This is a genomic window from Streptomyces sp. NPDC020422 (genome assembly GCF_044386705.1).
Lineage (GTDB): Bacteria > Actinomycetota > Actinomycetes > Streptomycetales > Streptomycetaceae > Streptomyces.
Genome location: NZ_JBIRVJ010000013.1, coordinates 171,223 through 222,729 on the forward strand (window position 1 = coordinate 171,223; position 51,507 = coordinate 222,729).

Annotated in this window: 40 protein-coding genes (1 of these 40 only partly in view); 12 read left to right on the forward strand and 28 right to left on the reverse strand. The window is 73.6% G+C overall.

Translation table 11 applies throughout. The features are described 5' to 3' along the window. Positions 1-234: the beginning of a hypothetical protein gene (locus ACH414_RS30665; RefSeq protein WP_398944274.1), read on the reverse strand. 1,278 nt of this gene lie to the left of the window's left edge; only the first 234 of its 1,512 coding nucleotides appear in the window; it begins with the start codon at positions 232-234; its stop codon lies off the left edge, out of view. 228 nt (positions 235-462) lie between these two features. On the opposite strand from ACH414_RS30665, the gene ACH414_RS30670 reads away from it, so the two are divergent. After that, on the forward strand, positions 463-1,893 hold the full coding sequence (locus tag ACH414_RS30670) for a PP2C family protein-serine/threonine phosphatase (RefSeq protein WP_398944276.1): 1,431 nt from the start codon (positions 463-465) through the stop codon (positions 1,891-1,893). A gap of 234 nt (positions 1,894-2,127) precedes the next feature. Here the strand turns inward: ACH414_RS30670 and ACH414_RS30675 are convergent, their stop codons facing one another. After that, entirely contained in the window at positions 2,128-3,618 is a 1,491-nt protein-coding gene (locus tag ACH414_RS30675) for a hypothetical protein (RefSeq protein ID WP_398944278.1), read from the reverse strand. A 237-nt stretch (positions 3,619-3,855) separates the two neighbouring features. Here ACH414_RS30675 and ACH414_RS30680 point away from each other — a divergent pair, with 237 nt between their 5' ends. The 3 genes from ACH414_RS30680 (at position 3,856) to ACH414_RS30690 (ending at position 9,548) form a co-directional block, all read left to right on the forward strand. Beyond that, positions 3,856-4,983 carry an aminoglycoside phosphotransferase family protein gene (locus ACH414_RS30680; RefSeq protein ID WP_382541262.1) on the forward strand — a complete coding sequence of 376 codons (1,128 nt, stop codon included), beginning with the start codon at positions 3,856-3,858 and terminating at the stop codon, positions 4,981-4,983. 273 nt (positions 4,984-5,256) lie between these two features. Continuing rightward, entirely contained in the window at positions 5,257-7,191 is a 1,935-nt protein-coding gene (locus ACH414_RS30685; RefSeq protein WP_398944280.1) for an N-acetylmuramoyl-L-alanine amidase, read from the forward strand. Between the two features lie 158 nt (positions 7,192-7,349). Next, a complete protein-coding gene (locus ACH414_RS30690) occupies positions 7,350-9,548 on the forward strand; it encodes a germacradienol/geosmin synthase (protein ID WP_398944282.1) in 2,199 nt (732 codons plus the stop codon). Positions 9,549-9,591: 43 nt separating this feature from the next. Here ACH414_RS30690 and ACH414_RS30695 read toward each other — a convergent pair whose 3' ends face one another. From ACH414_RS30695 to ACH414_RS30725, 7 genes are all read right to left on the reverse strand, one after another. Next, positions 9,592-9,957 (reverse strand): RNA-binding S4 domain-containing protein, encoded by a 366-nt coding sequence (locus tag ACH414_RS30695; RefSeq protein ID WP_382541270.1) that lies wholly within the window; start codon positions 9,955-9,957, stop codon positions 9,592-9,594. Positions 9,958-9,975: 18 nt separating this feature from the next. Beyond that, on the reverse strand, positions 9,976-10,476 hold the full coding sequence (locus ACH414_RS30700; protein ID WP_382541272.1) for a hypothetical protein: 501 nt from the start codon (positions 10,474-10,476) through the stop codon (positions 9,976-9,978). Between the two features lie 49 nt (positions 10,477-10,525). After that, a complete protein-coding gene (locus ACH414_RS30705; RefSeq protein ID WP_382541275.1) occupies positions 10,526-13,501 on the reverse strand; it encodes an ATP-binding protein in 2,976 nt (991 codons plus the stop codon). Positions 13,502-13,659: 158 nt separating this feature from the next. Next, on the reverse strand, positions 13,660-14,841 hold the full coding sequence (locus ACH414_RS30710; RefSeq protein WP_382541278.1) for a thiolase domain-containing protein: 1,182 nt from the start codon (positions 14,839-14,841) through the stop codon (positions 13,660-13,662). Beyond that, a complete protein-coding gene (locus ACH414_RS30715; protein ID WP_398944285.1) occupies positions 14,834-15,895 on the reverse strand; it encodes a thiolase domain-containing protein in 1,062 nt (353 codons plus the stop codon). The genes ACH414_RS30710 and ACH414_RS30715 overlap by 8 nt, the downstream gene beginning before the upstream one ends. After that, positions 15,892-16,854, reverse strand: coding sequence for an OB-fold domain-containing protein (locus ACH414_RS30720; protein WP_386568905.1), 963 nt, complete (start codon positions 16,852-16,854; stop codon positions 15,892-15,894). Before ACH414_RS30720 ends, ACH414_RS30715 begins: the two co-directional genes overlap by 4 nt. A gap of 56 nt (positions 16,855-16,910) precedes the next feature. After that, a complete protein-coding gene (locus ACH414_RS30725) occupies positions 16,911-17,714 on the reverse strand; it encodes a crotonase/enoyl-CoA hydratase family protein (protein WP_382541285.1) in 804 nt (267 codons plus the stop codon). 178 nt (positions 17,715-17,892) lie between these two features. Between ACH414_RS30725 and ACH414_RS30730 the strand changes: the two genes are divergently transcribed. Continuing rightward, entirely contained in the window at positions 17,893-19,584 is a 1,692-nt protein-coding gene (locus tag ACH414_RS30730; protein WP_398944288.1) for an acyl-CoA synthetase, read from the forward strand. 207 nt (positions 19,585-19,791) lie between these two features. On the opposite strand, the gene ACH414_RS30735 is transcribed toward ACH414_RS30730, so the two are convergent. Further along, positions 19,792-21,312 carry an alpha/beta fold hydrolase gene (locus ACH414_RS30735; RefSeq protein WP_382541290.1) on the reverse strand — a complete coding sequence of 507 codons (1,521 nt, stop codon included), beginning with the start codon at positions 21,310-21,312 and terminating at the stop codon, positions 19,792-19,794. Between the two features lie 67 nt (positions 21,313-21,379). Between ACH414_RS30735 and ACH414_RS30740 the strand changes: the two genes are divergently transcribed. After that, positions 21,380-22,231, forward strand: a complete 852-nt coding sequence (locus ACH414_RS30740) for a pentapeptide repeat-containing protein (protein ID WP_382541293.1) — start codon at positions 21,380-21,382, stop codon at positions 22,229-22,231. Between the two features lie 21 nt (positions 22,232-22,252). Here ACH414_RS30740 and ACH414_RS30745 read toward each other — a convergent pair whose 3' ends face one another. The 5 genes from ACH414_RS30745 to ACH414_RS30765 are packed head-to-tail and all read right to left on the reverse strand — an operon-like array spanning position 22,253 to position 27,186. Next, positions 22,253-23,029, reverse strand: coding sequence for a GNAT family N-acetyltransferase (locus ACH414_RS30745; protein ID WP_382541296.1), 777 nt, complete (start codon positions 23,027-23,029; stop codon positions 22,253-22,255). Between the two features lie 42 nt (positions 23,030-23,071). Continuing rightward, positions 23,072-24,283 carry a cytochrome P450 gene (locus ACH414_RS30750; protein ID WP_398944291.1) on the reverse strand — a complete coding sequence of 404 codons (1,212 nt, stop codon included), beginning with the start codon at positions 24,281-24,283 and terminating at the stop codon, positions 23,072-23,074. After that, positions 24,280-24,831 carry a cupin domain-containing protein gene (locus ACH414_RS30755; RefSeq protein WP_382541302.1) on the reverse strand — a complete coding sequence of 184 codons (552 nt, stop codon included), beginning with the start codon at positions 24,829-24,831 and terminating at the stop codon, positions 24,280-24,282. Before ACH414_RS30755 ends, ACH414_RS30750 begins: the two co-directional genes overlap by 4 nt. 16 nt (positions 24,832-24,847) lie before the next feature. Then, positions 24,848-26,074, reverse strand: coding sequence for a cytochrome P450 (locus tag ACH414_RS30760; RefSeq protein ID WP_382541305.1), 1,227 nt, complete (start codon positions 26,072-26,074; stop codon positions 24,848-24,850). Continuing rightward, positions 26,071-27,186, reverse strand: coding sequence for a type III polyketide synthase (locus tag ACH414_RS30765; RefSeq protein WP_398944293.1), 1,116 nt, complete (start codon positions 27,184-27,186; stop codon positions 26,071-26,073). The genes ACH414_RS30760 and ACH414_RS30765 overlap by 4 nt, the downstream gene beginning before the upstream one ends. Before the next feature lie 335 nt (positions 27,187-27,521). Here ACH414_RS30765 and paaK point away from each other — a divergent pair, with 335 nt between their 5' ends. Next, entirely contained in the window at positions 27,522-28,811 is a 1,290-nt protein-coding gene (gene paaK / locus ACH414_RS30770) for a phenylacetate--CoA ligase PaaK (RefSeq protein WP_386568894.1), read from the forward strand. A gap of 23 nt (positions 28,812-28,834) precedes the next feature. Further along, positions 28,835-29,215: a VOC family protein gene (locus tag ACH414_RS30775; protein WP_382541315.1), complete on the forward strand. Its 381-nt coding sequence runs from the start codon at positions 28,835-28,837 to the stop codon at positions 29,213-29,215. A gap of 27 nt (positions 29,216-29,242) precedes the next feature. Here ACH414_RS30775 and ACH414_RS30780 read toward each other — a convergent pair whose 3' ends face one another. Next, positions 29,243-30,775, reverse strand: coding sequence for a fatty acyl-CoA synthetase (locus ACH414_RS30780; protein ID WP_398944295.1), 1,533 nt, complete (start codon positions 30,773-30,775; stop codon positions 29,243-29,245). Between the two features lie 90 nt (positions 30,776-30,865). Between ACH414_RS30780 and ACH414_RS30785 the strand changes: the two genes are divergently transcribed. Then, positions 30,866-33,322, forward strand: a complete 2,457-nt coding sequence (locus ACH414_RS30785) for a penicillin acylase family protein (protein WP_398944297.1) — start codon at positions 30,866-30,868, stop codon at positions 33,320-33,322. On the opposite strand, the gene ACH414_RS30790 is transcribed toward ACH414_RS30785, so the two are convergent. The 3 genes from ACH414_RS30790 to ACH414_RS30800 form a co-directional block, all read right to left on the reverse strand. Next, entirely contained in the window at positions 33,312-34,418 is a 1,107-nt protein-coding gene (locus ACH414_RS30790) for a calcium:proton antiporter (protein WP_382541324.1), read from the reverse strand. The genes ACH414_RS30785 and ACH414_RS30790 overlap by 11 nt on opposite strands. 102 nt (positions 34,419-34,520) lie before the next feature. Further along, positions 34,521-36,077: an acyl-CoA synthetase gene (locus ACH414_RS30795; protein WP_398944299.1), complete on the reverse strand. Its 1,557-nt coding sequence runs from the start codon at positions 36,075-36,077 to the stop codon at positions 34,521-34,523. Then, on the reverse strand, positions 36,077-37,183 hold the full coding sequence (locus tag ACH414_RS30800) for an NAD(P)H-dependent flavin oxidoreductase (RefSeq protein ID WP_398944301.1): 1,107 nt from the start codon (positions 37,181-37,183) through the stop codon (positions 36,077-36,079). Before ACH414_RS30800 ends, ACH414_RS30795 begins: the two co-directional genes overlap by 1 nt. Positions 37,184-37,355: 172 nt before the next feature. Between ACH414_RS30800 and ACH414_RS30805 the strand changes: the two genes are divergently transcribed. Beyond that, complete coding sequence (locus tag ACH414_RS30805) at positions 37,356-39,206, forward strand: serine hydrolase (protein WP_391768766.1); 1,851 nt, start codon at positions 37,356-37,358, stop codon at positions 39,204-39,206. Positions 39,207-39,262: 56 nt separating this feature from the next. Here ACH414_RS30805 and ACH414_RS30810 read toward each other — a convergent pair whose 3' ends face one another. The 9 genes from ACH414_RS30810 to ACH414_RS30850 all read right to left on the reverse strand — a co-directional run bounded on the left by ACH414_RS30810 (position 39,263) and on the right by ACH414_RS30850 (position 50,195). After that, positions 39,263-40,198 carry a LysR family transcriptional regulator gene (locus tag ACH414_RS30810; RefSeq protein WP_382541335.1) on the reverse strand — a complete coding sequence of 312 codons (936 nt, stop codon included), beginning with the start codon at positions 40,196-40,198 and terminating at the stop codon, positions 39,263-39,265. 4 nt (positions 40,199-40,202) lie between these two features. After that, positions 40,203-41,402 (reverse strand): glycine C-acetyltransferase, encoded by a 1,200-nt coding sequence (locus tag ACH414_RS30815; RefSeq protein WP_391768767.1) that lies wholly within the window; start codon positions 41,400-41,402, stop codon positions 40,203-40,205. Positions 41,403-41,459: 57 nt separating this feature from the next. Beyond that, a complete protein-coding gene (gene tdh / locus ACH414_RS30820) occupies positions 41,460-42,488 on the reverse strand; it encodes an L-threonine 3-dehydrogenase (RefSeq protein WP_398944303.1) in 1,029 nt (342 codons plus the stop codon). Between the two features lie 180 nt (positions 42,489-42,668). Further along, on the reverse strand, positions 42,669-44,249 hold the full coding sequence (locus tag ACH414_RS30825) for a phytoene desaturase family protein (RefSeq protein WP_398944304.1): 1,581 nt from the start codon (positions 44,247-44,249) through the stop codon (positions 42,669-42,671). A 42-nt stretch (positions 44,250-44,291) separates the two neighbouring features. Beyond that, on the reverse strand, positions 44,292-46,709 hold the full coding sequence (locus ACH414_RS30830; RefSeq protein WP_398944306.1) for a tetratricopeptide repeat protein: 2,418 nt from the start codon (positions 46,707-46,709) through the stop codon (positions 44,292-44,294). Continuing rightward, positions 46,688-47,635 carry an oxygenase MpaB family protein gene (locus ACH414_RS30835; RefSeq protein ID WP_386568881.1) on the reverse strand — a complete coding sequence of 316 codons (948 nt, stop codon included), beginning with the start codon at positions 47,633-47,635 and terminating at the stop codon, positions 46,688-46,690. The genes ACH414_RS30830 and ACH414_RS30835 overlap by 22 nt, the downstream gene beginning before the upstream one ends. Positions 47,636-47,674: 39 nt before the next feature. After that, entirely contained in the window at positions 47,675-48,130 is a 456-nt protein-coding gene (locus ACH414_RS30840) for a hypothetical protein (RefSeq protein ID WP_386568879.1), read from the reverse strand. Positions 48,131-48,181: 51 nt separating this feature from the next. Then, positions 48,182-49,447, reverse strand: coding sequence for a hypothetical protein (locus ACH414_RS30845; protein ID WP_398944308.1), 1,266 nt, complete (start codon positions 49,445-49,447; stop codon positions 48,182-48,184). Positions 49,448-49,553: 106 nt separating this feature from the next. Beyond that, entirely contained in the window at positions 49,554-50,195 is a 642-nt protein-coding gene (locus tag ACH414_RS30850) for an MBL fold metallo-hydrolase (RefSeq protein WP_382541356.1), read from the reverse strand. A gap of 103 nt (positions 50,196-50,298) precedes the next feature. On the opposite strand from ACH414_RS30850, the gene ACH414_RS30855 reads away from it, so the two are divergent. After that, entirely contained in the window at positions 50,299-51,261 is a 963-nt protein-coding gene (locus tag ACH414_RS30855) for a GlxA family transcriptional regulator (RefSeq protein WP_382541359.1), read from the forward strand. A 42-nt stretch (positions 51,262-51,303) separates the two neighbouring features. Continuing rightward, on the forward strand, positions 51,304-51,507 hold a 204-nt coding region (locus ACH414_RS30860; protein ID WP_398944310.1), incomplete at its 3' end, for a response regulator transcription factor.

Sequence of the window (51,507 nt, forward strand, 5' to 3'; positions counted from 1 at the left end):
TTGGAGCTGGCCCGCGAGGCAGAGGGTGAGCGGTCCGGGGGCAGCGGCGGCGGTGCGCAGGCGGGTGAGCACCGTCTGCGGGTCCAGCGGGTCCGCCAGTTCGACGACCGTCGCCATGTCCGTACCGGTGAGGGCTCCGGCCGGCACCGCCGCCAGCGCGGGCAGCACCGAAGCCGCGTCCATCGCACGGCCGCGCCCGGCCGGCGCGGCCGCCAGCAAGAGGGCCGTACCCACTGTGTTCACCTCGTCGCTCACCACAGCAGCACCGTAACCCGTGTGGGCGCGGCGACATCGCCGACGGGTACCGGGAGGTCACCTTGTGGGCCTTTGGCATATGTCAGAAGCACCACCGTATCGAGTGTTGCCAAATCCCTTACGAGGTGTCCCGGGCTGTGCGAAAGTCGTAGTCGGGCTTCAACTTCCCGACCTGGCCGTGCCACGTCGTTTGTATCGGAGTACGACATGCCGTCCCATCTGTTCGCGGACCGTCCCGCCCAGCCGCCCGAGCCGGGCACGGTGGACGCCCTGATCTCGCAGACGCGCCGTCTGCGGGGCGACGTGGACGCGGTGCGCAGGGACTCCGCCGTGGACGAGGACGACCCCCACAACCGGTGGCAGCGCGCGCTGTGCGATCTCGCCGTCAACCAACTCGACGACCTGGGCGCCCACTTGGGCCAGCTGAAGGCCGGGCTCCCCGGTGAGGCGGCGGTCGAGTCGCCGGCCGCTTACGCGGTGCCGGCCCCCCGCTCCACCGGCTCGCTCCTCTCCCGGGTCGGCAGCGCCGAGTGGGATCTGCTCACCGACGAGGTGCACTGGTCCGAGGAGCTGTTCCAGATCTTCGGCCGGCCGCAGGAGAGCGGCCCGATGTCGCTCGACGAGCTGCCCTCGATGGTCTTCGCCGAGGACCAGCCGCTGCTGCAGGCGATGGTGACGGACTGCCTGATCGACGGGAAGCCGATCGACGGCGAGTTCCGCATCGTGCGCAGCGACGGCAGGGTCCGCACGGTGCACATGACGGGCGAGCCCGTCCTCGACTCCGACGGCTGCACGGCATCGATGTGGGCCGTCCTGAGGGACGTCAGCGAGCTGCGGCGCAGCGAGCGCGCGGTCCGCGAGAGCCGTGACAGCCTCCAGCGCCACCAGCAGATCGAGCACACCGAGCGCCGGGTCGCCGTCGAGCTCCAGGAGGCCGTGCTGCCGCCCTGGCGCGGTTCGCTCCGCTTCGCCCACGACGGGCCCGCCCCCCTCGACGTCGCGGGGCACTACCTGCCCGCCGCGTCCACCGGGCTGATCGGCGGCGACTGGTACGACGCGCTCGCCCTCCCGGACGGGGACGCGCTGCTCACGGTCGGCGACCTGACCGGTCACGGCGTCGCCGCGACCTCCTCGATGGCCATGCTGCTCGGCGCGCTGCGCGGCATGGCGGTGGCCGGGATCCGCCCCGGCGCCCTGATGGGGCACCTCAACCAGCTCCTGGAGACCTCCGTCCAGCCCGCCCTCGGCAGCGCGATGTGCTGCCGCTACGACCCCGCGTCGCAGACCCTCACCTGGTCACAGGCCGGACACCCCGCCCCGCTGCTGTTCCGCGACGGGGCGGTGCGCGCCCTGGCCAGGCCCGAGGGCGTGCTCCTCGGCGCGACGAGCGGCGCGACGTACGAGGAGGCCGAGACCCGGCTGCGCCCCGGCGACCTGCTGCTCCTGCACACCGACGGGCTGACCCGCACGGCGGGCTCCCTCGACGACGACGGCGGCACGCGCCGGCTGCTCGCCCTCGCCCCGCGGCTCGCGACCGCGCGCGACGCGCAGGACTGCGTGCGGACGGTCGTGGCGGAGTTCGGCGAGGGGCCGCGCGAGGACGACGCCTGCGTGATGGTCGTACGCGTCGGCCGGTAGCCCCGTCCCCGGGCTCCGACCCCGCACGTCCGGCGCGCGATCCTCAGCGCGACCGGCACGTCCCGGCAGGCCGTACGGCATGCCGATCCGTCACGCGTGCTCCGGCGTGTCCGCGCACGTCCCCGGTCGACACGCCCGGGGGCGTCCCGAACAGGGCCCCTGGCGACATGCCCGGGGACCTCGGGAGCAGGCCCGCGCGGTCCGGCGCGCTCCGTCCCCGTGCCCGCCGGGCGCTCACGCCTCCCCGGTGCGCGGGCGGTTCGTCGGCGCCTTCGGCAGCGCCCTCTCGATCTCCTCGCGCAGGTGCTCGATCTTCGTGTAGCCCGCGTACTGGCCGGTCAGCCGGTACATCTCGCGCAGCCGGTCCCAGGTGCGGTGGGACGAGGTCTCCCCCATGGACACCAGGGCGAGCCGGGCGTAGCGGTCCGCCTGCTCCGGGTCGTCGGCGATGAAGCAGGCCGAGGCGAGCGAGATGTGGTCGAAGAGCTTCGACCGGTCGTGGCCGTTCCGGCGCAGTTCCAGCGCCAGCTTGGCGTGGCGCTGCGCGGGGACCGCGGCGGCGGGATCGTGCTCGGCCAGGGTGCGGTAGGCGAGCGCCTGCATGCCGTGCAGATCGGCCTCGTCGAAGTTCTGCATCCAGCTCGGCTTCTCCTCGCCCCGGTCGGAGACGAAGAGGTCCTCCGCCTCGCCGAGGGTGCGGCGCATGGCCTGGCCGCGGCCCATCGACGCCTGAGCCCAGGCCTCGATGGTGCGGAACATGGCCTGGGTCCGGGGCAGCACGCGCTCCCCCGAGCCGGACTTGGCGAGCTTCATGAGGTCGAGGGCGTCGTCGGGGCGCCCCAGGTGCACCATCTGGCGGGCGGCGCGGGAGAGCGCCTCGCCGGCCCGCGGCCGGTCGCCGCCCTCGCGGGCCGCGTGCGCGGCGATCACGAAGTACTTCTGGGCGGTGGGCTCCAGGCCCACGTCGTGGGACATCCAGCCGGCCAGTACGGCCAGGTTGGCCGCGACGCCCCACAGGCGCCGGTGGAGGTGGTCGGGGTGGCGGTAGGCGAGCATGCCGCCCACCTCGTTGAGCTGGCCCACGACCGCCTTGCGCTGGAGGCCGCCGCCCCGGGACGCGTCCCAGGCGCGGAAGACCTCCACGGAGCGCTCCAGTGCCTCGATCTCCTCCGACCCGATGGGGGCGGCCTCGTAGCGGTCGAACCCGGCGGGGTCGGCGTGGAGGGGATCGATGGCGCGGGGGGTGGCGCCGGGTTGTGCGGGGTCGCTGTGGAGCCAGTCCTGCATGGCGTTGCTGAGTGCGGAGCCGGCGGCGAGCGCGGCACCCGCGCCCACCAGGCCGCGTCGGTTGAGCATGAGGTCCATTCCCGTGAATTCGGTGAGGACCGCTGCCGTACGCTCGGGCGCCCAGGGCAGCCCGTCAGGGTTGTCGGTGTTCCTGACGTCCCGCCTCTTCCCGGCGCGCCCGTGTCGTACGAACCCGAGGTCCTCGATGGTCACGACACGGCCGAGTCGCTCGGTGAACAGCGCTGCCAGCACCCGGGGCACGGGATCGCGCGGGGTCTCCCCCATGTCGATCCAGCGCCGCACCCGCGAGGTGTCGGTCGACAGCTGGGGGTGGCCCATGGCCGCCGCCTGCCGGTTCACGAGTCTCGCGAGTTCGCCCTTGGACCAGCCGGCGAGGCCGAAGAGGTCCGCCAGGCGGGTGTTGGTCTGTCCGGTCACGTCTAAGCCCCCAGGTTCTCGGCTGAGTTGACAGTAACCCCCTGTCATAGGGCTGGCGACTATTCGCCAGGGTTCGCCAGGGTGCGCCCGATGTTCCGCCACCCGCGCCCGGGTGTCAGGTAGGAACGCGCCACCCCGCCCCGTCGACCGGCCCTCATTTTCCCCAGGGTGCGGACCGTTCGGGCGGGCGGGGCGACGCACGCAACTCGTCGGCGCACGAAGGGATCTGTCTCCTCCATGTACACAGCATCGTCCTCCGTGACCGCCCCGCCCCGGCCGCTGCACCGCACCGTCCCGGCCGGCTCCGGACCGTACCTCGCGCCCGCTCCGCAGGGAGCGGTGCGGCCGAGGCGCTGGGCGGGCAGCACCGTCCAGCAGCCCAGCGGGAGAATCGACCTGTCCGGTCCCCAGGGCGCGCAGCTGCGCATGGCGATCGCGTCCGTCCACCGGATCTGCCCCGAGTTCAACCCGGTCCAGGTGCTGCGGCGCAGCGGCCGTTCCGTGCTGATCGTCGGGACGACCGGGCGGACCACCGCGGTCGCGAAGTGTTTACTGGACCATTCCCCCGCGTGGGTCGAGCGGTTCAGGCACGAAATAGCTGCCTACCGCGCGTTCGTCCGGCACCGTCCCCCGGTGCGCGCTCCGCGGCTGATCGCCGCGGACCCGGAGAACTGCACGCTGGTGATCGAGCGGATGCCGGGACGGGCGGCGGCACTGACCCGCCACCCCCTGGAGGCTCCGCCCCGCGCGGACGTACGGGCCGCGCTCGGAGCGGTCGCCCGGCTCAACGCCTGGCGTCCGCCCGCCGGGACCTTCGACGCGCCGCTCGACTACGCGACGCGGATCGCCCGCTACCACGAGCTCGGTCTGTTCACCGACCGGGACCGGGACGACCTGCAGAAGCTGCTGCACGGTCTGGCCCAGGCGGGCGGCCGGCAGGGCATGGGGCAGTTCTGCCACGGTGACGCCCTGCTCTCCAACATCCTGCTCTCCCCGGCCGGTCCGGTGTTCGTCGACTGGGAGCACGCGGGCTGGTATCTGCCCGGGTACGACCTGGCAACGCTGTGGGCGGTCCTCGGGGACGCCCCGCTGGCCCGGCGCCAGATCAGCCAGCTGGCGCAGCAGGCCGGGACGGCGTCCCGGGACGCCTTCCTGGTGAACCTGATGATCGTGCTGACCCGCGAGATCCGTACCTACGAGACGGCGGTGCAGCGCACGATCAGGGAGGCGCCGCCGGCCGGTTCGGTGCCGGTGCCCGCCGGGGCGGTCTCGCCGGGCGAGGAACAGCGGCTGCTGCTGCGGCGGCTGCACGACGACTGCGCCATGGCACGGCGGGCCGTGCGCGCGGCGGTCGGGACACGCTGAGGGGTCCCGACACGAGACGGGGGTGGCGCGCCGCGCGCCCGGTGCCGACACACCGGGCACGCGGCGCTCTTCGTGTGTACGGAACACGGTCCGGCGCCCCCATTGGTCCACTCCACTGACGCACCGCAGGCGGGCGCACCATCCGCCCGAAACTCCTCTGACGTGGGAAATCCGCCCCCGGGGCGGGTGATTGACGGATCGTCCGCGAGCCGCTACCCCTGTACGGGTTCGGTCCCGCACGGCCCCCGTTCCCCCCTGTCGCTGGAGGCTGCCTTGCTCCGTTCCGCGTTCCTCAGACGTGCCGCTCCGGCCGTCCTGCTCGTTCCGCTGCTGTCCGCCGCGCCGTCCGCGACCGCCGAGGAGCCCGAGGCGGGCGCGCTGCAGCGGCAGTTCGCGGCGGCCGCCGAGCGCTACGGCGTGCCGCAGAGCGTGCTGCTCGGCGTGTCGTACCTCCAGTCGCGCTGGGACGGACACGGCGGCGCGCCGAGCGTGACCGGCGGCTACGGTCCGATGCACCTGACGGACGCGGTGACCGCGCTCGCCGAGGCGCCGCACCACTCGGAGGGCGAGGAGGACGCACGCGGCGACGACGCGCGGCCGCCCCGGGTCGGCCCCGGGGCGCCGGCTCCGAGCGCGGCCGAGCTGCCGCCGCGGCTGCGCACCCTGGAGCGGGCGGCGGAGCTGTCCGGGCGGTCCGCCGAGGAGCTGCGGACCGGTACGGCGGCGAACATCGAGGGCGGTGCGGCGCTGCTGGCCGCGGCGCAGCGCGAGGCGGGCCTGACGGCGAGCGCCGATCCGGCCGACTGGTACGGGGCGGTGGCGCGCTACTCGGGCGCGGACGACGCGGAGACGGCGGCGACGTACGCGGACGACGTCTTCGACGTGATCCGCGAGGGTGCCTCGCGGATCACGGACAGCGGTCAGGTGGTGACGCTCGCGGCGGAGCCGGCGGTCGCCCCGGCCACCGGCCAGATCGCCGCGCTCGGGCTGCGGGCGCCGGCGCGGGGTCCGGTGGAGTGCCCCCGCTCGGTGGCGTGCGAGTGGGTCCCGGCACCGTACGAGGAGTTCGGGGACGGCGACTACGGCAACCACGACCTGGGGAACCGGCCCGGTTCGCAGTCGATCGACTACATCGTGATCCATGACACCGAGGCGAGCTGGGACACCACCCTGAAGCTGGTCCAGGACCCGACGTACGTGTCGTGGCAGTACTCGCTGCGTTCCTCGGACGGGCACGTGGCGCAGCACCTGGCGCTGAAGGACGTGGGCTGGCACGCGGGCAACTGGTTCGTGAACGCCAAGTCGGTGGGCCTGGAGCACGAGGGCTTCCTGACCTCGCCGGACTCCTGGTACACGGAGGCGATGTACCGGAGCTCCTCGCGGCTGGTCCGGTACCTGGCGAAGCGGTTCGGCATTCCGCTGGACCGGCAGCACGTCCTGGGTCATGACAACGTGCCGGGCACGGTGACCTCGTCGATCCGCGGGATGCACACGGACCCGGGCCCCTACTGGGACTGGGCGCACTACTTCCGGCTGCTCGGCCGGCCGATCACGCCGAGCGCGGGTCCGGACGCGGGGGTGGTCACGATCCGTCCGGAGTACGCGGAGAACCAGCCGGTGTACACGGGATGTGTGACGACCGGGGTGGCGTGCGCGCCCCACGGGAGCGGGGCCGTGCGCCTGCACACCGCCCCGAGCGCCGACGCGCCGCTGGTGAAGGACATCGGTCTGCGGCCGGGTGGGCAGGACTCGACCACCGGGGTCAACGACACCGGGGCGCGGGCATCGACGGGCCAGAGCTTCGCGGTGGCGGAGCGCCGGGGCGACTGGACGGCGATCTGGTACCTGGGGCAGCAGGCCTGGTTCCACAATCCCGAGGGGCGGCGGACGGCGGTGAACGCTCGGGGTGTGGTGCTGACGCCGAGGGAGGGTCTCGCGTCGGTGCCGGTGTACGGACGGGCCTACCCGGAGGCCTCGGCGTATCCGGCGGGCGTACCGGTGCAGTCGGTCTCGCCGCTGCCGTACAAGCTGCTCGCCGGGCAGCGGTACGTGGTGGGGGGCAGTACCCCGGGCGAGTACTTCTACGCACCCACGTTCGACACCTCGATCCACCGGGTCGTGCGCGGCCAGGAGCAGTACTACGAGATCCAGTTCGGGCATCGGGTGGCCTTCGTCAAGGCTGCTGACGTGCAGGTTTCCCGCGCCTGACGGAGCGGGCGGCGCACGTCGCGGGGGTGTCGGCGGGCCGTGGCCCGACCGGCACCCTTCGGCGTTCGTATGACTATCGCGGTGTTCGCGTGGCCGTGGGGGTCGAGGGGTAATGCTCGGCCGGACGACAGCCCCGCTCACCGAGAGGCCTCCCTGGCATGGCTCAGCCCTTCGTTCTGCCGGACTTCTATGTCCCGCATCCGGCACGGCTCAATCCCCACCTGGAGGCGGCCCGCGTCCACACGCGGGGCTGGGCCCGGGAGATGGGGATGCTCGAGGGCTCGGGCGTCTGGGAGGAGGCCGACCTCGAGTCCCACGACTACGCCCTGCTGTGCTCCTACACCCATCCGGACTGCGACGCGGACGCGCTGTCCCTGGTCACCGACTGGTACACGTGGGTGTTCTTCTTCGACGACCACTTCCTGGAGACCTTCAAGCGCACCCAGGACCGGCGTGGCGGCAAGGCGTACCTCGACCGCCTCCCGCTCTTCATGCCGGCCGACCCCGCCGCGGGCATGCCCGAGCCGGTGAACCCGGTCGAGGCCGGTCTCGCCGATCTGTGGCTGCGGACCGTCCCCTCGATGTCGGAGGCCTGGCGGGTCCGGTTCGCCGAGGCCACCGAGCATCTGCTCTACGAGTCGCTGTGGGAGCTCGACAACATCAACGAGGGGCGGATCGCCAACCCCGTCGAGTACATCGAGATGCGCCGCAAGGTGGGCGGCGCGCCCTGGTCGGCGGGGCTCGTCGAGTACGCGGCGGGCGCCGAGGTCCCCGAGGAGGTCGCGTACTCCCGGCCGCTGCGGGTGCTGCGGGACGCGTTCTCCGACGCGGTCCATCTGCGCAACGACCTCTTCTCGTACCAGCGCGAGGTCGAGGACGAGGGCGAGAACAGCAACGGCGTCCTCGTCCTGGAGAAGTTCCTCGGCTGTACGACGCAGGAGGCGGCGGAGGCGGTGAACGACCTGCTGACCTCGCGCCTGCACCAGTTCGAGAACACGGCGCTCACCGAGGTGCCCGCGCTCTGCCTGGAGCAGGGGCTCGGCCCCGAGCAGGCCGCGGCCATCGCCGCGTACACCAAGGGGCTGCAGGACTGGCAGTCCGGCGGGCACGAGTGGCATCTGCGCTCCAGCCGCTATATGAACGAGGGACTGGTGCGGGACGGCTCGCCGTTCGGCGCCCGGATCGGCACCTCGGCGGGGAACATCCGCGCCCTGTTCGGACGCCAGGCCGCCGGCCGGCTTCGCGCCCACACGCATGTGCCGCACCAGACCGTGGGCCCCTCGCTGCTCCCGGAGTTCAGCCTGCCGTACCCGCTCTCGCTCAGTCCGCACCGCGAGGAGGCCGGGCGGCGGTCGGTGGAGTGGTCCGAGCGGATGGGGCTCCTGCGGGGCATCTGGGACCGGCCGTTGGCGGAGGGTTTCGACCTGGCGCTCTGCGCGGCGGGGCTCGACCCGGATGCCACCCTGGAGGAGCTGGAGCTCAGCACCGAGTGGCTGACCTGGGGCACGTACGCGGACGACTACTACCCGTTCGCCTTCGGGCGCTCACGGAACCTGCCCGGCGCCAGGGAGCAGACCGACCGGCTCAAGTCCTGTATGCCGCTTGCGGATCCGGCCGCGGGGGCGGCGCTCGCCGTCGACCCGATCGAGCGGGCGCTGGCCGATCTGTGGGCGCGCACGGCCGGACCGATGACGCCCGAGGCCCGGACCCGGCTCCGCACCGCGGTCGGCGTCATGCTCGACAGCTGGCTCTGGGAACTGCACAACACGGCGCAGCACCGGGTTCCCGACCCGGTCGACTACATCGAGATGCGCCGGACGACCTTCGGCTCGGAGCTGACGATGCTGCTGAGCCGGCTGCGGCGCGCCGACACGCTCCCGGCCGAGATCTACCGCACGGGCACGGTGCGCGCCCTGGAGAACTCCGTCTCCGACTACGCCACGCTCCTCAACGACCTCTTCTCTTACCAGAAGGAGATCGAGGTCGAAGGGGAGGTGCACAACGGCGCGCTGGTGGTGCAGAAGTTCTTCGCCTGCGACTATCCGACGTCGGTGGCGTTGCTCGACGATCTGATGCGGGGCCGGCTGCGCCAGTACGAGCATGTGAAGAAGCACGAAGTGCCGCTGCTCTTCGAGGACTTCGCGCTGGACGCGAAGGGGCGGGCCGCCTTCGGGGCGTATCTGCGGGAGTTGGAGGACTGGCTCGCCGGCATCCTGCACTGGCACCGGACGGTGTCGCGTTACAAGGCGGAGCACGTCCACGCGGGCGCCGGTGCCCCGCTCGCGCGGCGGGGGCCGACGGGCCTCGGCACCTCGGCGGCCCGTCTCGCCACGGCGTTCGGGGCGCCCGCGCGGTGAGGGCGGAGGGGTCCGTCCCGGAGCTCCGGGACGGACCGGCGGATCAGGGGCGCAGACCGCGCAGCTGGTCGAGTTCGCGTCGGTCGCGCTTGGTGGGGCGGCCGGCGCCGCGGTCGCGGACGGCCGCGACGGCCACGTGCTCGCGCGGCGGCGGGGGCGGGCTGTTGTCGACGTACGCCTCGGCCGCCGCCGGCGGGCCGACCCGCTTGGTGAGCAGCTCCTTGACCTCGACGATCCGCTGCCGGCCGCCGTGGAAGACGCGCACCTCGTCGCCCGGCTTCACCGGCTGGGCGGGCTTGGCGCGCTCCCCGTTGACCTTGACGTGGCCGGCCCGGCAGGCCGCGGCGGCCTGGGAGCGGGTCTTGGTGAGGCGGACCGCCCAGATCCAGCTGTCGACGCGTGCGCTCATCGGCCCCCGTCCCCCTCGTCAGCCCTGCTGGAACAGCTCGGCGGGCAGCGGCTTGAGCAGCGCGTACAGGTCGTCGGTGATGGGCCGGTCCCAACTGGCGATGGTCACCAGGACGTTGTCGCTGCGGTCGAACTGGACGCAGGAGATCCGGCTCTCGGAGAGCTTCAGCCGGCGCACGATCAGCAGGTTGTCGCCCTGCATCACGGGGACGTCCTCGACGTCGAGGACCTCGACCGGCTCGTCGTTCTCCAGGGCGGCGAGCAGCTGGGCCACCTCGAAGGGGATCTGCCCGTCGGCCAGCTCGCGGGCCGGGGAGCCGGCCGGCAGATTGCCGATGATCATCGCGGGTCCGCGACCGCCGAAGAGGTCGTAGCGCAGGAACACGCCCTGGCAGGAGCCGTCGGGGGCCGGGAGCAGACCGGCGCCGAGATTGCCGGGCCAGTCCCCCGGGTCCATGGCCAGGACGTCGAAGTCCGGGCCCGCGGGTGTGGCGGCGCTGCGGCGGCGGAGGAAGGACATACCGCCATGGTACGTGTCCCGGCGGGCGATGCGGCGCGCCGGGGCGGCGTCACGGTCCCCCGCTGGTCAGGGCCTGGGCGAGGCCCGAGGGGTCGGTGCCGAGCTTGCGGTAGACGGCCGACAGGAGCAGGGTCACGGCCGCCTGGTCGAGGCCGAGGACGGCGCCCGGGTCCTCGCCGCGGACGGTCAGCTCGGCGGCGCTGCGCTCGCGGACGGTGAGCGCGTCGGTGCCGGTCGGGTGGAGCGCCCGGGGGCGCAGTCCGGCGGCGGCGAGCTCGGCCCTGGCGTCGTCGACGAGGCCGTCGGCGCCGCAGCTCTGGGCGGTCTCCAGACCCCGGTAGAGGTGCTCGGCGGCCTCGGCGGTGCGGCCGGTGCGGCGCAGCGCGATACCGAGGGCGACGAGGGAGCGGGCCAGCTCGTAGGCGGCGGGCGAGCGCTCCAGCCAGTCGACGGACTCCTCGAGGAGCTTGATCCGGTCGGGCTCGGCGGAGACCTCGGCGGTGACGCGGAGCGCCTGACCGATCGCGGAGGGCGCGCCGTACTGGCGGGCCCTGGCGACGGCTTCGAGAGCGGTCTCACGGGCCCGCTCGGGCGTCTCGGCGGCCTCGGCGAGGGCCAGGTGGAGCTGCCAGGGGCACCAGGCGGGGTTGCGCATGCCGCGCGGGTCGAGGCGGCGGCCGACGGCGGCGAGCTCGGCGGCGGCCTCCTCGGTGCGGCCGGTGGCGAGGAGCAGTTCGGCGTGGACGGTCTGGGAGTCGGGGAAGGTGACGGCGGCGGGGAAGGGCTCGCCGAAGTCGTGCTCGCGGGCGACCCGCTCGGCCTCCTCGGTGCGGCCCCGGGCGAGCAGCACCTCGATCATCACGCCGACGGCGTACCACTCGGCGGGGGTGCGGGGGCCGACGCGCTCGGCGAGCCGCAGGCCGGCGCGCACGAAGTCCTCGGCCTCGACGAGCCGGCCGCGGCGGTAGCGGATGTAGCCGAGGAGGGTGTAGGCGAAGGAGAGGTGGGCGCCGCGCCAGCCCTGGCGTTCGAACTCGGCGGTGCCGGCGGCGAACAGCTCCTCGGCGCGGCCGGGCCGGTCGGCGTAGAGGAAGGTGAGGGCGACGAGCACCGGGACCTCGAAGCCGCGGCTCTCGTCGGCCCAGCTGAGGCCGCCGTCGAGGGCCCGCTCGGCGTGGTCGACGGCCACGGCGGCGGGTTCGGCGCGCAGGGTGGCGTCCCAGGCGCGCAGGCCGATGATGTAGCGCTCGGTGAGGTCGCGGCCGGAGAGCCGGTCGGCTAGCCGGGCGAGGCGGCGGGAGCGGGCGGGCGAGTCGGGTTCGTCGGCGCGGAAGGCGTCCCACATGAACTTCTCGGACTGCATGCGCAGCCGGCTGCGGGCGTCGGTGGTGAGCCGGGACTCGCGGCCGAGCAGCTCGGAGGCCTCCACCAGCCGGTCGCTGTGGGCGAGGACCTGGGAGAGGCGGTAGACGATGCCGTGCCGCAGGGCGGAGTCGGCGACCGTCTCCTCCAGGGCGGCGCGCAGGTGGTTGACGGTGGTGGCGGGTTCGGTGAGCAGGGAGGCGCAGCCGAGCTCGAAGAGGACGGCGGCCCGCTCGTCGTGGTCGGGGGGTTCGCGCAGGGCGCGGGCGAGGTAGCGGCGGGCGGTGTCGGGAGCGCCGGCCCGCAGGGTCTCCTGGGCGGCGGCGCGCAGGTGCTGCACGACCCAGGGGTCGGCTTCGGGGTGGGTCTCGACGAGGTGGCGGGCGGCGGCGGTGGAGCCGAGGCCCGCGTCGACGACGCACCAGGCGGCCTGGCCGTGCAGGGCGACGCGGGTGGCGGCGGGGATGGCGTCGTAGACGGCGGTGGCGATCAGGGGGTGGACGAACTCCAGGGTGTCGGCGCCGGGTTCGGCGTCGGGGTCTGCCGGGGCGAGGACGCGGGCGTCGCGGAGCTGTCGGGCGCAGCGGCCGACCTCCTCGCCGCCGAGTCCGGCGACGGCACCGGCGAGCTGCGGTGAGATCTCGGTGCCGAGGACGGCGCAGGCCCAGGCGAGGCGGACGGTGGCGGTGCCGAGGCGTTCGATCTGGGCGATGAGGCCGCTGCCCTTGACGGCGGCGGCGAGGTCCCGCAGGGCGGGGGCGCGGTCGGCGGTGGGCTCCAGGCCCCGGTCGCGGACGCGGGCGGCGAGTTCGACGGCCTCGAAGGGGTTGCCGGAGGTGACGGCCCAGCATTCGCGGCAGAAGGCGTCGTCGGCGTGGGCGCCGACCTGGTCGCGGACCAGCCGGGCGATGGCGTCGGTGGTCAGCGGCTCCAGGCCGAGGGGCCGCCGACCGGACCTGCGGCCGGTGAACTCCGCTCCGGACTCGGGCAGTTCGTCGGGGCGGTAGGCGACGACGAGCAGCATGGGCAGGTCCTCGGCGCGGGGCGCGAAGGCGGAGAGCCAGCCCAGGGATTCGGGGTCGGCCCAGTGGGCGTCGTCGAGGACGACGACGAGCGGGGCGCGGCGGACGGCGAGGTGGGTGAGGACCCAGTCGAGTCCGTCGCGCAGTCCCTGCGGGTCCGGTGGGGCACCGTCGGCGGCGGTGCACAGGCCGAGGGCGGGGCCGACGATGTCGTACCAGCTGCCGAGCCGTTCGGTGAGCTCGGCGCGGGAGGCGGCGGCGAGCTGCGGCTGGAGGAGCTGGCGGGCCACGTGGAAGGCGACCCGCTGCTCCTGGTCGCCGCCGCGGGCGGAGAGCACGGTGCAGCCCTTGGCGGCGGCCCGGCGGCGCACCTCGGCGAGGAGGGTGGTCTTGCCGAGTCCGGCGGGGGCGGCGAAGGCGAGGACGCCGCCGCGGGCCGCGGCCCGGCGCGCGGGGGTGCCGGGGGCGTCCGGGGCGGGTCGGCCGCCGTGCACGAGCCGGAGGGCTGGGGGCCCCGCGGCCTGGTCGGTCTCGTCCTGCCCGGTGAGCAGGGTCAGCGCCTCCTCGGCGGCGGCGAGTTCGGCCTCTCGCTCGAACAGGCCGAAGCCGGGTCCCCCGGACCTTCCGGTGGGTACTGCCATGGTCCACCCCCACGCCGGGGGCGCATGCCCGGCGCACGAGGGGTGCGGCCTGGGTGGTGGCCCCGCGAAAACCCCAGCGTACGCCGGGCTGCGCCCTCGGGGAGGGGGATTGTGAGGATCATGTGAACGAGCCGGTCATCACCCCTCCCCGGGGGTGTTCAGGTGGCGGGCGGGCGGTCGCCGACCAGCCACATGGCGAAGAACTGCGCGCCTCCTCCGTACGCGTGTCCGAGCGCCGTGCGCGCCCCCTCGACCTGGTGCTCGCCGGCCTGGCCGCGGACCTGGAGGGCGGCCTCGGCGAAGCGGATCATGCCGGAGGCGCCGATGGGGTTGGTGGAGAGGACTCCGCCGGACGGGTTCACGGGCAGGTCGCCGTCGAGTTCGGTGACCCCGGCCTCGGTGAGCTTCCAGCCCTCGCCCTCCTCGGCGAAGCCGAGGTTCTCCAGCCACATCGGTTCGTACCAGGAGAACGGCACGTACATCTCGACCGCGTCGATCTGCCGGCGCGGGTCGGTGATGCCGGCCTGCCGGTAGACGTCGGCGGCGCAGTCCTGGCCGGCCTGCGGGGAGACGAAGTCCTTCCCGGCGAAGAGGGTCGGTTCGCTGCGCATGGCGCCGCCGAGCATCCAGGCCGGCGGCCGGGGCGAACGGGCCGCGCCCGCACGGTCGGTGAGGATCATGGCGCAGGCGCCGTCGGAGGAGGGGCAGGTCTCGGAGTAGCGGATCGGGTCCCACAGCATGGGCGAGGACTGGACCTTCTCCAGGGTGATGTCGTGCTCGTGGAGGTGCGCGTAGGGGTTCTTGAGCGCGTTGCGGCGGTCCTTGTACGCGACGAGGGAGCCGATGGTGTCGGGGGCGCCGGTGCGGCGCATGTAGGCGCGCACGTGCGGGGCGAAGAAGCCGCCGGCGCCGGCGAGCAGGGGCTGCTGGAAGGGGACGGGGAGCGAGAGTCCCCACATGGCGTTGGACTCGGACTGCTTCTCGAAGGCGAGGGTGAGGACGGTGCCGTGGACGCGGGCGGCCACCAGGTTGGCGGCGACCAGGGCGGTGGAGCCGCCGACCGAGCCGGCGGTGTGCACGCGGAGCATGGGCTTGCCCACGGCACCCAGGGCGTCGGCGAGGTAGAGCTCCGGCATCATCACGCCCTCGAAGAAGTCGGGGGCCTTGCCGATGACGACGGCGTCGATGTCCGCCCAGGTCAGTTCGGCGTCGTCGAGCGCGCGGCGGGCGGCCTCGCGGACGAGTCCGGCGAGGGAGACGTCCCGGCGGGCGGCGACGTGCTTGGTCTGGCCGATCCCGACGATCGCGACGGGTTCTTTCGCTGTCGCGGACTTAGTCATCCGAGTCCCCTTCCAGGACGGCGACCAGGTTCTGCTGGAGGCAGGGCCCTGAGGTGGCGTGGGCCAGCGCGCGGTCGGAGGCGCCGCGGTGGATGCGGGCGGCGGCCTCGCCGAGCCGGATGAGACCGGCGGCCATCACGGGGTTGGCGGCGAGCGCCCCGCCGGAGGGATTGATCCGGACCTCGTCCCCGAGGCGGAGGGCCTTGCGCAGCACGACCTCCTGGGAGGAGAAGGGCGCGTGGAGTTCGGCGGCGTCCAGCGGCGGCCGGTTCGGGTCGAAGGCGCCGGCGCGTTCGGCGGCGAGGCGGACGGAGGGCGAGTCGGTGAGGTCGCGCACGCCGAGGGAGTGCGCCTCGATGCGGTGGTCCATGCCGGTGATCCAGGCGGGGCGCGCGCACAGTTCGCGGGCCCGGTCGCCGGCGGCGAGGATCACGGCGGCGGCGCCGTCGCCGATGGGCGGGCAGTCGCCGGTGCGCAGGGGCGCGACGAGGTAGTCGCCCTGGGGCCGGGCTCCGGGCAGCTGGGCGTGCGGGTTGGCGGCGGCGTCCTCGCGGCTGCGGGTGGCGATCCGGGCGAGCCCCGCCTCGTCGGTGTCGCCCGCGTCGATCAGGGCGCGGGCCTGGAGCGCGGCGAGGGCGACGGAGTCGGGCCACAGGGGCGCCACGTAGTACGGGTCGAGCTGGCGGGTGAGGACGTCGCGCACGGAGCCGGGCGAGGACTTGCCGTAGGCGTAGACCAGCGCCGTGTCCACCTCGCCGGTCAGCAGCTTCACCCAGGCCTCGTACAGGGCCCAGGCGCCGTCCATCTCGACGTGCGACTCCGAGATCGGCGGCCAGGCGCCGACGCCGTCCAGGGCCATGGTGAAGGAGAAGGCGCGACCGGCCAGGTAGTCGGAGGAGCCGGAGCAGGTGAAGCCGATGTCGGAGGTCTTCAGGCCGGTCTGCCGCAGCACCTCGTGGAGGACCGGCATCACCATCTCGACCTCGGAGAGTTCGTCGGTGCGCCGCGTGTGGTCGCTCTGTGCGAAGGCGACGATCGCCACTTCTCGGCTCACAGCAGCTCCTTGTACGTGTCGTAGTCGGCGTCCGGCTCCCCGGTGGGGCGGTAGTGGTCGGGGTAGCGGCCGTCCTCGCTCCACACGGGTTCGACCCGCAGGCCCATGCGGACCTGGTCGTAGGGGATGCCGCCGATCCGGCCGTGCAGGGCGAGGCCGGCGCCGTCGAGCGCGATGTGGGCGTAGACGTAGGGGACTTCGATGTCGAGCCCCTTGGCCTTGATGTTGACGATGCAGTACGTCGTGACGGTGCCGCGCGGACCGACTTCGACCTTGTCGGTGGTGGCGACTCCGCAGGTGGGGCAGGCGCCGCGGGGCGGGACGTACACCTTGGTGCAGGAGGGGCAGCGTTCGCCGACCGTGCGGCGTTCGGCGAGCGCCTGGAGGTAGCCGGTCTGGGCGCGGCCGGGGCTGTAGGTGTAGTCGAGGCGGGCGGGGGCGACGATGCCGGTGACGGGTTCGTCGAAGCGCCCGTCGTGGGAGCGCGGGGCGGTGGCCTCGGGGGTGTCGGCCCCCTCGTACGGCTCGAAGCAGGCGATGTCGGTGAGCGCGCCCTCGCGTTCGGCCGCCCAGCGGATCCGGACCCGCATGCCGGTGTGCACGGCCTCGGGGCCGGGGGCGTCGAGGGCGTGCAGCAGGGCGGTGTCGGCGCCGTCGGGGCGGACGAGGACCCAGGCGAAGGGGGTCGCGAGGGGCTGCCCGGGGCGGGGCTCGGGGTTCCAGGCCCAGGTGGTGACGGTGCCGGTGGTGCCGACCTCGACGAGTTCGCGGAGCTCGGCGGCGGTCTCGGGGTCGTACTCGACGGGCGGCACGAGCACACGCCCGGACTCGGTGCGCACCCCGAGCACGGTCCGTTCGCGCAGCCCGGTGAGGAAGGCGGACTGCACGGGGCCGAGGGAGCGGGTGAAGGGGAACTCGACGACGAGGGGGGCGCGGAGCGTTTCGGGGGCGGATGTCATGGGGCGGCTCCTTGGTGGATGGGGCACAACGGCGGGGCGCTCTTCCGGGCCGGCCCTCACTCCCGCCGGTAGACGGGGGCGCGCTTCTCCGCGAAGGCCTTGGCCCCCTCCTTGGCGTCGGCGGTCGCGAAGATCGGCCAGCCGCGCTTCAGCTCGGCCGCCAGGCCCTCCTCCTCCGTCATCTCCGCGGTCTCGTAGACGGACGCCTTCACCGCCTCGACGGCGAGCGGACCGCACGCGTTGATCCGCTCCGCGGTCTCCAGGGCCGCGTCGAGCGCCGTGCCGTCGGGGACGACGCTGCCGACGAGGCCGATCCGGAAGGCTTCGTCGGCCGTGTAGGGGCGGCCGGTGAGGAGCATCTCCAGGGCGTGGGTGCGGGGGATCTGGCGGGGCAGGCGCACGGTGGAGCCGCCGATGGGGAAGAGCCCGCGGCGGACCTCGAAGAGGCCGAAGGTCGCGGAGGCGCCGGCGACGCGGATGTCGGTGCCCTGCAGGATCTCGGTGCCGCCGGCGACGCAGTGGCCCTCGACGGCGGCGATCACGGGTTTGCGGGGGCGGTGGTGGCGCAGCATCGCCTTCCAGTGCAGATCGGGGTCGGCGGTCATCCGGTCCCGGTAGCCCTGGCCCTCCATGCCCTTGCCGGCCAGTGCCTTGAGGTCCATGCCGGCGCAGAAGCTGCCGCCGGCACCGGTGAGGACGACCGAGCGGATGGTGTCGTCGGCGTCGGCTTCCAGCCAGCCGTCGTACAGGCCCACCAGCATCGGCAGCGAGAGCGCGTTCTTGGCCTCGGGCCGATTGAGGGTGAGGACGAGCGTGGCGCCTTCGCGCCGGATGCTGAGGTGCTCGGTGCTGCCGCCCATGGGCGTCTCCCGTCTCCAGTTCTGGAACAGGTTGCAGGAGTGACGGGTCCAGTTCAATAGTTTTCTGACACTCAGTCAGATTCTTCTGCGCGACCCCTTCCGCCCTCCGCCCTTCGGTGCTCTGATGACCGCGCCAGTGACCGACGCGTCTCAGCCCGGGCCAGGATCAGGAGGAACGGTGGAGTACAACCTTGCCGACCTGTTCGAATCGGTCGTCGACGTGGTTCCGGACCGCGAGGCGCTGGTCTACGTCGACCACCCCGGCACCGGCGCCGAGCGCCGGCTGACCTACGCCGAACTCGACGCCGCGGCCAACCGGATCGCCCACCACCTGATCGACGCGGGCCTGCGCCCCGGCGAACATCTCGGGCTCCATCTGTACAACGGCATCGAGTACCTGCAGACCGTGCTCGCCTGCCTCAAGGCCCGGATCGTGCCGGTGAACGTCAACTACCGGTACGTGGAGGAGGAGCTGGTCTACCTCTACCGGGACGCCGACCTGGCCGCGCTCGTCTTCGACGCGGAGTTCACCGGGCGGGTGGCGGCCGCGCTGCCGCAGACGGAGAAGCTGCGGCACCTCGTGCGGGTGGGGACCCCGCCCGCCGCCCGCCCGAGCACCACCCCGCAAGGAGCCGCTTCGCAGGACGGCGCCCCCTTCGAGGACGCGCCGGCGCTCGACTGCGTGGACTTCGCGACGGCCGAGGCGGCCGGCTCGCCGGAGCGCGGCTTCGCGCCGCGCTCGCCCGACGACCTCTTCATCATCTACACCGGCGGCACCACGGGCATGCCCAAGGGCGTGATGTGGCGCCAGGAGGACCTGTTCTTCGCGGGGCTCTTCGGCGGCGACCCGTCCGGGGAGCCCGTGAAGCGGCCCGAGGAGCTGGCCGAGCGGGTCGCCGCGGGCGGCGCGGGGATCACCTTCTTCCCCACTCCCCCGCTCATGCACGGCACCTCGACGCTCACCTCGTTCATCGCCTTCAACTACGGCCAGCGGGTGGTGATCCACCGCAAGTACGTGCCCGAGGAGGTGCTGCGGACCATCGAGAAGGAGAAGGTCTCCAGCGTCTCCCTGGTCGGCGACGCCATGCTGCGTCCGCTGGTCGACGCCCTCACCGGACCGCTCAAGGGCACCGACCTCTCCGCCCTCTTCAGCCTCTCCTCCTCCGGCGCGATCATGTCGGACACCGTCCGCGCCCAGTTCCAGGCGCTCGCGCCGCACGTGCTGCTGCTCAACAACTTCGGCTCCTCGGAGTCCGGCTCCAACGGGCGCGCCACCGACGACTCGGGCCCCGCGAAGGGCTTCCGGCTGCACGTCAACGAGCGCACCCAGGTGGTCGACCCGGCCACCCACGAGCCCGTCGCCGTCGGCGAGATCGGCCGGCTCGCCCAGCGCGGGCACGTGCCGCTCGGCTACTACAACGACCCGGCGAAGACCGCCGAGACCTTCTTCCGCAAGGGCGACGAGCGCTGGGTCCTGCTCGGCGACATGGCCACCGTCGACGAGCAGGGCATCGTCACCGTCCTGGGTCGCGGCTCGCAGTGCATCAACACGGGTGGTGAGAAGGTCTATCCGGAGGAGGTCGAGCAGGCGCTCAAGTCCCATCCGGACGTGTACGACGCGCTGGTCGCCGGGGTGCCCGACGCCAGGTGGGGCAACCACGTCGCCGCCGTGGTCCAGCTGCGCGACGGGGCCGGGCCGCTGGACCTGGCCGCGGTCCAGGCCCACTGCCGCACCCGGCTGGCGGGCTACAAGGTGCCGCGCCAGCTGGTGCTCGCCGACCGGATCCAGCGCTCGCCGAGCGGCAAGGCGGACTACCGCTGGGCGCGTTCGGTGGCGGTGGAGGCCGATGGACCCACCGCCACCGCCTGAGTGCCGGAACCGACGCGGGAACCGACGCCGGAACGGCCGTCGGAACCGCCGTCAGACACCGACGCCAGACACCGACGCCAGGCACCGACGTCCGACACCGACGTCAGGCACCCGCGTCCGACACCGACGTCAGTCACCCGCGTCCGATACCCACATCAGGCACCGAAGTCAGGCACCCGCGTCCGACACCCACCCCAGGCACCCGCGTCAGACGCCGAACTCCCTGATCGCGTCCAGGAATTCGCGCGGCCGGGCCTCGTGCACCAGGTGCCCCGCCGCGATCGTGACCAGCCGGGCGTCCGGGACGCGCTCGGCCATCCACGCCAGGTGCTGCTGCGGCAGATGGCTGGTCGGGCCGCCGCCCACGATCAGGGTGGGGGCGGTGACGGCGGACAGCTCCTCGCGCCAGGCCGGGTCCGGGTCGTTCAGGTCGGCGTTGGTCGCGTCGAGCACCGCCCAGTCGAAGGCGACCGGCTCCGGGGGCGGACCCGCGGGGCCGCGCGGCGGGAGGGCGGGGAAGAAGACCGGGGCGTCCTCCAGGACGAGCCGTCCGACCAGGGCCGGCTCGCGCTGGGCGAGCAGACAGGCCGCCGCCCCGCCCATGGAGTGTCCGACGACGGTGGCGCCGGCCAGGCCCAGGGCCTTCAGGAAGCCGCCGAGTTCGTCGCGGAGCGCGGCGTAACCGTACTCGCCGGGGTGGTCGCTCAGTCCGTGGCCGCGCAGATCGGGCGCGTACACCCGCCGGTCGGCGGCGAGCTCCGTCGCGATCCCGGCCCAGTCGGTGGAGTCGCAGCCGCGCGCGTGCACCAGGACGACGGGCGGGGCGTCCTCGGGGCCGTGGACCCGGTAGGCGAGCCGGACCCCGTCGACGGTCACCGTGCGCACCTCGGGGTCGAGGAAGGCCGCCACCGGGCGGGCGAAGCCGCCGGGGTCGTCGACCCAGGGGAAGTGTCCGGCGGCGGGCTGGACGACCAGCTCGGCGTGCGGGAAGCAGGCGGCCAGCTCGGCCGCCTTGGCGGGGGTGGGGCCGTTGTCGTACCCGCCCGCGAGGACGAGGACCGGGGCGGTCACCGCGCGCAGCGCCTCCCGGGTGGCGTCGGGGGTGAAGGCGCCCGGTGCGTAGAAGGCCGCGGCGGCCGCCCAGTCCATCTCGGTGCGGGCGCCCGCGGCGTGGGCCTGCGCGGCCTCGTCCCAGCGGCCGTACGCGAACGGCATCGCCAGCTGCGAGACCCGCTCCATCGGCGTGTTCTCGTCGGTGGCGTCCAGCGCGGCACGGGCCTCCGGGTACCAGGGCTGGTCCGCGAACCTCTCCGCGGCGGCGTCCCACTCCGCGTCGCTGGTCTCGATCCCGACGGCCCGGGTGCCGGGGGTGACCAGGACCAGCGAGCGGATCCGCTCGGGATGGGCGGCCGCGTAGAGGGTGGCCAGGTTGCCGCCCGCGGAGTGGCCGAGCAGATCGATCCGGTCGAGCCCGAGGTGGGCGCGGAACGCCTCGACGTCGGCGACCTGCCGGTCGCAGCGGTAGCTCGCCGGGTCGACGGGGACGGCGCTCTCCCCGGTGCCACGCGCGTCGAGCACCAGCAGGGTGCGATGGGCGGACAGTCCCCCGAGGTCGCCGAGGTAGACCGCGTCGCGCATCGGCCCGCCGGGCAGGACGACGAGGGGTTCGCCCTCGCCGAGCGTCCGGTAGGAGAGTTCGGTTCCGTCGTACGTCGTGAACTGAGGCATGCCGCCGATCATGATCGGCGCGGTCGGGGCGAGGCAACCGGATTGGTGGACAGCGCGATACGGTGGGATGTCCGCCCCCACCAGCGAAGGAAGCCGTTTCACCGTGTCCGAGACCCGTCAGGCCGAGCTGCGCGGTGACTGCGCGAACTGCTTCGGCCTGTGCTGCGTGGCCCTCCCCTTCGCCAAGTCCGCGGACTTCGCGGTGAACAAGTCCTCGGGCGACCCCTGCCGCAACCTCCAGGACGACTTCCGGTGCGGGATCCACACCCGGCTGCGGGACAGCGGCTTCCCCGGGTGCACGGTGTACGACTGCTTCGGCGCCGGCCAGCAGGTCTCCCAGGTGACCTTCGGCGGCGTCTCCTGGCGCGAGGCCCCGGACACCGCGCGGCAGATGTACGAGGTGTTCCCGGTGATGCGCCAGCTGCACGAGCTGCTGCGCTACCTCTCCGAGGCCCGCGCGCTGGCCGCGACCCGGACGCTCCACGCCGACCTGGACCGGGCGCTCGCCCGGGTGACCGCCCTCACCGAGGGTTCCCCGGCCGAGCTGGAGCGGCTCGACGTGGCCCCGGTACGGGCCGAGGTGAACCCCCTGCTCCTGGAGAGCAGCTCCCTGGTGCGGGCGGCGGCCGGCGGCAAGCCGAAGAGCCGGCGCGGTGCCGACCTGATCGGCAAGCGGCTGCGCGGGGCGCGGCTGCGGGGCGCTGACCTGCGCGGGGCGCTGCTCATCGCCGCCGACCTGTCGGGCGCCGACCTGTCGCTCGCGGACCTGATCGGCGCGGACCTGCGGGACGCGGACCTGTCGGGCGCGGACCTGACCGGCGCGCTCTTCCTCACCCAGCCCCAGCTGAACGCGGCCCGCGGCGACGCCGCCACCCGGCTGCCGGAGGGCTTCGAGCGCCCGGCGCACTGGACCCGCTGACCGCCCCCGCGGCCGGCGCGCTCAGACCTCGTACACGTACGGCGTCATCGTCGTCAGCTCGGCGAAGCCCAGGCGCCCGAGGATCGGGCGGCTGGTGGGGGCGGCGTCGACCTGGACGTAGCGGTAGCCGCGGGCGAGCGCCGTCCGCGCCCGGTGGGAGACCAGGGCCCGGTAGAGGCCGCGGCCGCGCCACTCCTCGACGGTGCCGCCGCCGTACAGTCCGGCGAAGTCGCTGTCCCGCGGGAGGTCGAGGCGGGCGGAGCTGACCGGGACGCCGTCGGCGAGGGCGACCACCGCGGCGACGGAGTCGGGCGCGGCGGCGAGCTGGTCGAGCATCCGGCTGCCGAGGTGCGAGCCGTCGGTGCCGAAGGCCCGGTCGTGGACCTCGACCATCATCCGCACTCCGGCCTCGTCGGTGACCGGGTGGAGCACCACGCCCTCGGGGAGGTCCACGGCGGTGGGCAGGGCGGCCGCCTCGGCGACCATCAGGGTCTCGGACTCCTCGGCGGTGAAGCCGGCGGCGAGCAGCCGGTCGGCCAGGTCGGCGGGGCCGTCGTGCCCGTACACCGTCCATTCGAAGGAGTGGCCGGCGGCGCGGAAGAAGCTGATCTGGGCGGCGATGGCCGCGTCGGCGTCCTGGGGGCCGAGGCCGGACCACAGGACACCGTTCCAGGCGTAGGCGGGCCCGGTGTGGCGGACGACGAGGCCGTCGCGCTCGACGCGGCATCCGGGTCCGTCGGGGCGGGCCTGGATGCGGCGCTGTCGGTCGAAGGTGGTGCGCAGTGCGGTGATGTCCATGGCCGCCACCTCAGCATCCGCCGTGCCCGCAGTGCCACTGGTTTACCAGGTCACGGGCAGCGTCTCGGGTCCTCGGTTGACCGTGCCGACGCGCCAGGCGACCTGGTCGGGCGGGACGGCGAGCGCGAGGCCGGGGAAGCGGTCGAGCAGGGTGCCGAGCATGACCTCGGCCTCCATGCGTGCCAGTTGGGCGCCGGCGCAGTAGTGGGCGCCGTGACCGAAGGCCAGGTGCGGGGCCTCGTCGCGGTCGAGGTCGAGCCGGTCGGGGTCGGTGTAGACGCCCGGGTCGCGGTTGGCGGCCGGGTAGAACACGAAGACGGCCTCTCCCTCGCGGATGGTGACGCCGCCGACCTCGACGTCGGCGGTGGCGACGCGGGGCATGCCGACGCCGCCGCGCTGGGGGATGAAGCGCAGGAGTTCGTCGACGGCCCTGGGCAGCCGGGCCGGGTCGGCGCGGAGCTTGGCCGTCTGCTCGGGGTGGACGAGGAGCACGTACACCATGGTGGAGACGATGTTGCGGACGGCGTCGAGGCCGTTGAGGGTGAGCATCACGGTCATCGACACCAGTTCCGGGGTGCTGATCCCGCCGGCCTCGCGCGCCGCGGCGAGCTCGCTGACCAGGTCGTCGCCGGGGCGTGCGGCGCGGTGCCGGGCGAGGTCGGCGAAGTAGCCGGCGATCTCCTTCTTGACGGACTCGCCCTCGGCGGCGGTGGTGTCGTGCGAGAGGACCCCGGCCCGCCAGGCCTCGACGCGGTCGAGGTCGGCGGCGGGGACGCCGAGGAGTTCGGCGATGACGGTGGCGGACAGCGGGCCGACGAAGGTCTCGGCGAGGTCGGCGGGCGGGCCCGTCCGCAGGGTGCTCAGCGCGAGGGCGCCGGCCATCCGCTCGGTGTGCTCGCGCAGCGCGGTCATGCGGCGGCGGCCGAAGGTGGGGGCGATGAGCTTGCGCAGCCGGGTGTGGTCGGGCGGATCGGCGCGGCCGACGCCGCCGGCCGGGGCGAGGGTGTGCGGGGTCATGCTGGTGATGGGCCTGCCGACGGTGAGGGCCCGGCTCATCCGCGGGTCGGCGGAGACGGACTTGACGTCCTCGTAGCGGGTCACGAGCCAGGCGTGGCCCTCGCCGTGCGGCAGACGTACCCGGGCGACCGGCTCCTCGCGCAGGAGCCGGTGCGGCAGCGGGTCGAAGGTCGTGTCGGGCAGCGGGACCACGGCCCAGTCGTGGACGCCCGGGCCGTTCCCTTCGGTTGGGTTCATGGCGTGGGGGCCGTCTCCTCCGGGCGTCCGGCGTCGTGCCGGAGCGGGGTGATCTGTTCGATGTCGTAACGGATCCGGAGCTGTTCGACGGCCTCGTGGTCGACCGGTCCGCCCGCGCCGAGGATGCCCATCAGTTCCTCGAAGTAGTTCTCGTGGTAGGTGGGCGGTGCGACCTGGAAGAGCATGCGGGCGGGACGTCCGCCGAGGTTGGCGAAGGCGTGCGGGCAGCCGGGCGGGACGAGCATGAGCGTGCCGGGGGTGGCCCGCACGGGGCGCTGTCCGTCGGCCGAGCGCCAGCCGTACCAGCTGTCGGCGATGCGCACCTCGGGTTCGAAGGCGAGCACGTCGAGCTCGCCTTCGAGGAGGTAGAACAGCTCCTCGGCCCGGCCGTGGGTGTGCGCGCCGACGTCGAAGCCCGGCGGGACGACCACTTCGAAGGTGGAGGCGGTGGGGGTGTGTTCACCGGTGACCTTGAAGGTGACGTGCTGGGCGGGGGTGGACAGGGTCCTGCCCTCCCCCGGTGGCACGATCAGGCCGCTGAGGGTCATCGTCGCGTCGGTCCTCTCACCAGGTGACGGGCAGGGTCTCGGGGCCGCGGATCAGGGCGCCGCGCTGCCAGCGGATCTCCTCCTCGGGGACGGCGAGGCGCAGATCGGGGAAGCGGGTCCACAGGGTGTCGAGCAGGATCTCGGACTCGATGCGGGCCAGGGCGGAGCCGGGGCAGTAGTGCGGGCCGTGGCCGAAGGCGACGTGCGGGTTGTAGCCGCGGTCGAAGTCGAGCTTCTCCGGGTCGGGGAAGACGGAGGGGTCGCGGTTGGCGGTGAGGTACGAGACGTAGACGGGGTCTCCCTTGGCGATGGCGACGCCGCCGACCTCGACGTCCTCCATGGCGATCCGGGAGAGACCGACGGCGTTGCGGTGCGGGATGTAGCGCAGCAGCTCGTCGACGGCCGCCGGGAGCAGCTCGGGTTCGGCGCGCAGCCGGGCGAGGTGCTCGGGGTGGGTGAGCAGCGCGTAGACCATGTTGGCGCTGTTGTTGCGGACGGCGTGGGCCCCGCCGATCTGGATGAGGACGGCGAGGCCGACGGCCTCGTTCTCGTCGAGGGTGCCGTCGTCGACGGCGTCGGCGAGGACGGCGGCGAGCGTCTCCTTGCCGGTGCCGTGGTTGCGGCCGATGAGTTCGGTGAAGTACCGGGCCATCTCGCTCTTGGCGCGCTCGCTCGCCTCGCGGCCGGCGGCGGAGGAGATGATGGTGTCGGACCAGTTCGCCATGAGCGGCTGGTCGCCTTCGGGGACGCCCATGAGTTCGCTCACCATGGCGAGCGGGAAGGGCCGGTTGACCATCTCCATCAGGTCGGCGGGCGGGCCGTGCCGTTCGAGGCGGTCGAGGAGGCCGTCCATGACCTCCTGGGCGTGGTCGCGCAGGGAGCGCAGGGCGCGGGCGCTGAAGGCGCGGGCGACGACCCGGCGCATCCGGGTGTGGTCCGGCGGGTCGGCGAAGCCGACGGCGCCTTCCATGGGGATGAAGTGGGGGGCGAGCCGGGTGATGGAGCGGCCGTAGACGGCCTGGCGGCTGAAGCGGGGGTCGACGGAGACGAACTTGACGTCCTCGTAGCGGGTGACGAGCCAGGCGTGGCCCTCGCCGTGCGGGAGGCGCACCCGGGTGACGGGGTCCTCGTGGAGGAGCTTGGCGAGGAGCGGGTCGAAGGCGAGTCCGGTGAGGTCGGGGACGGCCCAGAAGTGCACCTGGGGGTCTTCCGTGTTCTCGGGGTTCTGCGTGGTCGTGGTCATGGAGCCACCGCCGCTGTCGTGGTGAGTGTCGTGGGGAGGGGGGTTGCGTCGGAAGGGTCGGGGGGCGTGCCGGTCCAGCGGCCGAGGGAGATCTCGGCGGTGATGCCGGGGCCGAAGCCGGCGATGAGGCCGGTGGCGCCGGGGGCGGCCCCGCCCTCGTCGAAGAGCCGGCGCAGGGCGTCGAGGACGACGGCGCTGGCGATGTTGCCGTACTCGGTGAGCGTGGCCCGGCTGAAGCGGAACATGCCGGGGACCACGTCGAGGTGTTTGCCGAGGTCGTCGAGGATGCGGGGGCCGCCGGCGTGGATGATGTAGAAGTCCTGGCGGCCGGCGTCCCGGCCGTGCCGGTCGGCGAGGTCGACGAGGGCGGGGGCGAGCTGCTCCATGGTGCCGGGGACGCGCTTGTCGAGCAGGAAGTGGAATCCGGTCTCGCGGACCTGGTAGGCGATCCACTCCTCGCTGTCGGGTACGAGGTGGGAGCCGTTGTGTTCGAGCAGGACGCCGGTGCCGCCGGAGCCGCGGACCACGGCGGCGGCGACGGCGTCGCCGAAGAGGCCGTTGGAGAGCAGGTTGCCGACGGTGAGGTCGGTGGGCTGGTAGCACAGGGAGCAGAACTCGCAGGCGACGATGAGCGCGTTGGCCCCGGGGTAGGCGGCGCAGAAGTCGTGGGCGCGGTTGATCGCCGCCCCGCCGGCCGCGCAGCCCAGCTGGGCGATGGGCAGCTGCCGGGTGTCGCTGCGGAAGCCGAGGTTGTTGATCATCCAGGCGGTGAGCGAGGGCATCATGAAGCCGGTGCACGAGACGTAGACGATGAGGTCGATGTCGCGGGCGTCGAGGCCGGCGTGGGCGAGGGCCTCGGCGACGACGGCGGGGACGCGTGCCTTGGCCTCGGTCTCGTAGGTGGCGTTGCGTGCCTCGAAGCCCGGGTGGGCGAGGGTGCGCTCGATCGGCTGCACCAGGTGCCGCTGGGCGACGCCCGTGTTCCCGATCAGGCGCAGCACGAGGGGCAGCTGCTCGTGGCCCGCGTGCAGGGTGCGGGCCAGATCGAGGGTCTCTTCCTGGGTGATCGTGTGCTCGGGCACGGCGACGGCAGGACGGCACAGGACAGGCATGGGGGTCCATTTCGTCCGGGGGGTGGGGAGTTGAGCCGGACGGGATCATCTTCGGTTCCCCCTTCCCGCCCGCAGCACCGTTCCTGCATCGTCGCGGACAATCACACCCGAATGTGTGATCTTCTCCGGACGTCCGTGACCTGCGGGATTCGCCGGGCGCGACGGCGGGCCCGGGGCCGCGGGGGCGTGCCGGGCGAGTGAAGAAAACCCGTCCCACCCTCTTGCCAACCCCCCGGTGCCGCCGGATTTACTGACCCCGGAAGGATCAACCGAATGATCGGTCGTCCGTTTTACGGCGGGCGGCGGGGCGGTACGCAACGGCAAGGGAGTGACGCATGAGCGAGCTGCTGGACGCGGGCGAGCGACTCGGACGCGAGGAGCTGGAGACGCTCCAGCTGGAACGGCTGCGCGCCACCCTGCGGCACGCCTACGACAACGTCGCGTTCTACCGGCACTCCTTCGACCGGGCCGGGGTGCGGCCCGAGGACTGCCGGACCCTCGCCGACCTGGCCCGCTTCCCCTTCACCGCCAAGGCCGATCTGCGCGCGCACTACCCCTTCGGCATGTTCGCCGTCGACCAGGCGCGGATCCGCCGCATCCACGCCTCCAGCGGGACGACCGGACAGCCCACCGTCGTCGGCTACACCGAACGCGACCTGGACACCTGGGCGGACGTCGTCGCCCGTTCGCTGCGCGCGGCCGGCGCCCGCCCCGGCCACAAGGTGCACGTGGCCTACGGTTACGGCCTGTTCACCGGCGGCCTCGGCGCGCACTACGGGGCCGAACGGCTCGGCTGTACGGTGATCCCCGCCTCGGGCGGCATGACGGCCCGCCAGGTCCGGCTCATCCAGGACTTCCGGCCCGAGATCATCATGGTGACCCCCTCGTACATGCTGACCCTCCTCGACGAGTTCGAGCGCCAGGGGATCGACCCGCGCACCACCTCCCTGAAGGTGGGCGTCTTCGGCGCCGAGCCCTGGACCGAGGAGATGCGCCGGGAGATCGAGGAGCGCTTCGCGCTCGACGCCGTCGACATCTACGGGCTCTCCGAGGTGATGGGCCCGGGCGTGGCGCAGGAGTGCGTGGAGACCAAGGACGGCCTGCACATCTGGGAGGACCACTTCTACCCCGAGATCGTCGACCCGATCACCGGCGAGGTGCTGCCCGACGGGGAGGAGGGCGAGCTGGTCTTCACCTCCCTGACCAAGGAGGCGATGCCGGTGATCCGCTACCGCACCCGCGACCTCACCCGGCTGCTGCCCGGCACCGCCCGGGTCTTCCGGCGCATGGAGAAGGTCACCGGACGCAGCGACGACATGGTGATCCTGCGCGGGGTGAACCTCTTCCCCACCCAGATCGAGGAGATCGTCCTGCGCACCCCCGGCGTCGCGCCCCACTTCCAGCTCCGGCTCACCCGCGAGGGCCGGCTCGACGCCCTGACGGTGCGGGCCGAGGCCCGGCCCGACGCGGGCCCGGAGCAGCGCGCGGAGGCGGTGCGGAGCATCGCGGCGGCGGTCAAGGACGGGATCGGGGTGTCGGTGGGCGTGGAGGTGGTCGACCCCGAGACGCTGGAGCGCTCGGTGGGGAAGATCAGGCGGATCGTCGACCTGCGGGGCGGCGCGTAGCCTGGAGGGAGGAGGTGGTTGCGATGCTGGCGGACTCCCCCATAGCCGCGATCATTCCGGTCGGCGACATGGCCCGTGCGAAGCGCTTCTACACCGAGACCCTCGGCCTCACGCTCACGAAGGAAGCACCCGAGGACACCCGGCTCACCACGGGCGGCACGACGATCGGTCTGTACGAGACCCCCTACGGCGGCAAGGCCGAGCACACCCTGGCGAGCTGGAAGGTCGAGGACCTCGACGCCGAGATGAAGGAGCTGCGCTCCAAGGGGGTCACGTTCGAGGACTACGACCTGCCGGGGCTCAAGACGGTCGACGGCGTGGTCGAGTCGGACACCATGCGGGGTGCCTGGTTCAAGGACAGCGAGGGGAACATCCTGTGCGTGATGGAGGAGCGCGAAGGCTGAGTCCCCCGCCCTCCCCCGTCCGTCACGTCACGAGGCGCCGAAGCGGTCGCGCAGCTCGCGCTTGAGGATCTTGCCGCTGGCGTTGCGGGGCAGCTCGTCCACGAACAGCACCCTCTTGGGCGCCTTGAAGTGGGCGAGCTTCTCCCGTGCGTGCGCGAGGAGTTCGGCCTCGGTCACCCGCTCGCGCGGGACGACGAAGGCGGTGACCGCCTCGATCCAGCGCTCGTCCGGGAGACCGACGACGGCGGCCTCGGCGACGGACGGGTGGGTGTAGAGGACGTCCTCTACCTGCCGGGAGGCGACGAGGACGCCCCCGGAGTTGATGACGTCCTTCACCCGGTCGACGACGGTGAGGTACCCCTCGGCGTCCCGCACCGCCAGGTCGCCCGAGTGGAACCAGCCGCCCCTGAACGCCTCCGCCGTCTCCTCCGGCTTGTCCCAGTACCCGGTGCACAACTGCGGTGATCGGTAGACGACTTCGCCCGGGGTGCCGGCCGGCGCGTCCTCGCCCCGCTCGTCGACGACCCGGGCCTGGACATGGCGGACCGGGCGGCCGCAGGAGTCCATCCGCCCCTCGTGCTCGTCCGGGCCGAGGACGGTGGCCAGCGGACCGATCTCGGACTGGCCGAAGCAGTTGTAGAAGCACAGCGAGGGCAGCCTTTCGCGCAGCCGCTCCAGGACGGGCACCGGCATGATCGAGGCGCCGTAGTAGGCCTTGCCCAGGGCGGAGAGCTCGCGGGTGGCGAAGCCGGGGTGGTCGGCGAGCCCGATCCACACGGTGGGCGGGGCGAACAGGCTGTCGCACCGCCCGGATTCGACCAGGTCGAAGAGGACGTCCGGGTCGGGCCCGTCGACGATGGTGTTCTCGGCGCCCACGGCCAGATAGGGCAGCAGGAAGACGTGCATCTGCGCCGAGTGGTAGAGCGGCAGCGAGTGCACCGGCCGGTCGTCCTGGTGCAGGTCGAGGGCGTCGATCGCGCTCGCGTACTCGTGGGTGAGGGCCCGGTGCGCCATCATCGCGCCCTTGGGCAGGGCGGTGGTGCCCGAGGTGTACAGCAGCTGCACGAGGTCGCTCGGGTCGCTGTCCGACACGTACGGCCGTGGCGCGGCGAGCGCCGCGAGCAGCGAGTCCTCGGCGTCCCGCAGGTGCCGTACGGGGATGTCGTCCGGGACGCGTCCGGCGAGGGAGGGGTCGGCGAGGACCAGGGAGCTGCCCGACTGGCGCAGGATGTAGTCGAGGTCCCCGCCGGTGAGGTGCTGGTTGACCGGCACGTGCACGAGGCCGGCCCGGGCGCAGGCGAGGAAGGCGATCAGACAGGCGTCCGAGTTGTGGGCGTAGGTCGCCACCCTGTCCCCCCGCGCGAGGCCGCCGTCCGGGTCCCGCAGCACGGCGGCGGCCGTGGAGACGGCGGCGTCGAGTTCGGCGTAGGTCCAGGTCCGGTCCGCGTAGCGCAGGGCGGTCCGGCCGGGGGCGCGCCGGGCGCTCGCGCGCAGCACGTCGTCGACGGTCCCGGAGAGCAGCGCGCGTTCCAGTCGTCCCAGTTGCTCCAGTCGCTCCATGGACGCCGATCCTGGGCGGGGCGGGGCAGGGCGGTCAAGTACCTCGGATACCGAACGGGATGTTGACAAAGCAAGCGCTCAGCTGAGTGCATGGCCCAACCCGTATGCACGGCACACCCGTTGGGAGGCACCTTGCACCTCCGCACCTTGTTCCCCGTCCGGTTCAGACGCCTTGCGCTGGTCGGCGCGGCGTTCGCGACCGTCACCGCCTCGCTGCCCGCCGCCGCGGTCGCCGACGCCGGCGACCGCGGCCACCACCCCGCGGACCGGGGTCTTTCGGCCGTCATCCGCTACACCGAATACGGCATCCCGCACATCGTCGCCACGAGCTACGCGGACCTCGGCTTCGGCACCGGCTGGGCGCAGGCCGCGGACCAGGTCTGCGTCCTCGCCGACGGCTTCGTGACCGTGGCCGGCGAGCGCTCGCGGTACTTCGGCGCCGACGCCGCACCGGACGGGTCCCTGTCCTCGGCGACGAAGAACCTCTCCAGCGACCTGTTCTTCCGCGGGGTCCGGGAGGCGGGCACGGTCGAGGCGCTGCTCGCGACGCCCGCGCCGGCCGGCCCCGGTCGGCAGGCGAAGGAGCTGATGCGCGGCTGGGCGGCCGGGTACAACGCGTGGCTGCGGAAGAACCGCGTCACCGACCCGGCCTGCGCCGGAGCCGACTGGGTCCGCCCGGTCACCGAGCTCGACGTGGCACGGCGCGGCTGGGCGGTCTCCGTGCTCGGCGGCCAGGGGCGTGCCGTGGACGGCATCACGGCCGCGAAGCCGCCGGCCGCGACCGCCGGGCCCGTCGCCGGAACCGCCGCCCCGGACACCCCGGACCCCGGGCGCACGGCAGAAGCGGCCCGCGCCCTGTTCGCCGCCGAGAACGCCACCATGGGGTCCAACGCCGTCGCCTTCCACGGCTCCACCACGGCGGGCGGGGGCGGGCTGCTGCTCGGCAACCCGCACTACCCCTGGCAGGGCGGGCGGCGCTTCTGGCAGTCCCAGCAGACCATCCCGGGCGAGCTGAACGTCTCCGGCGCCTCGCTGCTCGGCACCAGCCTCGTCAGCATCGGCTTCAACGCCAAGGTGGCCTGGAGCCACACCGTCGCCACCGGCGTCCCGCTCAGTCTGCACCAGCTCTCCCTCGACCCGGCCGACCCCACCGCGTACCTCGTGGACGGCAGGCCGGAGCGGATGACCCCGCGCAGCGTCACCGTCCAGGTCAAGGGCGGCGACCCGGTCACCCGCACCCAGTGGTGGACCCGGTACGGGCCGGTGGTGTCCGGGCTCGGGGCGCAGCTGCCCCTGCCGTGGACCACGACGACGGCCTACGCGCTGAACGACCCCAACGCCGCCAACCTGCGGGCCACCGACACCGCGCTCGGCTTCGCCAGGTCCGGCTCCACGCAGGGGCTCGCCGAGACGCTGCGGCGCACCCAGGGCCTGCCGTGGGTGAACACGATCGCCGCCGACTCCTCGGGGCACACCCTGTTCACCCAGGCGCAGCTGCTGCCGCGGATCACCGACGAGCTGGCCCAGCGCTGCTCCACTCCGCTCGGCCGGGTCACCTACCCGTCCTCCGGTGTCGCGGTGCTCGACGGCTCGCGCGGCGACTGCGCGCTCGGCTCGGACCCGGACGCGGTGCAGCCGGGGGTCTTCGGGCCCGCGCGGATGCCGGTGCTGCGGGACGCCCCGTACGTGGAGAACTCCAACGACAGCGCCTGGTTGGCCAACGCCGAACAGCCGGTCACCGGCTACGAGCGGATCTTCGGCACCGTCGGCACCCCGCGCTCGCTGCGCACCCGCGGCGCCGTGGAGGACGTGGCGGCCATGGCGGAGCGCGGCGGCCTCACCGTGGCCGACCTGCAGCGCCAGCAGTTCGCGAACCGCGTCCCCGCCGGCGATCTGGCGGCGGCCGACGCGGCCCGGGCCTGCTCCGCGGTCCTCGCGGACGATCCCGAGGCGTGCCGGGTGATCGGCGCCTGGGACCGCACCGTGGACACCGGCAGCCGGGGCGCGCTGCTCTTCGACCGCTTCTGGCGCAGGTTCACGGGCACGGCGAAGCCGGCCGACCAGTGGAAGGTGCCGTTCTCGGCGGCCGACCCGGTCCGCACGCCCCACACCCTGAACACCGACTCCCCCGCCTTCGCCCAGGCGCTCAGGGACGCGGTGGCGGAGCTGCGCGCCGCGGGGATCGCGCTCGACGCGCCGCTCGGACAGCACCAGTTCGTGGTGCGCAACGGGGTGCGCATCCCGGTGGGCGGCGGCACCGAGGCGCTGGGCGTCTGGAACAAGACGGAGCCCGTGTGGAATCCGGCGGGCGGCGGCTACACGGAGGTCGCGCACGGCAGCAGCCATGTCCAGGCCGTGGGCTGGGACGGCGGCCGGTGCCCGGTGGCCCGCACCCTCCTGACGTACTCCCAGTCCTCGAACCCCGAATCGCCGCACTACAGCGACCAGACGGCCCTGTACTCCGGCGAGCGCTGGGTGACCTCCCGGTTCTGCGAGCGGGACATCCTGCGCTCCCCGGAGCTCCGGATCGTGGTCGTCAGGGGCTGAACGACAGGAAGACGAAGGCGGCGAAGATCGACAGGTGGACGCCGCCCTGGAGCAGGGTGGCCCGTCCGGGCACCACGGTCAGGGCGCTCACCACGGCGGTGAGCACGAGCAGCACCATGTGGAGGGCGCCCAGGCCGAGCACGAGGGGGCCGGAGAGCCAGATCGAGGCGAGCGCGATCGACGGGATGGTCAGGCCGATGCTGGCGATGGCGGAGCCGTAGGCCAGGTTCATGCTGGTCTGCATCCGGTCCCGGCGGGCCGCGCGCACGGCGGCGAGGGTCTCGGGGAGCAGCACCATCAGGGCGATGACGACACCGACGACGGCCTTGGGCAGGCCCGCGGACTCGACGCCGTCCTCGATGGTGGGCGAGACCAGCTTGGCGTTGCCGACGACGGCGACCAGGGCGACCACGAGCAGGCCGAGGCTGATCCACATCTCGCGGGAGGTGGGCGGCTCGGCGTGCTCGTCCTCGGACTCGCCGCCGTCCCGGTCGGGCCGCGGCACCGGCAGGAAGTAGTCGCGGTGCCGGACCGTCTGGACGGCGACGAACACCCCGTACAGGCAGAGGGAGGCGACGGCGGCGAAGGCCAGCTGGGCGGTGGAGAACTCGGGGCCCGGGTGGCTGGTGGTGAAGGCCGGCAGGACCAGGGTCATGGTGGCGAGGGTGCAGACGGTGGCGAGCGCGCCCCCGGAGCCCTCCGCGTTGAACACGGCGACCCGGTTGCGCAGCGCGGCGACCAGGAGCGAGAGGCCGACGATGCCGTTGCACGTGATCATGACGGCGGCGAAGACGGTGTCCCGGGCGTAGGTGGCGGTCTTGTCGCCGCCTCCGGCCATCAGGGTGACGATCAGTCCGACCTCGATGACGGTGACGGCGACCGCGAGGACGAGGGAGCCATAGGGCTCGCCGACCCGGTGGGCGACCACCTCGGCATGGTGGACGGCGGCGAGCACCGCGGCGAAGAGGCAGACCGCGATGAGGGCCACCGCGAAGCCGGGCAGGTCGCGCCCCCAGCCGAGGGCGAGGCCCACCGCGGCGACGATCGGCCCCCAGGTGGTCCACTGGCGTGTCAGTGCTGCGGTGCTCGAACTCATGCCCTGAATCCTGCCACAAAGGGCGGATTCTCCCTCGTGGCGTCGGAGCCGCGCCGCGTACGCCGCGCTCCGGCCGTCGAACTGACGCGGGCTCAGGATCCGTCAGAGCGGGCGGTCGTGGCCTTCCCAGTACGGATCGCGCAGCCGGCGCTTGTAGAGCTTTCCGTTGGGGTCGCGGGGCATGACCGTGATGAAGTCCACGGACTTCGGGCGTTTGTAGCCGGCGAGCCGGCCCTCGCAGTGGGCCAGGATGTCGGCGGCGAGCGCGGGCCCCGGCTCGTGGCCCTCCGCCGCCTCGACGACCGCCTTGACCTCCTCGCCCCAGTCGGCGTGCGGGATCCCGAAGGCGGCGGCGTCGGCGACGGCGGGATGGGCGAGGAGCGCGGCCTCGATCTCGGCGGGGTAGATGTTCACCCCGCCCGAGATGATCATGTCGATCTTGCGGTCGCGGAGGAAGAGGTAGCCGTCCTCGTCGAGGACGCCGAGGTCGCCGACGGTGAAGAAGTCCCCGATCCGGCTCGACCGCGTCTTGGCCTCGTCGCCGTGGTAGCGGAAGCCGCCGGTGCTCATCTTCATGTACACGGTGCCCAGCTGCCCCGCCGGCAGCCGCTTGCCGTCGTCGTCGAAGACGGCGAGCTCGCTGATGGGCCAGGCGCGGCCGACGGTGCCGGGCTTCTTCAGCCAGTCCTCCGCGGTGGCGAAGGCGCCGCCGCCCTCGCTGGCCGCGTAGTACTCCTCGACGCACGTCCCCCACCAGTCGATCATCGCCCGCTTGACGTGGTCGGGGCAGGGCGCGGCGCCGTGGATGGCGTGCCGCATGGAGGAGACGTCGTAGCGGTTCCTGGTCTCCTCGGGCAGCGCGAGCAGCCGGTGGAACTGGGTGGGCACCATGTGGGTGTGGGTGCAGCGGTGGGTGTCGATGAGCCGCAGCATCTCCTCGGGGGTCCACTTGTCCATGAGGACGAGCGGGTGCCCGATGTGCAGCGCGGCTCCGGCGAACTGGAGCACGGCCGTGTGGTAGAGCGGCGAGCAGACCAGGTGCACGTTCCCGTCGAAGGGGCGGATGCCGAAGATGCCGAGGAAGCCGCCGAGGTAGGTCTCCTCCGGGAGTTTTCCGGGCAGCGGCCTGCGGATGCCCCGGGGGCGGCCGGTGGTGCCCGAGGTGTAGTTCATGACCCAGCCGAGGGTGCGGTCGTCGGGCGCCGACGCGGGCCGGCCGTCGAGGAGTTCGGCGTACGGGCGGAATCCGGGGAGCTCGCCGACCGCGTAGCGGTGGCTCGCGGGCAGGCGGGCCTCGTCGGCGGCCTGGGCGGCGGCCTCGGCGAAGCGCTCGTGGGCGATGAGGACCTTGGCGCCGGAGTCGGAGACGATCCAGGCGATCTCGGGGCCGACCAGGTGGTGGTTGACCGGGACGAGGTAGAAGCCGGCCTGGGCGGCGGCGAGATAGGCGGTGAGGAAGGCGACCCCGTTGGGCAGCACGACGGCGAAGGCGTCGCCGCGCTCCATCCCCGCGGCGCGCAGACCGTGGACGAGCCGGTTGACGTCCGCGTGCAGGCGCCCGGCGGTCCACTCCTCGCCGTCGGGTGCGACCAGGACGACACGGGCCGGGTCGGCGGCGGCCTGCGACCAGAATCCGTTGGGCTGCTGCTGTTCGGTCATCAGACGCTCCTGCCGGCGATGCGGTTGATCCGGTCGATCGCCTTCTCGAAGCCGCGGGTGAGCTCGTCGAAGACCTGCTGGACGCTGCGCTCGGAGTTCATCCGGCCGACGATCTGGCCGACGGGGGTGCCGAGCAGCGGCGCGACCTCGTACTTCTGGATCCGGGAGACGGCATCGGCGACGAGGAGGCCCTGGAGCGGCATGGGCAGCGTCCCGGGGCCGGCGGGATCGTCCCAGGCGTCGGTCCACTCGGTGCGCAGCTGGCGGGCGGGCTTGCCGGTCAGGGCGCGGGAGCGGACGGTGTCCCCGGAGCCCGCGGCGAGGAGCTTGGCGGTGAGGGCGCGGGAGTGGAGCTCGGCCTCGGTGGTGGTGAGCCAGAGGGAGCCGAGCCAGACGCCCTGGGCGCCGAGGGCGAGCCCGGCGGCGATCTGCTCTCCGCTGCCGATGCCGCCGGCGGCGAGGACGGGCAGGGGGGCGACGGCCTCGACGACCTCGGGGGTGAGCACCATGGAGGCGATCTCCCCGGTGTGGCCGCCGGCCTCGTAGCCCTGGGCGACGACGATGTCGATGCCGGCGTCGGCGTGGTGGCGGGCGTGCCGGGCGCTGCCGGCGAGGGCGGCGACGAGCACGCCCTGGGCGTGGGCGCGCTCGACGACGTCGGCGGGCGGCGAGCCGAGGGCGTTGGCCAGGAGCCTGATGGGGTAGTCGAAGGCGACGTCGAGCTGGCTCCGGGCGACCTGCTCCATCCAGCCGGTGATGCGCCAGCCGGAGGCCTCGCCCTCGGCGAGCTCGGGGACGCCGTGCTTGGCGAGGGTGGCGCGGACGAACTCCCGGTGTCCCTCCGGGATCATCGCCTCCACGTCGGCCTCGCTGACCCCCTCGACCTTTTTGGCGGGCATCACCACGTCGAGGCCGTAGGGCAGTCCGTCGGTGTGTTCCTGCATCCAGTCGAGGTCGCGGGCGAGCTCGTCCGGCGCGGTGTAGCGGACCGCGCCGAGGACGCCGAATCCGCCGGCTCTGGTGATGGCGGCGGCCACCGCGGGGAAGGGCGTGAAGCCGAAGATGGCGTGCTCGATCCCCAGTGTGCGACTCAGCTCCGTCTTCATGGGCGGCAGGATGCCGCAGCGGCCCTGCCGAGGGAAGAGATTTTCTGATGCAGTGTCAGATTTCTTGGCCTCCCGCGCGCTTCCCCGACTCACGTCCCCTCCGGTAGGAAAGTTTCAGATCTTGCCGGAGTGGCCGGAGTTTTCTTTCAGGGAGCGGTGAGAGAGGGTGGGCATGACGGAGGAGTCGGGGAACGGCGCGGCGAACGCGTCGAGGACGGGCAGCCGGGCACCGAGCCGCCGCGCTTTCGGCGGTGGCGCCCTCGCCCTGGGAGGTGCGCTGATGATCGGTACGGTGCCGGGGGCCGCGGCCGCGCCCGGGCCCGGCTCCGGCGGCGGAGGCCCGACCGCGCCGGCCGGCGGGCCCGACCGCGCGCGGCGCACCACGCTGCGGCACGGCTCGGCCGAGCAGGCCGGACTGCTGCCCGCGCACCTGGACCGGCTGGTCGCCGACGCCGAGTCCTACCTCCACCCCTCGCCCGAGCACCCCTGGTACGCGGGCGCGGTGCTGCTCGCCGGGCGCGGCGGGACGGTCGCACTGCACCACCCGATCGGTATGGCCGTGCGCTACGCGTCGTACGACGAGAGGACCGACACCGGCGTCGAACTCCCGGCGGACCGGCGGATCCCGATGGCCGAGGACACCGTCTTCGACCTCGCCTCGGTCTCCAAGCTCTTCACCTCCATCCTGGCGGTGCAGCAGATCGAGCGGGGCGCGCTGGCCCTGGAGGAGCGGGTCACGACGTACCTCCCGGAGTTCGGGGGACCGACGGGGGCCGGGGGCAAGCGGGAGATCACGGTCCGTCAGCTGCTCACCCACACCTCGGGGTTCCGCGCCTGGATCCCCCTGTACAAGGAGCCGACCCGGGAGGGCCGGCTGCGGCTGCTGTGGAACGAGGTGCCGGCGAACCCCCCGGGCACGGTCTACCTCTACTCCGACCTCAATCTGATCACGCTCCAGCTGATCCTGGAGGAGATCACCGCTCACCCCCTGGATGCACTGCTCCGAACCGAGATCACCGCTCCGCTCGGGATGCACCGCACACGCTTCAACCCGCCGCCCTCCTGGCGCCCGTCGATCGCCGCCACCGAGGACGCCCGCGCGCCCTGGTCCGGACTGGACCGCGGCATGGTGTGGGGCGAGGTCCACGACGAGAACGCGTACGGCATGGGCGGGATCGCCGGCCACGCCGGGGTCTTCTCCACCGCCTGGGACCTCGCCGTCCTCGCCCGGACGCTGCTCAACGGCGGGGCGTACGGCGACGCCCGCATCCTCTCCCCCGCCTCGGTGGAGCTGATGTTCACCGACTTCAACACCGCCTTCCCCGGCGACGAACACGGCCTCGGCTTCGAGCTCTACCAGCACTGGTACATGGGCGCGATGGCCACCCCGCGCACCGCGGGCCACACCGGATTCACGGGCACCAGCCTGGTCCTGGACCCCACCACCGACACCTTCCTCGTGGTCCTCGGCAACTCCGTGCACCCCGTGCGCACCTGGCGCTCCGGCTCCGCCCCGCGCGTCACCGCCGCCGACCACCTGGCACGCGCGGTACCGGTCCACCCGGCGCGCGGGCGCACGGCCTGGTTCTCCGGCATGGCGAGCGACACCACCGCCACCCTCACCCTGCCCGCCGTCCCCGGCGCCGCCCGCCTCACCTGTGCCCTGTGGTGGGACACCGAGCCCGGCACCGACGCCGCCCACCTGGAGACCTCCGCCGACGGCGGCGCGACCTGGCGCCCGCTGCCCTTCACCACCGGCTCCGGCGACCCGCACCCCGCGGGCACGGCGAGCGGCTGGTCGGGCCGCACCTGGCACACGGTCACGGCCGAGCTGCCGGCCCCGTCGAAGACCCCCCTCCGGCTGCGCTGGCGCTACTCGACCGACCGCCGGTACGTCGGGCGGGGCGTGTACGTGGACGCCCTGCGCGTCCTGGACGCCACGGGAAAGCCCGTGTTCGACGAGGCCCGCCCCGCGGACGGGTCACGGATCGAGGCGGCGGGCTGGGTCAGGTCGGCGGACTAGGCCGTGTACGGAAATCGGCGCCGTCTGCCCGCAGGGCGGGACGTTCCGGACCCGGCCTAGGGGCCCTGGCCGGAAGGGGGCTCCGGCTGCGGACGCCCCGCCGCCTCGCGCAGGGCGTCGAGGACCGGTCGGATCAGCGGGTGCTCCTCCGCCCCGCGGCGGACCGCGGCGAACACGCGGCGGGTGGGGGCGACCCCGTCGACCGGGCGCACGACCACACCGGTGAGGTCGGTGCCGCGCAGTGCGGAGCGGGGCACCAGGGCCACGCCCGCACCCGCCGCGGCGAGGGCGACGACCGCGCGGAAGTCGTCGGAGACATGGGCGAAGCCGGGGGCGAAACCCGCGTACTCGCAGGCCAGGACGGTGACGTCATGGCAGGGATTGCCGGTGGACTGGCCGATCCAGGGGTCCTTGGCCAGCTCGGCGAGGGAGATCCGCTCGCGGTCCGCGTAGGGATGGCCCGGTGGCAGCACGGCGTCGAACGGCTCCGCGTACAGCGGTACGCGGGTGAGACGGGCGTCGTCCTCGCCGGGCGCCCCGCGGTACTCGACGGCGACCGCGACGTCCACCTGCCGGTCCAGCACCATGAGCAGGCTCTCGTCGCCCTCGGCGTCGCGGACCCGCACCCGGATGCCGGGCGCGTTCTCGGCGAGGGAGCCGATGGCGGGGGCGACGACCAGGCCGATGCCGGTGGCGAACGCGGCCACCGTCACCGTGCCGGCCTCGCCCGAGCCGTACGCCGCCAGTTCGGCCTCGGCCCGCTCCAGCTGGGCGAGCACGGCGTTGGCGTGGCTCAGCAGGATCTCGCCGGCCGGGGTGAGCCGCACGCCCCGGGCGCTTCGGTCCACCAGGCGGTGACCGGTCTCCTGCTCCAGGGCGGCGAGCTGCTGGGAGACCGCGGACGGGGTGAGGTAGAGCGCGGCGGCAGCCGCCGTGACGGTACGGTGGTCGGCCACCGCCCGGAGGATGTGCAGCCGCCGCGCTTCGATCATGCCCCTAGTTTCGCAGGGCGTCCCGGGCCTCGACGAACGCGTCCACCGCGCGGTGCACGTCGTCCGTGGAGTGGGCGGCCGACAGCTGCACGCGGATGCGGGCCTGGCCCTGCGGCACGACCGGGTACGAGAAGCCGATCACGTAGACACCGCGCTCCAGGAGCAGCTCCGCCATCCGTCCCGCCTCGGCGGCGTCGCCGATCATGACGGGGGCGATCGCGTGGTCGCCGGGGAGGATGTCGAAGCCGGCCTCGGTCATGCGGGAGCGGAACAGCGCCGTGTTGGCGTTGAGGCGCTCGCGCAGGTCGCCGGCGGACTCCAGCAGGTCGAGGACCTTGAGGGAGGCGGCGGCGATGACCGGGGCGAGGGTGTTGGAGAACAGGTACGGGCGGGAGCGCTGGCGCAGCAGGGCGACGATCTCGGCGCGGGCAGCGACATAGCCGCCGGAGGCGCCGCCGAGGGCCTTGCCGAGGGTGCCGGTGATGATGTCGACGCGGTCCATCACGCCGTGCAGCTCGGGGGTGCCGCGGCCGCCGGGGCCGACGAATCCGACGGCGTGCGAGTCGTCGACCATCACCATGGCGTCGTAGCGCTCGGCCAGGTCGCAGATCTCGTCGAGCGGGGCGACGTAGCCGTCCATGGAGAAGACGCCGTCGGTGACGATCAGCTTGCGCCGGGCGCCGCCCTCGTTCGCCTCCTTGAGCTGCTGCTCCAGGTCGGCCATGTCGCGGTTGGCGTAGCGGAAGCGGCGCGCCTTGGAGAGGCGGATGCCGTCGATGATGGAGGCGTGGTTGAGGGCGTCGGAGATGACGGCGTCCTCGGGGCCGAGGATCGTCTCGAAGACACCGCCGTTGGCGTCGAAGCAGGAGGAGTAGAGGATCGTGTCCTCCTGGCCGAGGAAGGAGGACAGCCGCGCCTCCAGCTCCTTGTGGACCTCCTGGGTGCCGCAGATGAAGCGGACCGAGGCCATGCCGTAGCCCCAGCGGTCGAGCGCCTCGTGGGCGGCGGCGATCACCTCGGGGTGGTCGGCCAGGCCCAGGTAGTTGTTGGCGCAGAAGTTGAGCACCTCGCCGGGGCGGCCGCCCGAGGTGACCGCGACGGTCGCCGACTGGGGGGTGCCGATGACGCGCTCGGGCTTGTGGAGGCCGGCCTGCTTGATCTCTTCGAGGGTGGTGCGGAGGTCGTCGCGTACGGAATCGAACATGGGGAGTGCAGCTCCTGAAGGTCTACCGGGTCTACCTGAAGGTCTTCGGTCCGGGGGTCAGACGGTCCAGTCGAGGATGATCTTGCCGCCCTTGCCGGACGCCGCGTCGTCGAAGGCGGCCTCGAAGTCGGTGTACCCGTAGCGGCCGGTGATCACGGGGGCGAGGTCGAGACCGCCCTCCAGCAGCACCGACATGGCGTACCAGGTCTCGAACATCTCGCGGCCGTAGATCCCCTTGATGGTGATCATGGACGTGACGATCTTCGCCCAGTCGACGGAGAAGTCCTCGCTGGGCAGGCCGAGCATGGCGATCTTGCCGCCGTTGGTCATGTTGGCGACCATGTCGCGCATCGCGCGCGGGTTGCCGGACATCTCCAGGCCGACGTCGAAGCCCTCCTTCAGGCCGAGGGTGCGCTGGCCGTCGGCGATGCTCTGCTCGGCGACGTTCAGGGCGAGCGAGACGCCCGCCTTGCGGGCCAGGGCGAGGCGCTCCTCGCTGACGTCGGTGATCATCACGTGGCGCGCGCCGGCGTGCTTGGCGACCGCGGCGGCCATGATGCCGATCGGGCCCGCACCGGTGACCAGGACGTCCTCGCCGACGAGGGGGAAGGACAGCGCGGTGTGCACGGCGTTGCCGAAGGGGTCGAAGATCGCGGCGACGTCGAGGTCCACCTCGACCCGGTGCACCCACACGTTGGAGGCGGGGAGCGCGACGTACTCGGCGAACGCGCCGTCGCGGCCGACGCCGAGGCCGACGGTGGCGCGGCAGAGGTGGCGGCGCCCGGCCAGACAGTTGCGGCACTTGCCGCACACCAGGTGGCCCTCGCCGCTCACCAGGTCGCCGGCCGCGACGTCGGCGACGTCGCGGCCGGTCTCGACGACCTCGCCGACGAACTCGTGGCCGAGGGTCAGCGGCGTGGCGATGGTCTTCTGCGCCCAGCCGTCCCAGGAGCGGATGTGCAGGTCGGTCCCGCAGATACCGGTGCGCTTGACCTTGATCAGAACGTCACCAGGACCGATCTCGGGCTCGGGAACGTCCATGAGCCAGAGTCCCGGCTCCGCCTTGTGCTTGACCAGCGCCTTCAATGTAACGGCTCCCGACGTACGCGTCCTGTGATGTGCAGGTTCCGGGCGCGACGCACCCAAGATCCCTGGAAGAGAATCTTCCGTACCTGGGGCCCATGGTCCATCGAGGTTTTCTTAAGCGCACTCGCAGATCAGCTTCACACCGGGGGTGGGACGGGTCTGGGCGTCAACCCGGGGCCGTCAGATGCCCTCCCGTTCGAGGACCGCCATGGCCGCGTTGTGACCGGGCACGCCGCTCACTCCGCCGCCCCGGACCGCCCCGGCACCGCACAGCAGGACGTTGGCGTGCGCGGTCCCGACCCCCCAGCGCCCGGCGGCCCCCCGCGCGCCCTCGCCGTCCCCCTCGGCGTCTCCGTACGGGAAGGAGAGGTCGCGGTGGAAGATGTGCCCGCCGGGCAGTCGCAGCTCGCGTTCGAGATCGAGCGGGCTCTTCGCCTCGATGCACGGGCGGCCGTCGGCGTCCCGCGCCAGACAGTCCGCGATCGGCTCGTCGAGACAGGCGTCGAGCTGGTCGAGGGTGGCCTTGAGGAGCGCCTCGCGGGCCCCGTCGGGATCGGCGGCGAACAGCCGGGCGGGCGCGTGGAGTCCGAACAGGGTGAGGGTCTGGTAGCCGCGGGCGGCGGCCTCCGGGCCGAGGATGCCGGGGTCCGTCAGGGTGTGGCAGTAGATCTCGGACGGCGGCGCGGCGGGCAGCCGGCCGGCGGCGGCCTCGGCGTACGCGGTCGCCAACTGCCGGTATCCCTCGGCGATGTGGAAGGTACCGGCGAACGCCTCGCGGGGGTCGACGCGACGGTCGCGGAGCCGCGGCAGCCGGGTCAGCACCATGTTCACCTTGAGCTGGGCGCCCTCGGCCGGCGCCGGCGGCGGATCGCCGAGGAGGCCGGCCAGCGCCTGCGGGGAGGCGTTCACGAGGACGTGCTCCGCGGCGGCGACACCCTCGCCGTCGGCGGTGCGGTACGTGACCTCGGCGCGGCGCCCGTCGGTGTCGATCCGCACCGCCTCGTGACCGGTGAGGATCGTCGCCCCGGCCGAACGGGCCGCTTCGGCGAGGGCGTCGGTGAGGGCTCCCATGCCGCCGACGGGCACGTCCCAGTCGCCGGTGCCGCCGCCGATGACGTGGTAGAGGAAGCAGCGGTTCTGGAGGAGCGAGGGGTCGTGGGCGTCGGCGAAGGTGCCGATGAGCGCGTCGGTGAGGACCACCCCGCGCACCAGGTCGCTGGCGAAGGCCTTCTCCACGGCGACGCCGATGGGCTGCTCGAAGAGCATGTCCCAGGTCTCCTCGTCGTCGAGCCGCGCACGCAGCTCGGCGCGGTCGGGCAGCGGCTCGGTGAGCGTGGGGAAGATCCGCCGCGCGGCCCGCTCGGTCCGGCCGTAGAAGGCGCGCCACGCCTCGTACTCGCGGTCCGAACCGGTGAGCGCGGCGAAGGAGGCCCGGGTGCGGTCCCGGTCGCCGCCGACGAGCAGGCCGGAGTCGCCGTACGGGGTGTACGAGGAGACGGACCGTTTACGCACGGCGAAGCGCAGACCCAGCTCCCGGACGATCTTGTCCGGGAGCAGCGAGACGAGGTACGAGTAGCGGGACAGCCGGACGTCCACTCCGGCGAAGGGGCGCGTGGAGACGGCGGCGCCGCCGGTGGAACCCAGCCGTTCGAGCACGAGGACGCGACGGCCCGCCCGGGCGAGATAGGCGGCGGCGACCAGGCCGTTGTGCCCACCACCCACGATGACGGCGTCGTAATCGGAGGAGCGCTGTGCGGTCATGCCCCTTGCTAGCACCTGTGGGGGCGGCCGGGCCAGGGTGCGTCAGGGCGTTCCGTGCGCGCCGCCCCGCATCCGCTCCAGCCGCTCCCGGCAGTGGGTCTCGTCCGCGCGGGCGGCCCGGGTGTCGGGGTGGGTGGCGCCGAGGGTGCGGGCGCGGGCCTCGGCGACGCGCCGGTACTCCTCCAGGGCCTCGTCGTGGCGGCCCAGCCAGCCCAGCGCGATGGCGATCTCACGGCGGCTGACGAGCGTGTCGGGCCGGTCGGGCCCGAGGACCCGGGCACGCAGCCCGCACACCGCGCGCGCCTCGGCCAGGGCGTCCGTCCAGCGGCCGAGCCGCCCGAGGCTCACGCCCAGGCCGTGGCGCGCCCGCAGCGTCTCCGGGTGCTCGGGGCCCACCGTCCGGGTGCGGGCCTCGGCGAGCTCCCGGTAGAGCGCGGCCGCCTCCTCGGCGCGGCCGAGCCGGCCGAGGCAGATGCCCGCCTCGTACCGGGCGGCGAGCGTGTCGGCGTGGTCGGCTCCGAGGACCGCGGCCCGCGCCTCGGCGACCTCCTCGTACTGGGTCAGGGCGTCGGCCCACCGGCCGAGCCGGCCCAGCAGGTGCGCCACCTCGTGCCGGGTGGCCAGCGTGTCCGGGTGCTCCGCGCCCAGCAGTCGGGTGCGGGCGTCGGCGACCTCGCGGGCCGTCGCGTAGGCCTCCGGCAGACGGCCGAGCCGCCCGAGGGTGAAGGCCAGGTTGTGGCGGCAACGGAGGGTGTCGGGGTGCTCCGCGCCCATGGTCCGCTCGCGCGCGGCCAGCACCGCGACGTACACGGAGTGCGCCTCGGCGTGGCGGTCGAGCCCGCCGAGGACGTACGCGGTCTCCTGGCGCGCGGCGAGGGTGTCGGCGTGGTCGGTGCCGAGCGTCCGGGCGCGCCCCTCGGCGACCACGGCGAACTCGCGGAGGGCGTCGGCGTGGCGGGCCGACCTGGCGAGGGCGAAGGCCAGCTCGTACCGGCTGGCGAGCGTCTCGGGGTGGTCGGGCCCGAGCACGTGCCCCCGGTCCCGTACGACGGTCCGGTGCACCTCCGCGGCCTCCTCCCAGCGCCCGAGGCGCCCGAGGCCGAGCCCCGCGCGGTGCCGCCCGGCGAGCACGGCGATCAGCTCGGAGGCGGGGACGGGGTCCCGCTCCTCGGCGGGCAGCGGGATCGGGCCCGTGCCCGGCAGGCTGCTGTGGTCCTGGCCGGGGGCCGAGGTCTGGGCGGAGGCCGGGTGGCCGGCTGAGGCCCGGTAGCCGCCGGAGGCCGCCGCCGGGTCGGGCACGGAGGCCCGGTCCGGGGCCCGGTCGGCGGTCCGGTGCGGGGTCGGGGCGGGGGTACGGCCCGGGGTCACGGCCGGGTCGCCCTGGCCCGGTTCGGCCGCCGGCTGTCCGGCCTCGGGCCATGCGGGACGGGTCAGGGCCCCGGTCGGGTGCGGGGCGCGGCTCCACGACGCCCGGGTCCACTCCCCCGTGAGCGCCGCCGCCGCGTCGTACGGGGCGGTGGGCAGGCCCACGGACGTGGGCGTGGCAGGGCGGCCCGTGGTCATCCGGCCGGCCCAGGCGGGCAGGGCGGCGGGGCGCACCGGGGCGGGCCGCCCCGCGGCGAGGCGGGTGCGGATCTCCGCGGCGTCCGCAGGGCGGGCCTCCGGGGACTTGGCCAGCAGGTCGAGCACGAGCAGGTCGAGGGCGGCCGGGAGTTCGGGCCGGTGGCTGCGCAGCGGGGCGGGCGGGGTGTCCCGGTGGCCGACCAGGACCGCCCAGGTGTCCTCCAGGTCGAAGGGCGGGACGCCGGTGGCGATCTCGTACAGCACGCACCCCAGCGAGTACAGGTCGCTGCGGTGGTCGATCTCGCCCCCGCCGCCGATCTGTTCCGGCGACATGTAGTGCGGGGTGCCCATGGCGATGCCGGTGCCCGTGAGGCGCGAGGTGAAGCCGATGTCGGCGGCGAACCGCGCTATCCCGAAGTCGCAGATCTTCACGGCCCCGTCGCCGAGACGCACGATGTTGGCGGGCTTGAGGTCGCGGTGCACCACGCCCTGGCGGTGGGTGTACGCGAGGGCGTCGGCGACCTGCTCGGCGATGTCGACGACCTCGGCCACCGGGAGCGGGTCCTTGCCGTTGTCGCCGAGCAGCTGACTCAGGTTGCGCCCGTCGAGGAGCTCCATGACGAGGAAGAGCACGCCCTCGGACTCGCCGAAGTCGTGGACGACGGTGATGCCCCGGTGCTGGAGCGCGGCCGCGACCCGCGCCTCGCGCCGGAAGCGTTCGCGCAGCACGGTGAGCGAGGCCGGGTCGCGCTGCGGCCCGAGCGGCCGGAGGCACTTGACGGCGACGCGCCGTCCGAGCGCCTCGTCGGTGGCCCGCCACACCTCGCCCATGCCGCCGCGACCGATCACCTCGTGCAGCCGGTACCGGCCCTGGATCAGCCTGGTGTCGTCCGCCATCGCGTGCTGTCGCCCCCGTTTGCCCCGTGGCCGTGCCCCTCCCGGCCCGGCGGCTCCAGTATGGCGGCCGTGGCCCGCAGACTGTACGGCGCGGGTCGGGTCTGCTCGCCGAGCCGGTCCATCGCCCGCAGGATGTGCCGCGGGGGCAGCCGCCAGCGCAGCTTGTCGGGCAGGCAGCGGAGCAGATTGGCCGTGGCGCGCAGGCGGTGCGTCACGGTCTCCGGCGGCGGTGCCGGCCTGCCGTACAGCTCGTGGGCGTACGGGGGCAGCACGTCGTAGGCGAGTGCCGCCACGCGCCGCCAGACCGCCTCGCGCGCGGGCACGAGCGCCGGTGGTACGGGCGGTGCGCGCAGGAAGTCGTCGACGGTCCGCGCGTCCTGGCCCGCGGCGAGCTCCGGGCGGACGGCGTCGAAGTAGCGCCGGAGCCCGCCGGCCGTGCCGGGCACCCGCTCGGGGTCGAGGCCGACGAGCCGGGCGGCGACGCGCTGCTCGTCCACGTACCGGTCGGCCTGGGCGTCGGTGAGCGGGATGCCGGAGCGGCGGACGACGTGGAGGTACGAGTCGATCTCGGCGCAGTGCACCCAGAGCAGCAGCTCGGGGTCGTCCACCCCGAGCAGCCGGTGGATCTTCCGTACCCGGGCGCCGGCGGCCTCGGCCGCCTCCGTGGTGCCGTACGTGAGCGTGCCGACGAAGCTCGCGGTGCGCATGAGCCGGCCCCAGGCGTCCCTGCGGAAGTCGCTGTTGACCATCACGCCGCGGATGGCGGCGGGGTGCAGGGCCTGCAGGTACAGGGCGCGCACCCCGCCGATCCACATCACCGGGTCGCCGTGGAGCTGCCAGGTGACGGACCCCGGCCCGAAGAGCCCCGGGTCGGCGTCGCCGTGGCTCGTCGTACCGTCGGACGGCATCGCTCGCGTGGCTCGCATGCCCTCAGGCTAGGCGGGCCGGCACCCGGGGTCGACGGGTCAGCGCCAGATCGCCTGCACCGAGTCGAACTGGACCCAGGTGATGGGGTTGCCGGCGTTGCCGCCGTAGACGCTGACCGAGCCGGCCGGGTTGATCTCGAAGCGGCAGGCGTTGATGCCCTGGCTGTTGTTGCGGGGGGCGGTGGCGCGCACGTACCAGGTGGGGCGGCCGAAGGCGGCCGGCAGCGTGGCGATCTTGGTGTCGGCGGCGAAGTTGCCGGTGACCTGGCCGCGGGCCTGCAGGAAGGTCGTGCCGGCGATCGTGACGAGCCGGACCTGCGGGGTGGCGCCGGCGGTCGGGGTGGCGACGGTCTCCAGGACGAGGTCGACCCACTCGCCGGCCTCGACGCCGCCGGTGGCGGCGGCAGCGGGGGCGGCGGTGGCGAGGCCGCCGACGGTGAGGGCGGCGGGCAGGGCGAGGGCGGCGCCGAGGATGCTGCGACGGTTCTGGGACATGGGGAAGGGCTCCTCTTGAAGCGGGTGGTGGGGGGAGTTGCCGGACACGGCCTAGCGCCAGACGGCGCTGAAGCTGTCGAGCTGCGCCCAGGTGATGACGTTCGTCGTGCGCCCGCCGAACAGGCGCAGTTCGCGGTCGGTCCCGGCCTCGACGCGGGCGACGGCGTAGCCGCCGTTGCTGTTGCGCGGCACGTTGGCGCGGGCGGTGACGCTCGGGGTCAGGGTGTCCGGCAGGTGGCCGATGACCACGTCGGCGTCGAAGTTGCCCTTGACGCCGCCGCTCAGCTGGAGCGTGGTGGTGCCCGCGATGCTGATCAGACGTCCCTTGGGGGCGTTCTGATCGGCCGCCACACCGGCGGCGAGGGCGATCGGCTGCCAGTCGGTGAGGACCTTGACCCCGTCGGTCTCGGGGGCGCCGGAGAGCGAGACGATGGTGCAGGTGCGCGGGCCGGGGTCCTCGCAGGCGAAGCCGAAGTGGAGGTAGGGGACGCCGCCGCGGACGGCGACGGTCATGCCCTCGGGCTCACGCCACTCCAGACCGGGCGCGGCCGCGCTGAACTGCCGGTCGAGGAGGTTGCCGGTCGCCCACTCGAAGGCGGTGAGGTAGGTGTTGCCGGGCAGCGGGTTGGTGTCCGAGTAGGCCTCGCCCTGCAGCGTGTACAGGACGCCGCCGTGGGAGGCGTAGCCCTGGAACACCGCGCTCGGCAGGGCCGGGGTGAGCCGCTGGATCGGCTCCCACACGCCGGCCGCCGCCTTGGCGAGGTCGTAGCGCTCCCAGTGCGTTCCGTTCAGATAGAAACGGATGACGAGCTCGTTCGCGCTGCGGTCGATGGTGGGGGTGACGAAGCGGGCCGCCGGATCGGGCGTGTACGGCTTGGTGTGCCGGGTGGTGCCGTAGGTGACGACGTCCCCGTTGGCGTAGGTGAAGCTGGTGACGGCGGCGCCGTAGCCCTCGTTCTTCGTGTTCGGCATGGACCTCGTCTCGGTCCACAGCCAGATCGTGCCGTCGCGGTTCTCCACGCCCAGGTTGACGCCGTGTCCGAAACCGCGGAGGTACATGTACCCGACCATGTCGCCGGCCTCGGTGAGGCGGGTGAGGCACAGGTCTCCGTTGGCCTTGCGGGTGGCGTAGTCGACGGCCGCCGGCTCGTCGGAGAGCCGGATGCCGCCCTCCATGATCTGGAGCACGAACACGTCGCCGGACACCGGTTCGATGCCGAACGACTGCATGACCGTGGAGTTCTTCAGCGGGCGGCGGTGGAGCAGTTTGCCCACCGGGCCCGCGATGTCTATCTGTCCTTCGATGGTGATGCTCAACGACACCGCTCCTCGGGGTGGTTGGGGGTGTCCCTGGTGATCGGAACCGCGTCAGTCTGCCAAACCCTCTCGTCGGCGTGCGCGCGGGGCGGGTGCGGGGCGGGCCCTAGAGAGGGGCGCTGCCGTCCGCCGGGAACGCGCCTCCATGGCCCGGGACGATGACGTCGGCGGCGGCCAGGACGCGTTCGCGGGAGGTGCGCAGAAGAGTGCGGTCGGGGGCGACCGGGTCCTCGACCGGGCCGTTCGGACGCCACCACAGGTCGCCCACGAAGGCCACGACGCCCTCGGCGGTGCCCGCGAGGAGCGTGATGTCCTCGGCGCTGTGGCCGGGGGTACGGATCAGGCGGAGGGACGCGGTGATCTCGTGGCCCTCGGCGTCGCGGTCGGTCCACTGGTCGGCCGCGTAGATCGCCTTGTGGTCGTGCACCCGGGCCCGGCCGAAGAGGCCGACGTTCATGGTGTTGTCGGGGTGGTGGTGGCTGAGCACGACATCGGTGATGTCGTCGGGGCCGAGGCCGAGTTCGGCGAGCGGACCGAGGATGCGGTCGCGGCTCGCGACCATGCCGGGGTCGACGACGACGTGCCGGTCGCCGTCGGAGACATAGGAGACGGTGGCGGCGACGCCGGGGCCGGTGGAGAGGGTGTAGCCGGTGGTCAGGACCGTGTAGACGGCGGTGCGGCCGAGGGTGGCGGTCTCGCTCGCGGAAGCGGTGGCGGCGGGGTGCGTGTCAGGCGTCGTGTGCGTCATGACGATGATCATGCCGACCGGCTTCGACGCCCACGAGTGGCACGGATGACAGCGATCGCAGGATATGTGCCAAGCGGCTCCGCCCCTGTGCCAGACTGCGCGGATGCCGCCCTTTCGCACCGTCGCCGCGTACGCCCCGCCGGGCGTCGGCATGCTGGCCGTCGGCATCGTCGCCGAGGTGTTCGGTCCGCACGGGAAGGAGTTCCCCGGCTTCGACTTCACCCTCTGCACCGACCGCCCCGACCGTCCCGTGCCCACCGACTGCGGGGTGCCGCTGGCCGTCGGCGGCGGCCTCGACCGGCTGGCCGCCGCGGATCTGGTGATCGCCCTGCCCGGGGCCGGGTTCCGCACGCCCCCGGCACCCGAGGTGCGCGAGGCGCTGTCGGCGGCGTACGCGGGCGGGGCGCTGGTCGCCGCGCACTGCGTCGGCACGTTCGCGCTCGCGGCCGCCGGTCTCCTGGACGGGCGCCGGGCCACCACGCACTGGCGGTTCGCCGAACTGCTCGCAAGCCGGCACCCGTCGGTCGACGTCGAACCCGACGCGCTCTACGTGGACCAGGGACGGATCGTCACGGGCGCGGGCGCGGCGGCCGGGTTCGACCTGTGCCTGCACCTGCTGCGCCGCGAGCACGGGGCGGCCCTCGCCAACGCCGTCTCCCGGGACATGGTGCTGCCCTCGCACCGTGCCGGCGGGCAGGCCCAGTACCTGGCCGTGCCGGTGCCCGAGGACGGCCAGGACGAGCGGCTCGCCGAGGTCCTCGGCTGGGCCCGGGCCCATCTGCACGAGCCGATGCCCGTCGCGGAACTGGCCCGGCGCGCCATGATGAGCAAGCGCTCCTTCATCCGACGCTTCACCGCCGCGACCGGCACCACCCCGCACGCCTGGCTGCGGGAGCTGCGGCTGAGCGGCGCGGAGGAGCTCCTGGAGACCACGGACCTGCCCGTCGAGGAGGTCGCGCGCCGGGTCGGCTACGGCAGCGCGGCGGTGCTGCGCGAGCAGTTCGTACGCCGCCGCGGGGTGCCGCCGCGCACGTACCGGCGCTCCTTCGCCCGCACGCCGTCGTAGCCGCCGAGGGCGGCCCGCCCCGGATGGCAGGACAATCGAGGCATGACCGAGGCTCCCGTACCCGCCACCCGGGTCTTCCTCGTGGACGATCACGAGGTCGTGCGCCGGGGGCTGCGCGACCTGATCGACGACGAGGCCGACATGACGGTGGTCGGCGAGGCCGCGACGGCCGAGCAGGCGCTCGCCCGGGGCCCCGCCCTGCGGCCGGACGTGGCCGTGCTCGACGTGCGGCTGCCCGACGGCGAC

Coding starts and splice junctions, on each gene's coding strand:
- ACH414_RS30670 (WP_398944276.1), top strand. CDS start 463: ATGCCGTCCCATCTGTTCGCGGACCGTCCCGCCCAGCCGCCCGAGCCG.
- ACH414_RS30680 (WP_382541262.1), top strand. CDS start 3,856: ATGTACACAGCATCGTCCTCCGTGACCGCCCCGCCCCGGCCGCTGCAC.
- ACH414_RS30690 (WP_398944282.1), top strand. CDS start 7,350: ATGGCTCAGCCCTTCGTTCTGCCGGACTTCTATGTCCCGCATCCGGCA.
- ACH414_RS30695 (WP_382541270.1), bottom strand. CDS start 9,957: ATGAGCGCACGCGTCGACAGCTGGATCTGGGCGGTCCGCCTCACCAAG.
- ACH414_RS30700 (WP_382541272.1), bottom strand. CDS start 10,476: ATGTCCTTCCTCCGCCGCCGCAGCGCCGCCACACCCGCGGGCCCGGAC.
- ACH414_RS30705 (WP_382541275.1), bottom strand. CDS start 13,501: ATGGCAGTACCCACCGGAAGGTCCGGGGGACCCGGCTTCGGCCTGTTC.
- ACH414_RS30710 (WP_382541278.1), bottom strand. CDS start 14,841: ATGACTAAGTCCGCGACAGCGAAAGAACCCGTCGCGATCGTCGGGATC.
- ACH414_RS30720 (WP_386568905.1), bottom strand. CDS start 16,854: ATGACATCCGCCCCCGAAACGCTCCGCGCCCCCCTCGTCGTCGAGTTC.
- ACH414_RS30725 (WP_382541285.1), bottom strand. CDS start 17,714: ATGGGCGGCAGCACCGAGCACCTCAGCATCCGGCGCGAAGGCGCCACG.
- ACH414_RS30735 (WP_382541290.1), bottom strand. CDS start 21,312: ATGCCTCAGTTCACGACGTACGACGGAACCGAACTCTCCTACCGGACG.
- ACH414_RS30740 (WP_382541293.1), top strand. CDS start 21,380: ATGTCCGCCCCCACCAGCGAAGGAAGCCGTTTCACCGTGTCCGAGACC.
- ACH414_RS30745 (WP_382541296.1), bottom strand. CDS start 23,029: ATGGACATCACCGCACTGCGCACCACCTTCGACCGACAGCGCCGCATC.
- ACH414_RS30750 (WP_398944291.1), bottom strand. CDS start 24,283: ATGAACCCAACCGAAGGGAACGGCCCGGGCGTCCACGACTGGGCCGTG.
- ACH414_RS30755 (WP_382541302.1), bottom strand. CDS start 24,831: ATGACCCTCAGCGGCCTGATCGTGCCACCGGGGGAGGGCAGGACCCTG.
- ACH414_RS30760 (WP_382541305.1), bottom strand. CDS start 26,074: ATGACCACGACCACGCAGAACCCCGAGAACACGGAAGACCCCCAGGTG.
- ACH414_RS30765 (WP_398944293.1), bottom strand. CDS start 27,186: ATGCCTGTCCTGTGCCGTCCTGCCGTCGCCGTGCCCGAGCACACGATC.
- paaK (WP_386568894.1), top strand. CDS start 27,522: ATGAGCGAGCTGCTGGACGCGGGCGAGCGACTCGGACGCGAGGAGCTG.
- ACH414_RS30775 (WP_382541315.1), top strand. CDS start 28,835: ATGCTGGCGGACTCCCCCATAGCCGCGATCATTCCGGTCGGCGACATG.
- ACH414_RS30780 (WP_398944295.1), bottom strand. CDS start 30,775: ATGGAGCGACTGGAGCAACTGGGACGACTGGAACGCGCGCTGCTCTCC.
- ACH414_RS30785 (WP_398944297.1), top strand. CDS start 30,866: ATGGCCCAACCCGTATGCACGGCACACCCGTTGGGAGGCACCTTGCAC.
- ACH414_RS30790 (WP_382541324.1), bottom strand. CDS start 34,418: ATGAGTTCGAGCACCGCAGCACTGACACGCCAGTGGACCACCTGGGGG.
- ACH414_RS30795 (WP_398944299.1), bottom strand. CDS start 36,077: ATGACCGAACAGCAGCAGCCCAACGGATTCTGGTCGCAGGCCGCCGCC.
- ACH414_RS30800 (WP_398944301.1), bottom strand. CDS start 37,183: ATGAAGACGGAGCTGAGTCGCACACTGGGGATCGAGCACGCCATCTTC.
- ACH414_RS30805 (WP_391768766.1), top strand. CDS start 37,356: ATGACGGAGGAGTCGGGGAACGGCGCGGCGAACGCGTCGAGGACGGGC.
- ACH414_RS30810 (WP_382541335.1), bottom strand. CDS start 40,198: ATGATCGAAGCGCGGCGGCTGCACATCCTCCGGGCGGTGGCCGACCAC.
- ACH414_RS30815 (WP_391768767.1), bottom strand. CDS start 41,402: ATGTTCGATTCCGTACGCGACGACCTCCGCACCACCCTCGAAGAGATC.
- ACH414_RS30825 (WP_398944304.1), bottom strand. CDS start 44,249: ATGACCGCACAGCGCTCCTCCGATTACGACGCCGTCATCGTGGGTGGT.
- ACH414_RS30830 (WP_398944306.1), bottom strand. CDS start 46,709: ATGGCGGACGACACCAGGCTGATCCAGGGCCGGTACCGGCTGCACGAG.
- ACH414_RS30835 (WP_386568881.1), bottom strand. CDS start 47,635: ATGCGAGCCACGCGAGCGATGCCGTCCGACGGTACGACGAGCCACGGC.
- ACH414_RS30840 (WP_386568879.1), bottom strand. CDS start 48,130: ATGTCCCAGAACCGTCGCAGCATCCTCGGCGCCGCCCTCGCCCTGCCC.
- ACH414_RS30850 (WP_382541356.1), bottom strand. CDS start 50,195: ATGACGCACACGACGCCTGACACGCACCCCGCCGCCACCGCTTCCGCG.
- ACH414_RS30855 (WP_382541359.1), top strand. CDS start 50,299: ATGCCGCCCTTTCGCACCGTCGCCGCGTACGCCCCGCCGGGCGTCGGC.